Source organism: Verrucomicrobiota bacterium, assembly GCA_019247695.1.
Taxonomy (GTDB): domain Bacteria; phylum Verrucomicrobiota; class Verrucomicrobiia; order Chthoniobacterales; family JAFAMB01; genus JAFBAP01.
The window spans coordinates 1-54980 of sequence record JAFBAP010000156.1; the positions used below are offsets into that span (position 1 = coordinate 1).

The 54980-nt window shown below is 60.4% G+C and carries 64 protein-coding genes and 1 other RNA gene (1 of these 65 running past the window's edge); 50 read left to right on the forward strand and 15 right to left on the reverse strand.

What is annotated here, in order from left to right:
• Positions 1 to 300: 300 nt before the first annotated feature.
• The 4 genes from JO015_18015 to gyrB form a co-directional block, all read right to left on the reverse strand.
• The gene (locus JO015_18015; GenBank protein MBW0000993.1) at positions 301 to 627 is read right to left on the reverse strand and encodes a divalent-cation tolerance protein CutA; all 327 of its coding nucleotides are present in this window, start codon (positions 625 to 627) and stop codon (positions 301 to 303) included.
• Positions 628 to 649: 22 nt separating this feature from the next.
• Positions 650 to 1099 (reverse strand): hypothetical protein, encoded by a 450-nt coding sequence (locus JO015_18020; GenBank protein MBW0000994.1) that lies wholly within the window; start codon positions 1097 to 1099, stop codon positions 650 to 652.
• Between the two features lie 219 nt (positions 1100 to 1318).
• Positions 1319 to 3916 (reverse strand): DNA gyrase subunit A, encoded by a 2598-nt coding sequence (gene gyrA / locus JO015_18025; GenBank protein ID MBW0000995.1) that lies wholly within the window; start codon positions 3914 to 3916, stop codon positions 1319 to 1321.
• A 9-nt stretch (positions 3917 to 3925) separates the two neighbouring features.
• The gene (gene gyrB / locus JO015_18030; protein MBW0000996.1) at positions 3926 to 6538 is read right to left on the reverse strand and encodes a DNA topoisomerase (ATP-hydrolyzing) subunit B; all 2613 of its coding nucleotides are present in this window, start codon (positions 6536 to 6538) and stop codon (positions 3926 to 3928) included.
• Positions 6539 to 6757: 219 nt separating this feature from the next.
• Between gyrB and JO015_18035 the strand changes: the two genes are divergently transcribed.
• The 4 genes from JO015_18035 (at position 6758) to JO015_18050 (ending at position 10102) form a co-directional block, all read left to right on the forward strand.
• A complete protein-coding gene (locus JO015_18035) occupies positions 6758 to 8179 on the forward strand; it encodes an NAD(P)/FAD-dependent oxidoreductase (GenBank protein MBW0000997.1) in 1422 nt (473 codons plus the stop codon).
• A gap of 203 nt (positions 8180 to 8382) precedes the next feature.
• A complete protein-coding gene (locus JO015_18040) occupies positions 8383 to 8808 on the forward strand; it encodes a polymer-forming cytoskeletal protein (protein MBW0000998.1) in 426 nt (141 codons plus the stop codon).
• Positions 8809 to 8818: 10 nt separating this feature from the next.
• Positions 8819 to 9637 carry a polymer-forming cytoskeletal protein gene (locus tag JO015_18045; GenBank protein ID MBW0000999.1) on the forward strand — a complete coding sequence of 273 codons (819 nt, stop codon included), beginning with the start codon at positions 8819 to 8821 and terminating at the stop codon, positions 9635 to 9637.
• 6 nt (positions 9638 to 9643) lie between these two features.
• Entirely contained in the window at positions 9644 to 10102 is a 459-nt protein-coding gene (locus tag JO015_18050; protein MBW0001000.1) for a DUF5069 domain-containing protein, read from the forward strand.
• Between the two features lie 33 nt (positions 10103 to 10135).
• On the opposite strand, the gene JO015_18055 is transcribed toward JO015_18050, so the two are convergent.
• A complete protein-coding gene (locus tag JO015_18055; protein ID MBW0001001.1) occupies positions 10136 to 10888 on the reverse strand; it encodes a tetratricopeptide repeat protein in 753 nt (250 codons plus the stop codon).
• A 21-nt stretch (positions 10889 to 10909) separates the two neighbouring features.
• Positions 10910 to 11884, reverse strand: coding sequence for a cysteine synthase A (gene cysK, locus JO015_18060; GenBank protein MBW0001002.1), 975 nt, complete (start codon positions 11882 to 11884; stop codon positions 10910 to 10912).
• Positions 11885 to 12044: 160 nt separating this feature from the next.
• Between cysK and JO015_18065 the strand changes: the two genes are divergently transcribed.
• The 32 genes from JO015_18065 (at position 12045) to rpsD (ending at position 30496) form a co-directional block, all read left to right on the forward strand.
• Positions 12045 to 12350 (forward strand): 4a-hydroxytetrahydrobiopterin dehydratase, encoded by a 306-nt coding sequence (locus JO015_18065; protein MBW0001003.1) that lies wholly within the window; start codon positions 12045 to 12047, stop codon positions 12348 to 12350.
• 409 nt (positions 12351 to 12759) lie between these two features.
• Positions 12760 to 13197: RNase P RNA component class A (gene rnpB / locus JO015_18070), an RNA gene on the forward strand.
• A gap of 246 nt (positions 13198 to 13443) precedes the next feature.
• Complete coding sequence (locus tag JO015_18075) at positions 13444 to 13878, forward strand: 30S ribosomal protein S12 (protein ID MBW0001004.1); 435 nt, start codon at positions 13444 to 13446, stop codon at positions 13876 to 13878.
• 5 nt (positions 13879 to 13883) lie between these two features.
• Positions 13884 to 14354: a 30S ribosomal protein S7 gene (rpsG, locus tag JO015_18080; GenBank protein MBW0001005.1), complete on the forward strand. Its 471-nt coding sequence runs from the start codon at positions 13884 to 13886 to the stop codon at positions 14352 to 14354.
• A gap of 5 nt (positions 14355 to 14359) precedes the next feature.
• A complete protein-coding gene (gene fusA, locus JO015_18085) occupies positions 14360 to 16534 on the forward strand; it encodes an elongation factor G (GenBank protein MBW0001006.1) in 2175 nt (724 codons plus the stop codon).
• Between the two features lie 6 nt (positions 16535 to 16540).
• Positions 16541 to 16852 (forward strand): 30S ribosomal protein S10, encoded by a 312-nt coding sequence (gene rpsJ, locus JO015_18090; protein MBW0001007.1) that lies wholly within the window; start codon positions 16541 to 16543, stop codon positions 16850 to 16852.
• Positions 16853 to 16868: 16 nt separating this feature from the next.
• Positions 16869 to 17522, forward strand: a complete 654-nt coding sequence (gene rplC, locus JO015_18095) for a 50S ribosomal protein L3 (protein MBW0001008.1) — start codon at positions 16869 to 16871, stop codon at positions 17520 to 17522.
• A 27-nt stretch (positions 17523 to 17549) separates the two neighbouring features.
• Positions 17550 to 18161 (forward strand): 50S ribosomal protein L4, encoded by a 612-nt coding sequence (gene rplD / locus JO015_18100; protein ID MBW0001009.1) that lies wholly within the window; start codon positions 17550 to 17552, stop codon positions 18159 to 18161.
• Positions 18158 to 18442, forward strand: a complete 285-nt coding sequence (gene rplW / locus JO015_18105; protein MBW0001010.1) for a 50S ribosomal protein L23 — start codon at positions 18158 to 18160, stop codon at positions 18440 to 18442. The genes rplD and rplW overlap by 4 nt, the downstream gene beginning before the upstream one ends.
• Before the next feature lie 15 nt (positions 18443 to 18457).
• On the forward strand, positions 18458 to 19309 hold the full coding sequence (gene rplB / locus JO015_18110) for a 50S ribosomal protein L2 (GenBank protein MBW0001011.1): 852 nt from the start codon (positions 18458 to 18460) through the stop codon (positions 19307 to 19309).
• 3 nt (positions 19310 to 19312) lie between these two features.
• Entirely contained in the window at positions 19313 to 19591 is a 279-nt protein-coding gene (gene rpsS, locus JO015_18115) for a 30S ribosomal protein S19 (protein MBW0001012.1), read from the forward strand.
• A 9-nt stretch (positions 19592 to 19600) separates the two neighbouring features.
• Positions 19601 to 20236, forward strand: coding sequence for a 50S ribosomal protein L22 (gene rplV / locus JO015_18120; protein ID MBW0001013.1), 636 nt, complete (start codon positions 19601 to 19603; stop codon positions 20234 to 20236).
• A gap of 2 nt (positions 20237 to 20238) precedes the next feature.
• Complete coding sequence (gene rpsC, locus JO015_18125) at positions 20239 to 21018, forward strand: 30S ribosomal protein S3 (protein MBW0001014.1); 780 nt, start codon at positions 20239 to 20241, stop codon at positions 21016 to 21018.
• Positions 21019 to 21039: 21 nt separating this feature from the next.
• Positions 21040 to 21462, forward strand: coding sequence for a 50S ribosomal protein L16 (gene rplP / locus JO015_18130; GenBank protein ID MBW0001015.1), 423 nt, complete (start codon positions 21040 to 21042; stop codon positions 21460 to 21462).
• Between the two features lie 23 nt (positions 21463 to 21485).
• Entirely contained in the window at positions 21486 to 21686 is a 201-nt protein-coding gene (gene rpmC, locus JO015_18135) for a 50S ribosomal protein L29 (GenBank protein MBW0001016.1), read from the forward strand.
• Positions 21687 to 21741: 55 nt separating this feature from the next.
• On the forward strand, positions 21742 to 22089 hold the full coding sequence (gene rpsQ / locus JO015_18140; protein ID MBW0001017.1) for a 30S ribosomal protein S17: 348 nt from the start codon (positions 21742 to 21744) through the stop codon (positions 22087 to 22089).
• 17 nt (positions 22090 to 22106) lie between these two features.
• Positions 22107 to 22472, forward strand: coding sequence for a 50S ribosomal protein L14 (gene rplN / locus JO015_18145; protein MBW0001018.1), 366 nt, complete (start codon positions 22107 to 22109; stop codon positions 22470 to 22472).
• The gene (locus tag JO015_18150; protein ID MBW0001019.1) at positions 22469 to 22756 is read left to right on the forward strand and encodes a 50S ribosomal protein L24; all 288 of its coding nucleotides are present in this window, start codon (positions 22469 to 22471) and stop codon (positions 22754 to 22756) included. The genes rplN and JO015_18150 overlap by 4 nt, the downstream gene beginning before the upstream one ends.
• 5 nt (positions 22757 to 22761) lie before the next feature.
• Positions 22762 to 23328 (forward strand): 50S ribosomal protein L5, encoded by a 567-nt coding sequence (rplE, locus tag JO015_18155; protein ID MBW0001020.1) that lies wholly within the window; start codon positions 22762 to 22764, stop codon positions 23326 to 23328.
• A 6-nt stretch (positions 23329 to 23334) separates the two neighbouring features.
• Positions 23335 to 23730 (forward strand): 30S ribosomal protein S8, encoded by a 396-nt coding sequence (rpsH, locus tag JO015_18160; GenBank protein MBW0001021.1) that lies wholly within the window; start codon positions 23335 to 23337, stop codon positions 23728 to 23730.
• Positions 23731 to 23745: 15 nt separating this feature from the next.
• Positions 23746 to 24285 carry a 50S ribosomal protein L6 gene (gene rplF / locus JO015_18165; protein MBW0001022.1) on the forward strand — a complete coding sequence of 180 codons (540 nt, stop codon included), beginning with the start codon at positions 23746 to 23748 and terminating at the stop codon, positions 24283 to 24285.
• A 23-nt stretch (positions 24286 to 24308) separates the two neighbouring features.
• On the forward strand, positions 24309 to 24665 hold the full coding sequence (locus tag JO015_18170) for a 50S ribosomal protein L18 (protein ID MBW0001023.1): 357 nt from the start codon (positions 24309 to 24311) through the stop codon (positions 24663 to 24665).
• Positions 24666 to 24672: 7 nt separating this feature from the next.
• On the forward strand, positions 24673 to 25197 hold the full coding sequence (rpsE, locus tag JO015_18175) for a 30S ribosomal protein S5 (protein MBW0001024.1): 525 nt from the start codon (positions 24673 to 24675) through the stop codon (positions 25195 to 25197).
• 79 nt (positions 25198 to 25276) lie between these two features.
• Positions 25277 to 25723, forward strand: coding sequence for a 50S ribosomal protein L15 (rplO, locus tag JO015_18180; protein MBW0001025.1), 447 nt, complete (start codon positions 25277 to 25279; stop codon positions 25721 to 25723).
• Positions 25724 to 25736: 13 nt separating this feature from the next.
• A complete protein-coding gene (gene secY / locus JO015_18185; protein MBW0001026.1) occupies positions 25737 to 27242 on the forward strand; it encodes a preprotein translocase subunit SecY in 1506 nt (501 codons plus the stop codon).
• Positions 27243 to 27401: 159 nt separating this feature from the next.
• Positions 27402 to 27581: a hypothetical protein gene (locus tag JO015_18190; protein MBW0001027.1), complete on the forward strand. Its 180-nt coding sequence runs from the start codon at positions 27402 to 27404 to the stop codon at positions 27579 to 27581.
• Positions 27578 to 28354 (forward strand): type I methionyl aminopeptidase, encoded by a 777-nt coding sequence (gene map, locus JO015_18195; protein ID MBW0001028.1) that lies wholly within the window; start codon positions 27578 to 27580, stop codon positions 28352 to 28354. The genes JO015_18190 and map overlap by 4 nt, the downstream gene beginning before the upstream one ends.
• Positions 28315 to 28533 (forward strand): translation initiation factor IF-1, encoded by a 219-nt coding sequence (gene infA / locus JO015_18200; protein ID MBW0001029.1) that lies wholly within the window; start codon positions 28315 to 28317, stop codon positions 28531 to 28533. The genes map and infA overlap by 40 nt, the downstream gene beginning before the upstream one ends.
• An 82-nt stretch (positions 28534 to 28615) precedes the next feature.
• Positions 28616 to 28729 (forward strand): 50S ribosomal protein L36, encoded by a 114-nt coding sequence (rpmJ, locus tag JO015_18205; protein ID MBW0001030.1) that lies wholly within the window; start codon positions 28616 to 28618, stop codon positions 28727 to 28729.
• A 48-nt stretch (positions 28730 to 28777) separates the two neighbouring features.
• A complete protein-coding gene (rpsM, locus tag JO015_18210) occupies positions 28778 to 29173 on the forward strand; it encodes a 30S ribosomal protein S13 (GenBank protein MBW0001031.1) in 396 nt (131 codons plus the stop codon).
• Positions 29174 to 29498: 325 nt separating this feature from the next.
• Positions 29499 to 29870 carry a 30S ribosomal protein S11 gene (gene rpsK / locus JO015_18215; GenBank protein ID MBW0001032.1) on the forward strand — a complete coding sequence of 124 codons (372 nt, stop codon included), beginning with the start codon at positions 29499 to 29501 and terminating at the stop codon, positions 29868 to 29870.
• 14 nt (positions 29871 to 29884) lie between these two features.
• Positions 29885 to 30496, forward strand: a complete 612-nt coding sequence (gene rpsD, locus JO015_18220; protein MBW0001033.1) for a 30S ribosomal protein S4 — start codon at positions 29885 to 29887, stop codon at positions 30494 to 30496.
• A gap of 449 nt (positions 30497 to 30945) precedes the next feature.
• Here rpsD and JO015_18225 read toward each other — a convergent pair whose 3' ends face one another.
• The gene (locus JO015_18225) at positions 30946 to 32541 is read right to left on the reverse strand and encodes a citramalate synthase (GenBank protein ID MBW0001034.1); all 1596 of its coding nucleotides are present in this window, start codon (positions 32539 to 32541) and stop codon (positions 30946 to 30948) included.
• Positions 32542 to 32670: 129 nt separating this feature from the next.
• Here JO015_18225 and JO015_18230 point away from each other — a divergent pair, with 129 nt between their 5' ends.
• Entirely contained in the window at positions 32671 to 33204 is a 534-nt protein-coding gene (locus tag JO015_18230; GenBank protein MBW0001035.1) for a DUF3016 domain-containing protein, read from the forward strand.
• Here JO015_18230 and JO015_18235 read toward each other — a convergent pair.
• Positions 33188 to 33592: a L,D-transpeptidase family protein gene (locus tag JO015_18235; GenBank protein ID MBW0001036.1), complete on the reverse strand. Its 405-nt coding sequence runs from the start codon at positions 33590 to 33592 to the stop codon at positions 33188 to 33190. The genes JO015_18230 and JO015_18235 overlap by 17 nt on opposite strands.
• 291 nt (positions 33593 to 33883) lie before the next feature.
• On the opposite strand from JO015_18235, the gene JO015_18240 reads away from it, so the two are divergent.
• From JO015_18240 to JO015_18260, 5 genes are all read left to right on the forward strand, one after another.
• Positions 33884 to 34372, forward strand: coding sequence for a hypothetical protein (locus JO015_18240; GenBank protein ID MBW0001037.1), 489 nt, complete (start codon positions 33884 to 33886; stop codon positions 34370 to 34372).
• A complete protein-coding gene (locus JO015_18245) occupies positions 34369 to 35589 on the forward strand; it encodes a glycosyltransferase (protein MBW0001038.1) in 1221 nt (406 codons plus the stop codon). Before JO015_18240 ends, JO015_18245 begins: the two co-directional genes overlap by 4 nt.
• A 68-nt stretch (positions 35590 to 35657) precedes the next feature.
• Entirely contained in the window at positions 35658 to 36950 is a 1293-nt protein-coding gene (locus tag JO015_18250; protein MBW0001039.1) for a hypothetical protein, read from the forward strand.
• A gap of 244 nt (positions 36951 to 37194) precedes the next feature.
• On the forward strand, positions 37195 to 37665 hold the full coding sequence (locus tag JO015_18255) for a hypothetical protein (protein ID MBW0001040.1): 471 nt from the start codon (positions 37195 to 37197) through the stop codon (positions 37663 to 37665).
• A 1054-nt stretch (positions 37666 to 38719) separates the two neighbouring features.
• Complete coding sequence (locus JO015_18260; GenBank protein MBW0001041.1) at positions 38720 to 39259, forward strand: NYN domain-containing protein; 540 nt, start codon at positions 38720 to 38722, stop codon at positions 39257 to 39259.
• A 425-nt stretch (positions 39260 to 39684) separates the two neighbouring features.
• Here the strand turns inward: JO015_18260 and nifS are convergent, their stop codons facing one another.
• The 4 genes from nifS to mqnE form a co-directional block, all read right to left on the reverse strand.
• The gene (gene nifS / locus JO015_18265) at positions 39685 to 40839 is read right to left on the reverse strand and encodes a cysteine desulfurase NifS (protein ID MBW0001042.1); all 1155 of its coding nucleotides are present in this window, start codon (positions 40837 to 40839) and stop codon (positions 39685 to 39687) included.
• Between the two features lie 15 nt (positions 40840 to 40854).
• On the reverse strand, positions 40855 to 41205 hold the full coding sequence (locus tag JO015_18270; protein ID MBW0001043.1) for a lipid-A-disaccharide synthase N-terminal domain-containing protein: 351 nt from the start codon (positions 41203 to 41205) through the stop codon (positions 40855 to 40857).
• A gap of 74 nt (positions 41206 to 41279) precedes the next feature.
• Entirely contained in the window at positions 41280 to 41789 is a 510-nt protein-coding gene (locus JO015_18275; protein MBW0001044.1) for a DUF983 domain-containing protein, read from the reverse strand.
• Positions 41790 to 41834: 45 nt separating this feature from the next.
• Positions 41835 to 42941 carry an aminofutalosine synthase MqnE gene (mqnE, locus tag JO015_18280; GenBank protein MBW0001045.1) on the reverse strand — a complete coding sequence of 369 codons (1107 nt, stop codon included), beginning with the start codon at positions 42939 to 42941 and terminating at the stop codon, positions 41835 to 41837.
• Between the two features lie 36 nt (positions 42942 to 42977).
• Between mqnE and JO015_18285 the strand changes: the two genes are divergently transcribed.
• The 6 genes from JO015_18285 (at position 42978) to JO015_18310 (ending at position 50541) form a co-directional block, all read left to right on the forward strand.
• Complete coding sequence (locus JO015_18285; GenBank protein MBW0001046.1) at positions 42978 to 44183, forward strand: beta-ketoacyl-[acyl-carrier-protein] synthase family protein; 1206 nt, start codon at positions 42978 to 42980, stop codon at positions 44181 to 44183.
• A complete protein-coding gene (locus tag JO015_18290; protein ID MBW0001047.1) occupies positions 44180 to 45316 on the forward strand; it encodes a hypothetical protein in 1137 nt (378 codons plus the stop codon). Before JO015_18285 ends, JO015_18290 begins: the two co-directional genes overlap by 4 nt.
• 104 nt (positions 45317 to 45420) lie before the next feature.
• Positions 45421 to 45861 carry a transcriptional regulator MntR gene (gene mntR, locus JO015_18295; GenBank protein ID MBW0001048.1) on the forward strand — a complete coding sequence of 147 codons (441 nt, stop codon included), beginning with the start codon at positions 45421 to 45423 and terminating at the stop codon, positions 45859 to 45861.
• The gene (locus JO015_18300) at positions 45851 to 46777 is read left to right on the forward strand and encodes a hypothetical protein (protein ID MBW0001049.1); all 927 of its coding nucleotides are present in this window, start codon (positions 45851 to 45853) and stop codon (positions 46775 to 46777) included. The genes mntR and JO015_18300 overlap by 11 nt, the downstream gene beginning before the upstream one ends.
• Complete coding sequence (locus tag JO015_18305; protein ID MBW0001050.1) at positions 46774 to 47244, forward strand: hypothetical protein; 471 nt, start codon at positions 46774 to 46776, stop codon at positions 47242 to 47244. Before JO015_18300 ends, JO015_18305 begins: the two co-directional genes overlap by 4 nt.
• Before the next feature lie 27 nt (positions 47245 to 47271).
• Positions 47272 to 50541 carry a protein kinase gene (locus tag JO015_18310; protein MBW0001051.1) on the forward strand — a complete coding sequence of 1090 codons (3270 nt, stop codon included), beginning with the start codon at positions 47272 to 47274 and terminating at the stop codon, positions 50539 to 50541.
• A 497-nt stretch (positions 50542 to 51038) separates the two neighbouring features.
• On the opposite strand, the gene JO015_18315 is transcribed toward JO015_18310, so the two are convergent.
• Both JO015_18315 and JO015_18320 read right to left on the reverse strand, forming a co-directional pair.
• Positions 51039 to 52031: an SAM-dependent methyltransferase gene (locus JO015_18315; protein ID MBW0001052.1), complete on the reverse strand. Its 993-nt coding sequence runs from the start codon at positions 52029 to 52031 to the stop codon at positions 51039 to 51041.
• Positions 52032 to 52100: 69 nt separating this feature from the next.
• Positions 52101 to 53180: a M42 family metallopeptidase gene (locus JO015_18320; GenBank protein MBW0001053.1), complete on the reverse strand. Its 1080-nt coding sequence runs from the start codon at positions 53178 to 53180 to the stop codon at positions 52101 to 52103.
• Positions 53181 to 53278: 98 nt separating this feature from the next.
• Between JO015_18320 and JO015_18325 the strand changes: the two genes are divergently transcribed.
• On the forward strand, positions 53279 to 53500 hold the full coding sequence (locus tag JO015_18325) for a hypothetical protein (GenBank protein ID MBW0001054.1): 222 nt from the start codon (positions 53279 to 53281) through the stop codon (positions 53498 to 53500).
• An 84-nt stretch (positions 53501 to 53584) separates the two neighbouring features.
• Here the strand turns inward: JO015_18325 and rfaD are convergent, their stop codons facing one another.
• The gene (gene rfaD, locus JO015_18330; GenBank protein MBW0001055.1) at positions 53585 to 54631 is read right to left on the reverse strand and encodes an ADP-glyceromanno-heptose 6-epimerase; all 1047 of its coding nucleotides are present in this window, start codon (positions 54629 to 54631) and stop codon (positions 53585 to 53587) included.
• A gap of 80 nt (positions 54632 to 54711) precedes the next feature.
• Here rfaD and JO015_18335 point away from each other — a divergent pair, with 80 nt between their 5' ends.
• A protein-coding gene (locus JO015_18335) for a hypothetical protein (GenBank protein MBW0001056.1) crosses the window boundary here: on the forward strand, positions 54712 to 54980 show its 5' portion. The gene runs 136 nt beyond the window's last position; 269 of the gene's 405 nt are visible here — the first part of the coding sequence; it begins with the start codon at positions 54712 to 54714; its stop codon lies beyond the right edge, outside the window.

Below are 54980 nucleotides of genomic sequence, written 5' to 3' on the forward strand. Positions count from 1 at the left end.
CACGGCGACCACGGCGGGAAGACGGGAAAGAGTTCGGGACGGAAGAGAATGCCGCAAATGCTGCAAGCGGAAAAATGCCACAAATGGAAGCGGGGAGTGTCGGGTGCCGAGTTCGGAGTGGCATCGTGGGGGGTGGGTGCGAGTGTCAGCCTTAGAGTTGCCGCCAAGTCCTCTTAATCTGTGTAAATCTGTGTAATCTGTGGACCTCTTCTCTGTTCCGCCTTTATCTGCGTTTATCTGCGTGTTCTGCGGATGATCCTTTCGGTGTTCTCTGTGGATGCGCCGTGTTCGCCGTGTGAGCTACTCGGGGCGGCAGCTTTCCCGGACCCACTCCAGGTAAGCCGGGTTACCCTCCGCGATCGGCGTGGCCACGATCTCCGGAACTTCGTAGGGGTGAGCATCCAGAATGCACTGCCGGACGGCCGCAAGATTCTCCTCGGTCGTCTTGAAAAGCACGAGGACTTCGTCGGCGGTCTCGACCGCCCCTTTCCAGCGGTAGATCGACCGCACACCCGGCACAAGGTTACCGCACGCGGCCAGCCGCCGCTCTACGGCTGAGCGGACGCCGGCTTCCGCCGTCACTCGGTCGGGGAAGGTGACGTAAAGCAAAAAGACGCGCTCGCCCATCCGACGGCTTGGATCAATCTGATTACCGCAGAAAACGTTCGAGGTTTTCGTCCTCCCAGCGCCGGGCCCGGTGAAAACAATGGAACAACCGTTCCCGCCGGTAAAACTCCTCGGTGTGCACCTTGCGGCGGCCCATCTCGTCAATTTCCTCCGGCACGACCGCGTGCAGCATCTCGTGGTAAATCACGTATTCGAGAAACCAGGTCGGAACAAAAGGTGCATCCAAAAGGGGGTGGATCCGGATGATTTTATCCTCTTCCTGGATCGTTCCGAAGACGAAATATTCCTTGGGCGGCAACTTTCGACGACGGCCCCAGGTAATGTTGTACCCCTTCAACGCGTCATCAAAGTACTCAGAGTTTACCTTATCGAATAACGCTTTCAGGTCGAAATACTCGCCTTCATGGGAAAACTCGAGACAACGTTGAAGGGGAAATTTCTTGGCCGAAATTTTTCTCTTTCGCTTTCCCATAAGAGAAGTGGTCTAAGTCTAAGACGCAAACGCCCCACCGCAACCGTAAAACGGCGGGACAAAGGAAAAGAGTTGACGGCCGGAGTTGCGACATTATGGCGCAATCGCCCGCGGGTTGAACCTGGTTTAAGAAGCGTCATCCCGCCCCGGGCAGACAAGCGTGCCAGGACGGCGCTTTGGGCTGCCGGATCGATCGGGGCTGGAGACTGCCGCGACGCCTTATGCGCCCGCATCGGCCTCATCGGCCGCCGCAGCCGCCTCTTCATCCTTTTGGCTGACCACGGGCGCGATATCCTGAAGGCGTTCACCCTCGATCAGGTTGATCAGCTTGACCCCCATGGTGTTACGGCCGGCTTCACGGATTTCGCCGACGCCGATTCGGACCATCTGGCCACCGGTGGTGATCAGCATGATCTCGTCGTCATCATGCACTGTAAGGGCGCCGATAACATCCCCGGTCCGGTCGCCGGTTTTCATCGTGATGATGCCTTTGCCGCCCCGGCTCTGCCGGCGGTACTCATCGAAGCCGGTCCGTTTGCCGATTCCGTTGGCGCCCGCCACCAGCAGGGTTGCGTCCTGCACGGCTTTGGCGATACCGACCACCTCATCATCTTCGTCCGGCCGGATGCCCCAGACGCCGACGGCATTACGGCCCATATCGCGTGCGTCTTCCTCGTGGAACCGGATGCTCATGCCGTGTTTGGTGATCAGCACGACCTCGTTGGAACCGTCGGTCAGCAGCGCATCGATCAGTTCATCGCCTTCCTCGACCTGGATAGCGATGATGCCGCCTTTGCGCACGTTGGCAAAATCGGCCAGGTTCGTCTTTTTGACGATGCCCTTGCGCGTTGCGAACATGACGTGCAGCCCGGGATCCCAGGTCGCCCGTTCGGTGTCGCCGTTTTCACCTTTTGCCTCGATGCGCAGGGTCGCCGCGATCTTTTCGTCGGCACGCAACTCAAGCAGGTTGGCGATGGCCCGGCCTTTTGACCCTCGGGACCCTTCAGGGATCTCGTACACCTTTTCGACGTAACAACGGCCGCTCTGGGTGAAAAACATGAGCGAATCATGCGTGCTGGCTGAGAACAGGTGTTCAACGAAGTCACCTTGTTCCCCTTCCATCTGGGCATCCCGGGTACCCATGCCGATCACACCCCGGCCGCCGCGCCGCTGCGAACGGAACTCGCTGACGGCGGTGCGTTTGATATACCCGCCGTGGGTGATGGTGATGATACAGCCCTCGTTGACGATAAGGTCTTCGATCGCAATTTCGCCCTCGTCAGGGATGATCTGCGTCACGCGCTCGGACCCGTACTTCTGCTGGATCCTGCGTAATTCATCCTTGATGATCGCCATTACCCGGTCGGCGCGTTGCAGGATGTCGAGCAGGTCATCGATTTTGGCCAGGAGATCGCCGTACTCGCCGATGATCTTTTCGCGCTCGAGTCCCGTCAGTTGGTAAAGGCGCAATTCAAGGATCTGATCGGCTTGAAGCGGGCTGAAAAGGTAAAGGCCGTCGACCAGGCGGGCTTCACTCCGGATACGGATGCCGATTTGTTCGACTTGCGTCCGGCTGAATTCGTAGGCCAGCAACTTGACTTTGGCTTCCTCCCGGCTGGCCGAGCTCCGGATGATCTCAATGAAATCGTCGAGGTTGGCCAGCGCGATGAGGTACGCTTCAAGGGTTTCCGCGCGCTGTTCGGCATGCCTGAGCAGGTAACGGGTCCGCCGCAGAATCACGTCGCGCCGGTGCTCCACGTAGCACTGCAGCGCCTCCTTCAACGACAGCAGCTTCGGGCGCCCGTGATCGATCGCCAGCATGTTCACGGCGAAGGAACTCTCCATCGGCGTGTACTTGTACAGGTTGTTCAGGACAACCCGGGCGTTTGCGTCCCGTTTCAGTTCCAGTTCGATCCGGGTGTGCTCGTCCGAAAGGTCACGGACGTCACTGAGGTCGGTAATCACCTTCTCCTGGATCAGCGCTGCAATCCGTTTGATCAGTTCCGCCCGGTTGACGTTGAAGGGGATCTCGGTAATCAGGATCTGTTCGCGGCCGCTTGGGGTCTCTTCAATGACCGCTTTACCGCGCACTTTGAGGCTGCCGCGGCCCAGTTCGGCGTATTGCCGGATACCGGCGGTCCCATGAATGGTGCAACCCGTGGGAAAATCGGGGCCTTTGATGTGCTGCAGCAGTTCTGCAACCGTGATGTCCGGGTTGTCGATCAGCGCGCAGACGCCCTCAACCACCTCGCTCAGGTTATGCGGCGGGATGTTGGTCGCCATTCCCACCGCGATCCCGGTGCCGCCATTTACGAGCAGGTTCGGAAACGCGGCCGGAAATACCACCGGTTCCTGGCTGGTTTCGTCGTAATTGGGTACGAAATCGACGGTGTCCTTGTCCATGTCCTCCATGAGGACGGAGCCAAGGTGGGTCAAACGGGCTTCGGTGTACCGCATCGACGCCGGCGGGTCACCGTCCATGGAGCCGAAATTGCCCTGGCCTTCAATCAGGGTCTCGCGCATGGCCCAGGGTTGGGCCATGTGCACCAGGGTCGGGTAAATGGCCATGTCGCCGTGCGGATGGTAGTTACCCATCGTTTCGCCGACGATCTTGGCGCACTTGATGTGCTTTCGATTCGGGAGCACCCCGAGATCGTTCATGGCGTACAGGATGCGCCGCTGGGACGGTTTTAAGCCGTCGCGGACGTCAGGCAAGGCCCGCGAGATGATGACCGACATCGAGTAGTCGAGGAACGACTTCGACATCTCCTCGGCCACGTTTACCGGCTCGACCTTTTCGCTAGGGTGTAAAGGCATTGATTTTCGTCAAACATCGAGGTTGCGCACGTTCAGTGCGTTGTCCTCAATAAAGGCTCGTCGCGGCTCGACCACGTCACCCATGAGGATGGTGAACATCTTGTCGGCCTCGACCGCATTGTTCTCGTTGAGATCGACCCGCAGCAGCTTCCGGTGGGCAGGGTCCATGGTGGTCGCGAAAAGTTCTTTCGCGTTCATTTCGCCCAATCCCTTGAACCGCTTGATCTGTACCCCGCGGCGGCCGATCTCTTTCACGCTGTTCAGGATCTGCGGGATGGAAAATAACGAGGTCAGGGCAGCCCGGTCGTCCTCGCCTTCGATCAACTCGAAGATCGGCTGATCGCTGGCCGAGTAGTGCTCGACCCGCAAGCCGCGATGGTCCAGTTCATGGATGATCTTCAGAATCGCATTCGATTCATGGAGCTCCACCCGACGAGCGCGCCGGCGGAGGTGAGGGGAAAGCGATCCGTTGTCGCCGGCCTGCCCGTTACGAGCCGAAGGCTGCCCGTTGGTTTCACCCGCGTCGGTCGCAGCAGCGGCACCGGCACCGTCGCCGTCGGCCACAGTTGCTTCCTCGCCGTCCAGTTCCGGAGCGATTTCCGCTTCGTATAGATTAAGGTCGGGGTTCTGGTTCGAAAATTCCTTCAGGGCCGATTCGTCATGAAAGTAGCGGACGTACTCGGTGTTACCCTCGCGGACCTTGACCATGTAATGCGGCAAGTCGCCCGTCGCCGGGTCCCGGTGCCGCAGGTAATCCTCAAAATCGCCCCCGTGCTTCCGGACGGCCTCGCTTAACTTGGCCAGCTTTTCCAGCCGGTCGAGAATCTCGATCAGCTGTTCCCGCGAAAATTCCTTTCCGTCACTGAGATTCCGCAGGCGCACCTCCTCGGCCCCCAGGGAAATCAGGATCTTGTTCAGCTGGGAATCGTCGTCGACGTATTCCTCGCGCTTCTTCCGCTTGATCTGGTACAAAGGCGGCTGGGCAATATAAATATGGCCACGCCGGACCAGCTCAGGCATTTGCCGGTAGAAAAACGTCAGCAACAGCGTCCGGATGTGTGACCCGTCGACGTCCGCATCGGTCATGATGATGATGCGGCCGTAACGCAGCCTGGCCAGGTTGAAAGACCCTTCCGCGTCGCCGTCCCCGATGCCGGTACCGATCGCGGTGATCATCGTCTGGATTTCCTGGTTCTGCAGGACTTTATCCAGGCGCGCCTTCTCCACGTTGAGCAGCTTGCCCCGGATCGGCAGAATGGCTTGAAACCGGCGGTCGCGTCCTTGCTTGGCTGAACCGCCGGCGGAATCTCCTTCCACGATGTAAAGTTCCGTCCTGGTCGCGTCGCGCTCGGAACAGTCGGCCAGTTTGCCCGGCAGACCGCCCCCGGTCAGGGCCGTTTTGCGCACCGCTTCGCGCGCCTTCCGGGCCGCTTCACGCGCCCGGGCCGCCATCAGGCATTTCTCAATGATCTTTTTGGCGATGCCCGGGTTTTCTTCACAGAACCGGCTCAGCCCTTCGTAGGTCACCGATTGGACCGCCGGCTTTATTTCGTTGTTGACGAGCTTGCCTTTGGTCTGGGAGCTGAAACGCGGGTTGGTCAGCTTCACGCTCAGCACGCAAACCAGCCCTTCACGCAGATCGTCGCCCGTCAGGTCCGGATCTTTATCTTTCAGAAGGTTGTTGGCGCGCGCATAATTCTTGATCGCACTGGTCAACCCCGTTTTGAGCCCTTCCAGGTGCATGCCGCCGTCCGCATTCGGAATGGAGTTGGCGAAGCACTGGATTTGCTCGGAATAGGCGTCCGTGTACTGGAGCACCACGTCGACGTAGCTGAGTTCGACCTGATCATCCATCGGCAGTTCACGCATCCCGCTGATCACGATCGGGTCGGGGTGGATGAGTTGCTTGTTCTCACCGAGCGCCTTGACGTACTGCCGGATGCCGTCCTTGTAACAGAACGACTCTTTGCGGACCGGATCCGCCCGCTCATCCGTCAATACGATCTCCAGGCCGCGATTCAGGAAGGCAAGTTCCCGCATGCGGTTGGCCAGGATCTCAAACTTGAACTCGGTCGTGATCGTGAAAATCACCGGATCAGGCAGAAAGGTAATCAGCGTGCCGCTGATCCGCTTATTCTGCACCTCGCCGATGACCTCAAGTTTGCGGGTGGTTTTACCCTGGGAAAAAGCGATGTGATAAACTTTGCCGTCCCGCGTGACCTCAGCCTTGAACCACTCGGAGAGCGCGTTGACGCACTTGGCGCCGACGCCGTGTAAACCACCGGAGAATTTATAAGCGCCCTGGCCGAATTTACCCCCGGCGTGCAGGTTGGTCAGCACCAGTTCGATGGCCGGCATGTGGAATTTCGGATGCATTTCCACCGGGATGCCCCGGCCGTTATCCCGGATCGAAACGGAACCGTCGATATGGATCGTGACTTCAATGCGGCTGCAGAAACCGGCAAGGTGCTCGTCAATCGAGTTGTCCAGAACTTCGAAAACGCAGTGGTGCAACCCCCGTTCGTCCGGGTCGCCGATGTACATCCCTGGGCGTTTCCGGACCGCCTCTAACCCTTCAAGTTTATCAATTTGTGCTGCGCCGTAATTCGAAATATCAGACATATTCAAGACAGGGCCTGAGAAACAGGCCTGCATGCTACCGCGTTAAGGGAAGAAAAATATCCCGAAAAACCGTACTTTGCAAGTGCGGACCTGGGCAGCAGTTGAGGATGTTGATTAAGCGCACCCCAATATGTTGGGGTTCGAATCTTTTGCAAACCCTAAATACGCGCTCCAGCGTGACCCTGGCCAGGGCTCGCAATCCGCGCTAAGGTGGTGCCCATGAAAACCTATGACTTTGCCGTCATCGGTGGCGGGAGCGCCGGGTACGCCGCGGCCGCGATTGCCTGGCGACTCGGCCTGAAGACTTGCTGCATTGAGGGGGGTAAAGACGTGGGTGGCCTTTGCATCCTGCGCGGTTGCATGCCGAGCAAAACCTTCATCGAATCGGCCAACCGGTTTGTGACGTTGCGGCGCGCGCAGGATTACGGGCTACGCACCGGCAAGATCGGATTTGAGCCGGGCGAAATCCTGGCCCGTAAACGCCGGTTGGTCGGTGAGTTCGCGGGGTACCGCGCCCATCAGCTTCGCGCCGGCCGGTTCAAGCTCCTGCGCGGGCGGGCCCGTTTCCTGGATGCCAACCGCATCGAGGTCCAGCACCTTGACTCGGCGGGAGAACCGGTGCCGGAAACGAGCCAGGTTTTTGCGAAGACCATCCTGATTTCAACCGGATCGGTCATCGATGTGATTGATCTGCCGGGACTGGCCGAAGCCGGTTTTCTGACGAGCGATTCCGTTCTGGAGTCCGCGCGCATGCCTGCATCGGTGGTGGTGCTCGGCGGGGGCGCGATTGCGCTTGAATTGGCGCACTACTACGAAGCGTTTGGCAGCAAGGTCACCATCATTCAACGCAGCCCTCAAGTTCTGAAAGAGGCGGATGCTGATGTGGCCGCGGCGTTGGTCCACGCGTATCGCCAGCGCGGCATGGAAATCTTTTGCGGCACCCGGCTTCTGAAGGTTACGCCCGGTTCGCCGCGCCAGGTTCATTTCGAATACAAAGACCGGACGCACATCGCCGAAGGCGAAGAAATCCTTTACGCGCTCGGCCGTAACCCGGCTGTTGACGGCTTGGAACTCGAGCATGCACGCATTGAGCAGAGCCGCAACGGCGCCGTCCGGGTGACCTCGACGATGCAGACGTCGCAGCCGCACATCTTCGCAGCGGGAGATGTGACGGGTACGTTCGAGATCGTCCACGTTGCAATCGAACAGGGAGTGCTTGCCGCTCAGAACGCTGCACGGCTCCTCCGCAACGAGGCGTTGCATGCGATCGATTACCGGCTTCAGCTGTTCGTCATGTTCTCCGAACCGCAGGTGGCGTATGCCGGCCTGACCGAAAAGGCGGCTGCCGCTCAGGGCGTGCCTATCCGGACGGCCACCTACCCGTTCGCGGACCACGGCAAGGCGCTCATCCGCGGCGAGCCGGAAGGGTTCGTCAAACTCGTGTGCCATGGGGCGACCGGTGAAATCCTCGGAGGTGCCGTGGTCGGGCCCGAGGCGTCGGAGCTCATCCATGAGATCGTGGTAGCGATGTACTTCCGGGCCACCGTCATGCAGCTGGCCGTGATCCCGCACTACCACCCTACTTTAAGCGAGATCTGGACGTACCCGGCTGAGGAGTTGGCTGCCGTCGCCGGCCGGTAGCCTCTCCCGTTACGCAACTAAATGCGAACCGCGGGGAGATATCGTTGACTTGTCTATTTCACCCCGACATAGTTGCGCTCGTGCTCCGGAAGTTCATCCCCCAAAAGCCAGACCACCCAACCTCAGTTGAAGGCCCTGGACCCGGAGAACCTGTGCCTCCGGAGGCCGTGGAAGTCCCAACTGTAACTAAACAAGAATCCGTTATGGCAGATAATGCACACTCCAAGAATCACCTGGCAAACGATGTCGAGATCAAAGGGTCTATCAAGTTTGCGAACGAGTTTACGTTTGATGGCCGCATCGAAGGCGAGATCTCGTCCAGTGACGGGGTTCTTACAGTGGGCGAGCACGGTGATGTGAACGGCGAAGTGAAAGCAAAATCGGTGATCGTGATGGGCAAGGTGCATGGCAATATCACCGTTCAGGAGCGTTGCGAACTTCGTTCCCGATCCCAGTTGATCGGTGATCTGAAAGCCGCCCGCCTCATCATCGAAGAAGGGGCCACCTTCGTCGGCAAATCAGAAGTTACCCCGAACAAGAATGCGCTCAAGGACCTGGCAGCTCATGGAGCCATTCAGGCCAAGGAAGAGCCGCCGAAAGTCGGTGCTGGCGTTGGCGCTCCCCGCTAAGGAGTTCTGAGTGGCTGCCAAAGGACGGGTAGAAGTTCAATGTCCTCACTGCGGTAACATTCAGCTCGAGCCCAGTCTTGCCAAATCGACCTATTGTCGCAAGTGCACCGGATACATCCAGATTGGCAAAAGTCCGAGGACGGGAGCCCCGCAGGCGGAGGCGCCCAAGCCGGTTTCCATTTTTCAGAAACTGGAAGGTGTCCTCGGGGGCCAACGAACGGTTATCGCCCACTGTTTCGAGTGCACGGGAAAACGCGAAGTTCCAAAAGGCGCTACCTCGACCATCTGTCCCCAGTGTGGTGCCTACATCGATCTGCAGGATTATAAGATCGTCGGCAACTTCAGCCGGTCCATCCGTACTCGCGGCCGGGTGTTCATCACGCATAAAGGTGACCTGAATAGTAATCGGGTCATCTGTGATTCTGCCGAGATCCAGGGACTCATGCGCGGGAGCCTCATCTGCAGCGGCGAGGTTAGGATCAGGCTGAAAGGCAAGATCAGCGGCGCGATCGAAGCCAAACTGCTTCTCATCGACCGCAAATCGGAGGTCGAGTTTGTGCGTCCGATCCGCGCCGGCACGGTTGATGTCGAGGGGATCGTGTCGGCACGCATCATTTCCGAGGGTACCGTCATCGTGCGGAAAGACGGACGCCTCACGGGTACGGTTTTCGCCCGCGGATTCAACGTCGAAGGGGGCGAATTCTTCGGCGAATTATCCATCGGCAACGTCGAAGCCGCGCAGGCCGACCTGGCTGCGGCCGCCAAGCAACCCCGCCGCCAGGGCGAACGTACCGATCCCGGGACCGGTTTCTCCCTCGCACCCGCATAAGCACGCATGACTTCGAAGATTTATCCCCGCAGCCCTTACGCAACGCTCGGCGGTTACGTTCACCTGCCCCGGTTCATCGACAAAGCGCGCCTGCATCGGCAGGGGTTGCTGCTGGGATATAATTACAAGACGTCCGGGTTTGATCGTCATCTCCTCGCTTTCCTTGGCGTTGCCGGTGAAGAGTTCGAAGCTGCGGTCGATAACCTCGGCTCAGATGATCAGGTCCTGGCCTGGCTGCGCAAAAAGGGCGTAAATCATACCCCTTCTGAAATTGAAGCCTGGAATCAAGCCATGATCGCCAAAGCGCCGGACAGCCCGGACAAACGGGAGCGATTCAGCCAGTTGCTGCGGCACGTCGGCGGATCTGAAAATTCCGGGGTACGGACCTATTTTGATCTGATCGATTTCGAGGAGCGCAGGATGGAATTCGAGGCGCGCCGGGCACAAGAGCGAGGATCCTGCTGAGGCCCTGAGGCGCGCCGTTTCGGGCCAGGGCTACTACGGCGCCAGGCTCGCCGCGGGCGAAGCGTCCGGTGACGGTGCGGAGGCTGCCGGTGAGGCGCTCGCCGCGGGCGCCGGAGATGCCGATGCAGACGCGGCGGCTTGCGGCGCCGGGGCCGGCGGTTGCGGGTTCAACTTTTCGTTCAACTCGCTTGCCGCCTGGCTCGCAACGGGGGTGACAAAACTTCCGGGATAATTCTGAACCACCTTTTCAAAGAGTTCACGCGCTTCCTTTAACTGGCCTTTGCCCCGGGTCAGGCGGGCCTGATGGAACAGCGCCAGCGGCGCCAGGTAAGAGGTGCCGAACCGCGTGACCACCTGGCCATAAGCCTGGAGAGCCCGGTCCGCACTCTTTTGGTTTTCGGCATTTTGCGCCAGCCCCATGTAGCCGTTCACCAACAGGGGATGGTCGTGATTGTCACGCAAAAAGGATTGGTAAGCGCTGTCCGATTCGGCGTACTTGCCGTCAGCCGCCAATTTGGCGGCAAGCCGCAGGTATGCATTGCCCGCTGCCGTCGAACCGGGGTAATGGCTGATCACAGACTGCCAATCGCCGTCGGCCTCGGCCGCGGCGAAAGCCGCCTCGGCGTTCTTCGTCTGGATCGCCCGATAACCTGCCACGATCCCGACAATCACCAACAGCAATGCGGCTGCCACCGACCCATAAACGATCTTCGTCCGGTGCAACGACCAGAAAACGATCGGATCAAACGATGAGGGTGCAGGTTCAACAACAGGGCGAATGGCCATAAGACACAACTTACTTCCTGATTAACCGCCAACTTCCGCCCGCGCTTCATCAGCCAAGGCCGTGCTAAGATAGCGCTCCCCGGTCGAACACGCGACCGTTACGATGAGTTTACCGCGGTTTTCCGGCCGTTTCGCCACTTCGATGGCGGCGTGCACGTTGGCCCCGGAACTGATGCCGGCAAGAATGCCCTCCTCCTTGGCCAGGCGCCGGGCCATCACAAAAGCGCTTTCGTTGCTCACCGTGATAACCTCGTCCACCTCCTTGAGGTCCAGGTTTTCAGGGATAAAACCGGCACCGGTCCCCTGGATCTTGTGCGGACCCGGCTTCAGGGGTTCGTGATGCAGCGTTTGCCGGATTACCGCTGAATCCTTCGGTTCGACCGCAATCGCCTGGAAAGCCGGTTTCCGTGCTTTGATCACCCTGGCCACACCTGTGATGGTTCCGCCCGTGCCCACCGCGGACACGAGGATGTCGGCCGCACCGGCCGTGTCGGCCCAGATCTCTTCGGCCGTGGTTTGCGCGTGAATGGCCGGGTTGGCCGGATTCTCAAACTGCTGCGGCATCCACGAGTTCGGCGTGGACCGCAATATGTCCTCCGCCCGCGCAATCGCACCCTTCATGCCCTCGGCTCCCGGCGTCAGGATAAGCTTGGCGCCGAGCATGGCCAGAAGCGTTCGCCGCTCCAGGCTCATCGTTTCCGGCATAGTCAGCACCAGCTTGTACCCTTTGGCGGCACAGACAAAGGCAAGGGCAATGCCGGTGTTTCCGCTCGTGGGCTCTACAATCGTGGTGTCGGGGTTGATGATGCCATCCCGCTCGGCGGCATCGATCATCGCCATGCCGATCCGGTCCTTCACGCTTCCGAGCGGATTAAAAAACTCGCATTTTAACGCGATGATGGCCTCCAGGCCTTGCGTAATTCGATTCAACCTGACGAGCGGGGTGCGGCCCACTGTCTCAATGATGTTGTTGTAAAATCTTCCGGGAGTGGCCATGGCGGGTCGGTGTCGGTGTATTAGTATCGTAGGAAGCCGTTGAGCAACGCAAGGGAGGGGTTACATACACGATAAACGTGCTTCCATTCAAGTCACAACAGGCGCACGTACCGCCTTCAAAGGCTTGCAGCACCCCTTTACCGTGTCCAATTTACGCTTCATGGCAACCCTTCTGAATGCAGAAACCGTGGCCCGGTTATTGGACGAGGTTCCGAACTGGCGCCTGGCCGGCGATGCCGTTGAGCGAACGGTCAAGTGCAAGGATTTTATGGCCGCCATCAGTTTTATAAACCAGGTGGCGGCCGAAGCTGAAGCGCTGAATCACCACCCGGACATCGATATCCGTTGGAACCAGGTCCGCCTGGTGCTTACCACGCACTCGGCCCAGGGATTGACGGACCTGGACTTTACGCTCGCCCGTAAGCTCGATGCGGCCGCAGAGCCCTTCACCCAGACGCCCGGATAAATGCCAGGAGCGGAAAAATGCCGCAAATGAAGAAGTGGCGGGTAACGGGTAACGGGTGTCGGGTGCCGGGTGGAAGACCACAAGCCGAAGTTGTACCCGGTAGAGAGCGCCGCGCGTCAGCCCAGTAAGAAATGCCGGGAAGGATTGGAGGCCCCGACGCCGTCCGCCCGTCCTTCAGCGCCGGTTATGGAATCACCGCCATGCGCACGCGCCGTCGACGTCACCCCTCAGCAGCATTTACTCGACGCGACACCCGACACCCGGCACCCGTTACCCGTTACCCGTTACCCGTTACCCGTTACCCGTTACCCGTTACCCGTTACCCGTTACCCGTTACCCGCCACCCCCTCATTTGTGGCATTTGCTCCTGGCATTTGATTTGCGCTCCGCTCATTTGGAGCGATCATTCCGTGGCAGGCGGTCGCTGCGGGAGCGTACGCTTTCCTGCAGAGGAAAGTCCGAACACCATAAGGCGGCATGCCGCCCGAAAGGGCGGGCAATTTCCGGCATAAGCCGGGAGATGACGGATAGTGTCACAGAAAAGATACCGCCCGGTTTGCCCGAGAGGGTGACCGGGTAAGGGTGAAAAGGCGGGGTAAGAGCCCACCGGCCCATCCGTGAGGATGGGCGCTTGAAAAACCCCTGCGGTGCAAGACAAAACAGAGGGTTGGGTTGCCTGCCCGCTCGGCTTTGCTGAGAACCCTCGGGTAATAGTCGCATCGGCTGGTGGCCGGTTCACCCCCCACCGCCGGCGCGCCGGAACGGGAAGCGTCCGGCGCGAGATAAATGACCGCCCCGGCGCCGGCGAGAGCTGGTGCCGGACAGAATTCGGCTTATGCCACGAACAAAGCCGCCGGGTATCCCCCCGGCGGCTTTGGCCGGGCGGCGCGCCAACCCGTGCAACCGAAAAAATTTGTGCTATTTTAACGGTCCTTCCGGGCGGCATGGGAGGTGCAGGACGTGCCAAAAATCCCTTGCGTGCCCTAGGAAAACCTATATAGTCCACGCTCCCCCGCTTCTGGCGAGACAGAGGTTTTTTGCGCCAGGGGGGTTTTTTAATCCCTTTACCCTGGGAGTAACCGGATAGATCCCGATGCCAACGATCAACCAGCTTGTAAGAAAAGGACGCAGAAAGATGACGGTGAAGTCGAAATCACCGGCTCTTGCCGACTGCCCGCAGCGGCGCGGCGTTTGCGTGCAGGTCATGACGCGAACGCCCAAGAAACCAAATTCCGCCTTGCGGAAAGTCGCCAAGGTCCGGTTGACGAACGGGTACGAGGTGATCGCCTACATCCCGGGCGAAGGACATAACCTTCAGGAACACTCCATCGTGCTGGTTCGTGGGGGACGGGTGAAGGATTTGCCGGGTGTCCGTTACCACATCGTGCGGGGAACCCTGGATGCCTTGGGGGTGGACGGCCGCCACCGCAGCCGTTCGAAGTACGGTGCAAAACGTCCGAAGGGGGGTGCGGCTGCTGAAGCCGCCGGGAAGGGCGGCAAACCGGCCGCCAAGGGAGGCAAAAAGTAAATTGTATGTCACGTCGTCGCAGAGTCATTCATAAGGAAGAAAAACTGGACGCCCGCTACGGCAGTCCGGTGGTGGCTCGCCTGATCGATACGGTCATGCGTGCCGGGAAAAAGTCTCTGGCTGAGCGAATCGTCTATCAAGCCATTGAGAAAAGCCGTGAAGGTTCCGACGCGGTGGATCCGCTGGATACTCTGCATAAGGCGCTCGATAACGCCAAACCGCGGCTGGAGGTCAAGTCCCGGCGCGTCGGCGGCGCCACGTACCAGGTGCCGGTCGAGGTTTCCTCAGACCGCCAGGTCTCACTCGCGATGCGTTGGCTGGTGACTTTCGCCAAAAATCGTCGCGGGACCATGACCGATAATTTGGCCGCCGAGATCAAGGACGCGGCGACAGGACAAGGGTCCGCGATCAAAAAGCGCGATGACACCCATAAGATGGCCCAGGCTAACCGTGCTTTTGCACATTTCCGTTGGTAATTCTCATGCCCTCAACCGTTTTAGAAAAGGCTTCGGCCATGACGAACCCAAACTCTCCGAACCGCGCCTATCCTCTGGAGCGTACGCGCAATATCGGTATCAGCGCGCACATTGACGCGGGTAAGACCACCCTGACGGAGCGGATCCTCTTTTACACCGGCATGATCCATCGGATCGGCGAGGTGCACGAAGGGACCACCACCACCGACTGGATGGAGCAGGAGCGCGAGCGCGGCATCACCATCACTTCCGCCGCAACCACCTGTTTCTGGAATCAGCGCAAAGAGGAAGGCGTCTTCAAGCTGTTCGACAGCCAGAAGATGCGCGTCAACATCATCGATACTCCCGGCCACGTCGACTTTACGGCCGAAGTCGAACGTTCGCTGCGCGTTCTGGATGGCGCCATCCTCGTGTTTGACAGCGTCGCCGGTGTCCAGCCCCAGACGGAAACCGTCTGGCGGCAGGCCAATAAGTACCGGGTCCCGCGCATTTGTTTTGTGAACAAGATGGACCGGGTCGGGGCCAACTTCGACAACGTGGTCAAAGAGATCCGGGAAAAACTCGGCGCCAACGCCGCGCCGGTCCTTATTCCGCTCGGCAGCGAGGATCGCCTTCGCGGGCAGCTCGACGTCATCAACAAAAAGGCGATCATCTATTCCGATAACGATGTCCTGGGTTCCACCTATGAAGTGAAGGACGTGCCGGCCGAGTACAAGGCGATGATCGACGAGGCGTACGATGACCTGGTCGAACAGGTTGCGAACCTGGATGACGAAGTCGGTACCATGTTCCTGGAAGAAAGACCGATCACGCCCAAGGACCTCAAAGCCGGCATTCGCCGGTTGACGATCGCCAACCAGTTTGTCCCGGTCGCAGGCGGCTCCGCATTTAAGAACAAAGGCGTTCAATACCTCGTTGATGCCGTCATCGATTACCTGCCGGGTCCGCTGGACATTCCGCCGGCCGCAGGTATCGACCCCGACTCGGAGGTCCCGAAAGAAGCCGTTACGGATGACAACGGTAGATTCTGCTCTTTGGCTTTCAAACTCTGGAGCGACCCGTTCGTCGGTAAACTGGTCTTCTTCCGGGTGTACTCCGGGAAACTCTCCAAAGGCGACACGGTTTACAACCCGCGTACCGGCAAGCGGGAGCGCATCAGCCGCCTGATCCAGATCCAGGCCGACAAACGCGAAGACATCGAGACTTGTTACTCGGGCGACATCGCGGCCATCGTAGGCATCAAGAACATCACCACGGGTGACACCCTGTGCGATGAGGATTTCCCGATCCTGCTTGAGCCGCCTTCGTTCCCTGATCCGGTCATCTCCATGGCGATCGAGCCGAAAACGAAGCTCGACCAGGAAAAGATGTCCAACGCCCTCCAGCGCCTCGCTGAGGAGGATCCGACGTTCCGGGTCTATACCAACGAGGATACCGGTCAGACCATCATCGCCGGGATGGGAGAGCTGCATCTGGAAATCATTCGTGACCGCATGCTGCGGGAATTCAAGGTTGACGCCAATGCGGGCAAGCCGCAGATCGCGTACCGGGAAACGATCACCAGGAACGCGGTCGGCGAAGGCAAACTCATCAAGCAATCCGGCGGTCGCGGCCAGTATGGTCACGTGGTCGTAAACGTGGTGCCGCAGGAGCGCGGCAAGGGCGTGTCGATTGACAACAAGATCGTCGGCGGCGTGATCCCGCGTGAGTACATCCCCGCGGTACGCAAAGGTATTGAAGAAGCCGTGCTCAACGGCGTGCTCGGCGGCTACCCGGTCATCGACCTGCACGTTGACATCGTGGACGGCTCGTACCACGACGTCGATTCGAACGAATTGGCGTTCAAGCTGGCGGCGATCTTCGCCATGAAGGATGCCTTCAGGAAGGGCACCTCGATCCTGCTCGAACCGATCATGAAGGTCGAGTGCGTCACCCCGGATGAATACCAGGGCGACATTATGGGTGACCTTAACCGGCGGCGCGGCCGTATCCTCAACATGGAGAACAAAGGCCTTGCGACCGTCGTGCACGCCGAGGTGCCGCTGGCGGAAATGTTCGGTTACGCGACCGCTATCCGGTCGCTCTCCAAAGGACGCGCATCATACTCGATGGAACCGTCGCACTTTGAACCGGTCCCGGCCCAAATCGTTGCGGCCGTCCTGGACCAGAAAGGAGCTTAAGACAAAATGGCTAACGGCCAGCGAATTCGTATCCGGCTTAAAGGTTTCGACTACCGGATGCTAGATCAGTCAGCGGTCGAAATCGTGGAGACGGCAAAACGAACCGGCGCCAAAGTCGCCGGCCCGATTCCGCTTCCTACCAAGATTGAAAAGTGGACCGTCAACCGGTCGCCCCACGTGGACAAAAAGTCGATGGACCAGTTCGAGATGCGCACTCACAAGCGCCTGCTCGACATCATTGAACCTACGGCGAAGACCGTCGACGAACTGCGCAAGCTGAACTTGCCGGCGGGCGTAGATATCGCCATCAAAATCTAATCGGGTCAACGCGGATATGGCTATCGGATTGTTGGGAAAGAAAATCGGAATGACGCGCGTCTACGACGCCAACGGCAAAGCCACACCGGTGACGGTAATCGCGGCGGAGGCCAACGCGTTGATCCAGGTTAAAACCGAAGAAAAAAACGGCTATTCCGCCGTTCAGGTCGGTTACGACGCGCAGAAAGAGTCCCGCCTCACGAAGCCGGTGTTGGGACAATTTAAAAAGGCCGGGGTGGAACCCAAAAAGCTCATCCGTGAGTTGCGGTTGCCCGATGGCCAGGCGGTCCCTGCAGAGATCGATCTCTCCGTCAGCCAGTTTGAAGCCGGGCAGTTTGTCGATGTGATTGGCCGGTCGAAAGGAAAAGGCTTCCAGGGCGTCGTGAAGCGGCACCATTTCGCGGGCCAGCCGGCGGCGCACGGCTCAAAAATGCACCGCCGCAACGGTGCCATCGGCAACCGTTCGACTCCGGGCCGGGTCTGGAAAAACATGGGTATGCCCGGCCACATGGGCGACGAGCGCGTCACGGTCCAGAACCTCCGGATCGTCCAGGTCAGACCGGAAGATAACGTCATTCTCGTCTGCGGGGCCGTGCCGGGTGCAAACGGCAGCTACGTCGTGGTGCGGCCGGCCAAGAAGAAAACCGTCAACGGCCAGGCAGCCAAGTAACGACAATCACAAAGGAAGCAACGAGACATGAGCGCCACAGTGCTAACGGTTGAAGCGGCGAAACAGGCGAACATCGCGGTAATTGAGAATGCCAAGGGAACCCAGGCCGTTCACGACGTGGTGGTAGCCATGCAGGCAAACCGCCGCAGCGGTACCGCCAATACCAAAACCAAGGCCGAGGTTGCCTACTCAGGAAAGAAGCCCTGGCGTCAAAAGGGTACCGGGCGCGCCCGCGCCGGGTACACCTCCTCCCCGATCTGGACCGGCGGCGGCGTCGCGTTCGGCCCAAAACCGCGCGACTATTCCAAGAAGGTAACCAAAGGGGTGAAACGTCTGGCGTTTCGCAAGGCGCTCAGCGCCCGGATCGTGGCGGGCGATGTTCTCGTTACAGACGACTTTAAAGTCTCTGCGCCGAAGACGAAGGAGTTCCTGGCGTTGCTTCGCTCGCACACCGATGCACGCAAGGTGCTGCTGGTGCACACCCGTTTCGACCAAAACACCTTCCTGGCTGCCCGCAACGTCCAATTTATCCAACTCCAGAGTGCGGCTGACGTTAACACGGAGCAATTGCTCCGTTACCAAAAGATTATCGTTACCAACGAGGCCCTGGCCAAGTTGGCGGAAAGAGCGTCATCATGAACGAGCCGACCCAAATAATTCAAACGATCCGGCTGACTGAAAAGGCCACCCGCTTAGGCGAGAAGTACAACCAGTACGTCTTCCGCGTGGCGACGCGGGCAAACAAGTTCGAGATCAAAAACGCGATCGAGAAACTGTTTGGGAAAAAGGTTGTCCGGGTCAATACCGCCCAATACGCCGGCAAGAAAAAGCGCGACCGCCGGGCCGGGTTCGGCCGTCGTGCCCATTGGAAAAAGGCGATCGTCACGCTGGCGGAGGGTGAAAAGATCGACCTCGTTTAACGGAGATAACAGGTAATGGCACTCAAGACTTACAGGCCGCTCACGCCAGCGCAGCGTTTCAAGCAGACGCCCGATTTTTCGGAGATCACCAAGGATTATCCCGAAAAGTCGCTGGTGGAACCGCTGAAGCGAACCGGGGGCCGGAACAACCACGGCCGGGTGACTTCCCGCCACATCGGCGGCGGGCATAAACGCAAATACCGCATCATCGATTTCAAGCGCAAACTGCGGGGGGTGGAGGCCACCGTCGTGGCGATCGAATACGATCCGAACCGTTCGGCCCGCATTGCCTTGTTGAATTACGTGAGCGGCGAAAAGGCTTACATTCTTGCCCCCAACGGGCTGCAAGTCGGGGCCAAGGTCATCGCGGGCGACAACGTGGCGCCTGAGTTGGGCAACGCGCTTCCTCTGAAATCCATTCCCCTGGGATCCGTCATTCACAACATCGAGCTTACCCCGGGCCGCGGCGGCCAGATTGCCCGCAGCGCCGGACAGCAGGCGATCCTGAACAACCGCGAAGACGGGTACGCCCTCGTGCGCATGCCCTCCGGCGAGATTCGTCGCATTCACGAAAATTCCTATGCGACGATCGGCCAGGTCGGCAACACCGACCACATGAACGTGTCCAGCGGTAAAGCCGGCCGGACCCGGTGGCTGGGACGGCGCCCGCACGTACGCGGCATGGTCATGAACCCGGTCGACCACCCGATGGGCGGCGGACAGGGTAAAAGCAAGGGCGGCGGCGGTCGCCATCACCCGGTCAGCCCGTGGGGACAACTGGCCAAAGGCTTCAAAACCCGTCGTAAACACAAGCCGAGCGATGCGTTTATCGTCGAGCGGCGCAAGAGCAAGAGCAAAAGGAAATAAGCTATGGGTAGGTCATTGAAAAAAGGTCCTTTCGTCGAGCCCAAGCTCATTGAAAAGATCGAAAAGATAAACCAGGGCGGCCCGAAACGGCCCATCAAAACCTGGTCGCGGCGCTCGATGATTACGCCGGATTTTGTGGGCCATACCTTTCTGGTTCACAACGGCAAGATCTTCAATTCCGTTTTTGTCACCGAGAACATGGTGGGTCACAAGCTGGGTGAATTTTCGCTGACCCGTACGTTCAAGAAACACGGTGCCCATACGGCGAAGGTCACCAAGTAAGGAGCACGCATGCAGGTTACCTCCACTTACCGTTTCGCCCGGATCTCCGCGTTCAAAGCACGGGAGGTCACGCGTGAAATCCAGGGCCGCTCGGCGTCCGACGCGCTCGACGTGCTCGCTTTCAGCCCGAAAAAGGCCGCGCTCCTGGTCAGGAAAACGCTGAAGAGCGCGATCGCCAACGCGGAGAACAACGCTGATTTGCGGGTGGACAACCTGCTCGTCAAAGAGGCCGTCGTCGGCGAAGGGCCGACGTTCAAACGTTTTCGCCCGCGCGCCCGGGGCGGAGCCAGCCCGATCCGCAAGCGGACGAGTCATATCCGGATCGTGCTGACCGACGAACTCGCCGCCCAGGCGAGCGAACGAGCCGCCAAACGGGCCGCCCGCAGCGGTCACCGGGCCCGCCGCCCGGCGTCGGCCGCCGCTCGGCAGAACGGGCGGCCGGCCGCCACCGCCGCCGCGGTCCCGCAAAACGAGCAGCCCGCACCTCCCCCGGAGGAACCGGCTGAGCCCGCCTCGCCGGCGACGTCTCCCGAGGTGACTCCCGCCGCCGCCGAAGAGGCGTCACCTCCCGCCGCCGTCAGCGGAGGCCCGGCCGATTCCACCCCCACCCCCACCTCCAACCCCGGAGCCGAGGAGGCCAAGTAAATATGGGTCAAAAAGTTAACCCGATCGGGTTTCGTCTAGCAGTTAACCGAGACTGGCGTTCGCGCTGGTTTGCTTCCGCCAAGGAATTTCCCGAGTTCCTCCACACCGATCTTCGGATCCGCACCTTCGTGAAGCAGAAGTTGGCGCTCGCGGCGGTCTCGAAGGTCCTGATCGAGCGAGCCTGGAACAGTATCCGCGTCACGATCTTCACGGCCCGTCCCGGAATCGTGATCGGCCGGAAAGGCTCCGAGATCGAGAAAATGACTGAGGAGATCACCCGCATGTCGGGTGGTAAACAGGTCAAGATCGACATCCAGGAGATCAAAACGCCGGAGCTCGACGCCCAGTTGGTCGCCGAAAACGTCGCGCTGCAGATCGAGCGCCGGATTTCGTTCCGCCGCGCAATGAAGAAAGCGGTGCAGACCGCCCGCGACTTTGGAGCGCTCGGCATCCGCATCCGGTGTTCCGGGCGGTTGGGCGGCGCTGAGATTTCACGGGCCGAGTGGTACCGTGAAGGTAAAGTCCCGCTCCACACGCTTCGTACGCCGATCGATTACGGGTTTGCGGAAGCCAAGACCGTGTACGGCAAAATCGGGGTCAAATGCTGGATGTGCAAGCCGGCCGTCCAGCCGGAACGCGAGCCGCGCGAGGGCCGAGAGGGCCGCGACCGCCGTGATCGTGATCGGGACCGTGACCGGGATGGACGCGGCGAACGCCGCCAGGCACCGGGCCCCGGCCCGGGCGCAGCCCCGACCCCGGCCAATCCGGCCGCAGCCACCTGATGATTTAGGAGACTATTTGCCATGCCCCTGATGCCCAAAAGAGTGAAGTACCGCAAGACCCAGCGGGGCAGCCGCGCCGGTACCGCCACTCGCAACATTTCAATCGCCTTTGGCGAGTACGCCTTGCAGACCCTCGATCGCGCCTGGATCACGAACACGCAGATCGAGGCCGCCCGCGTGGCGCTTACCCGCAACATGAAGCGTAAAGGGAAGCTCTGGATCAAAATCTTCCCGGATAAGTCCGTCACCAAGCGCCCCCCTGAAACCCGGATGGGTAAGGGTAAAGGTAATCCGGAGTTCTGGGTGGCAACGGTCCGGCCCGGCAACATCCTTTTTGAACTCGACGGTGTGCCTGAATCGATCGCCCGCGAATCGCTCCGCCTGGCCGCCACTAAGCTGCCGGTGCGGACGCGCTTCCTGACCCGGCACCAGTCCGCCACCTGACAAGGTCAATCGAGGTCGCTTCCATGAAAATCAAAGAACTTCGCGAGCTGAGCAACGACGAGCTGATTGCCCGGCGTCAGGAATTGCGGCGCGAAACCTTCAACTTGCGTCTGCAACAGCAGACCGGGGCCCTGGAGAAACCAACCGTGCTCCGCGAAAACCGCCGCGAGGTTGCTCGCATCGAGACGATCCTGACCGAGCGAAAACGCCAAGCCCCCGCCTAAACTGAATTTTGACGCCGTTGTGAGCCGGCGTCTACCCGACTAATTCCTAAACTTAATGGCTGAAGAGACTGTCCATCCTGAAGGTACTGCCACGGCCACGCAACCGGCCGCCGCACCCGCGGCTGCCGCCGACGCGTCGCAGCAGTCTGAAGCTCCGAAGCGGCATCTTCGGAAGATTCGCGTCGGCGAGGTTGTGTCCAACAAAATGGACAAAACCATCGTCGTCGCCGTCGTCCGTCGAGTGCCGCACCCGAGATTCGGAAAAATTATCAAGCGAACCAAGAAATTCTACGCGCACGATGAGCAGAACCAGTGTGCAATCGGAGACTTGGTGCGCATCGAAGAGACTCGACCGCTCAGCCGGCTTAAACGCTGGCGGCTGATCGAGGTCCTCAAGCACTGAGGAGGGTTCGGCATACCATGATTCAAATTCGTTCCAGATTAGACGTCGCCGATAACACCGGCGCGCGGATGGCCACCATGATCGGTGTAATCGGCAAACCGACGCTCTACGCCTCGATCGGTGACGTCATCACTTGCAACGTCAAGGAAGCCGCGGCGAACGGCAGCGTGAAGAAGGGGGATGTCGTCCGCGCGGTGGTCGTACGGACCAAGCATCCCGTCCGGCGCGACGACGGTTCCTATTTGCGTTTCGACAACAACGCGATCGTCATCATCGACAAGGACCTGAATCCGAGGGGCACCCGTATCTTCGGGCCGGTCGCTCGTGAACTGCGCGAGAAGAACTTCATGAAGATCATCTCACTCGCCCCGGAGGTGCTATGAACCGCCAACGTTTCCACGTCAAAAAGGGCGACCAGGTCCAGGTGATCTCCGGCAACCACAAGGGTGCGACCGGCAAAATCCTGCAGGTCCTGACCAAAAAACAGCAGGTATTGGTCGAGGGGGTGCGCATGATCAAGAAAACTCAGCGCAAGTCTCAGGAATATCCTACCGGCGCAATCCTTACACGCGAGGGGCCGATTCACATTTCCAACGTCAAGCTGCTCCAACCGGCGGAAAAGCCTCCCAAGAAGAACCAGGACCGGCGCGAGGGCGGCGGAGAATAATAGCTATGCAGGCTGAACTTTACCGAGACTACAAGGAACGGGTCGTCCCGGCACTGCGCGAGAAGCTCGGGTATAAAAACCTGTTGCAGGTTCCACGGGTCCAGAAAGTGGTCGTGAACACGTGCATGGGTACCCACGCGGCCGACGCCAAACAGGCGCTTGATGACGCCAAGGCCGACCTCGCCCTCATCACCGGCCAGCGCCCGGCGGAGACCACGGCCAAAAAAAGCATCTCCAATTTCAAATTGCGGAAGGGCCAGGCCATCGGGGCCAAGGTGACCCTGCGCGGCGACCGTATGTATGAATTCCTCGAGCGCCTCATAAAGATGGCGCTCCCGCGCATCCGTGATTTCCGGGGCATCTCACCGAAGGCCTTTGACGGCAAAGGTAATTACACGCTGGGTGTCCACGATCAGTCGATCTTCCCGGAAGTTGAACTCGACAGGATCAAACGCCCGGTGGGTTTTGACATCACGATCGTGACCACCGCGCGCACCAACGACGAGGCCAAAGCGTTGCTGATCGAACTGGGCGTCCCGTTCAGCGATCGCAAACTGCCGGGGCGAGCATAAAGAATCATGAGTACACTTTCAGATCCGATTGCGGATTATTTAACCCGCCTGCGCAACGCCGCGCGTGCTAACCGGCACGACGTGACGGTCCCGTATTCCCGGATAAAGGAGGACATCAGCCGCATCCTGAAGCAGGAAGGGTTTATTGTCGGCTATGAAGTCGAACGGACCGGCCGGCCGCAGATCAAGGTGACGTTGAAGTTCATCAATCGTACACCGGCGTTGACCGGCCTCAAGCGGGTCAGCCGTCCCGGGCTGAGGAAATACGTCGGCTCAGAGGATGTCCCGCGGGTGCTGGGCGGGATGGGCATCTCGATCTTGTCCACCTCCCGCGGCGTCATGACCGGTCGCGAGGCAAAAAGAGAACACGTCGGCGGGGAGTTGCTGGCCGTCGTCTGGTAGGAGAAAGAATCAAAAATGTCTCGGATTGGTAGAAAGAGCATTCAAATCCCGGATAAAGTAAAGCTGGCCGTTTCCGAGGCCGGGGACGTGACGGTGGAAGGGCCGAAAGGCCGCCTCCAGTGGAGCTTGCCGCAGCAAATCTCACTGAAGGTCGACGGTAAAGAGGCGTCTCTGAGCCGCTCGGCCGAGACCCGCAGCGTCAAAGCCCTGCATGGGCTTTCCCGCAGCTTGATCAATAACATGGTCGCCGGGGTGAGCCAGGGTTTTCAGAAGAGCCTGGAAATTCACGGCGTCGGTTTCCGTGCCCAGGTTCAGGGCGCCAACCTGACGATGAGCCTCGGCTTTTCGCACCCGATTCTGTTCCCGATTCCTGAGGGGATCAAGATCACCGTACAGGAAAATACCAAGTTGTTGATCGAGGGAATCGACAAACAAATGGTGGGCCAGGTCGCGGCCGATATACGGGCGTTCTATCCGCCTGAACCTTACAAGGGTAAAGGTATTCGCTATGCGGGCGAACAGATCCTGCGTAAAGAAGGTAAAACTGTACAATAACGAAGGCGGGGGTACACGAGAGCATGGCTGTAATTGATCGAATCAGACTTCGTCACCGCCGGATCCGAAAAAAGGTAAGCGGTTCCCTGGCGCGTCCGCGTTTATGCGTGCACTTCTCCGGCCGGCACATCTACGCGCAGGTGATCGATGACGTGGCCGGCAGGACGCTGGCCGCGGCGGCAACGACGGAAGCGGGTGTCCGCGGTGATCGCCGGGCCAACGCCAACGTTGAGATGGCGCAAAAAATAGGTACGCTCGTCGCTGAGCGGAGCCTGGTGAAAAACGTCAAGGCGGTGGTCTTCGACCGTGGCGGGTTTACCTACCACGGTAAGGTCAAGGCCCTGGCGGACGCCGCGCGGGCGGCAGGTTTGGATTTTTAAAAATAATATGGCAACTGACGTTAGAAACCGCCGAAGCGACACTTCGGACCGTGGCGGCCAGAAAGGCGACACGACGGAAAAGGTGGTTTTCATTAATCGGTGCGCGAAAGTGGTGAAGGGCGGCCGCCGTTTCAGCTTCAGCGCACTCATCGTCGCCGGCGACCACAAAGGCCGCGTTGGATTTGGGTTCGGCAAAGCTAACGAGGTTGCCGAGGCCATTCGCAAGGCGTCGGAATCGGCTCGTAAATCGATGATCACGGTGGCCGTGCAGGAGAACACCATCCCGCACGAAGTCATCGGCGAATTCGGCGGTGGACGCGTCCTGCTCCGGCCGGCATCACCCGGTACCGGCGTGATCGCCGGAGGCGGCGTGCGTGCGGTGGTGGAAGCTGCCGGGATTAAGGATGTGCTCGCCAAGTCTCTCGGGTCCAACAACCACGCCAACGTGGTCAAGGCAACGATCGAGGCGCTGCGTTCCCTGCGTCACCGGGATGAAGTTTTCAAGTTGAGAGGTAAAGCCGGGACGGTCTGACCGGCGATAAGCACGGCGCTCAGGGACCTGCCGCGAACGGCAGCCGGCCCGTGCTTGAAAGGACCACGTTCTTTTCGTTATGCGGCTACATAATCTAAAACCACGACCCGGCGCCAAGCATCGCAGAAAACGCGTTGGCTGCGGCGAAAGCTCCGGACACGGCAAAACCAGCGGACGGGGTCACAAAGGCCAGAAGGCCCGTTCCGGCGGCAGCATCCGCCTCGGTTTTGAAGGCGGTCAGATGCCCCTGATCCGCCGTCTCCCGAAGCGTGGCTTCAACCGTGACGCCTTCAAAACCGTTTACGCGATCGTCAACGTCGATGACCTGGAGCAGTTCGACTCGGGGGTCCGCGTCAATCGCGAGTTGTTAAAAGAACGGGGCCTGATCAACGGCCGGTTCGACGGGATCAAAATCCTCGGCCGAGGCAAACTCACCAAAAGCTTAACCGTCGAGGCGCATAAGTTCAGCGCCACAGCCCGCCAGCAAATCGAAGCGGCGGGGGGCTCGGTCGTGTCCCTGCCTTGAGCGATCCAGCCTCATGATCTCGGCTTTCACCAACATCTTCAAAATCCCGGAACTGCGGCAGCGGATCCTGTTCACGATCGGTCTGCTGGTGATCGTCCGGGCCGGCGCCGCCATCACCATCCCGGGGGTCAACGCGCACGTCCTCAACGAGTGGTTCCAGTCAGAAATGTCGAAGGCCAGCTCGGGAGGTGTTGCCGCGCTGTTCAACATCTTTGCCGGCGGCGCCCTGGAGCACTGCGCGATCTTTTCGCTCGGCATCATGCCGTACATCAGTGCCTCGATCATGATGCAGCTGCTGACGGCCGTCATTCCGCGCCTCAACAAAATGGCGCGCGAAGAGGCCGGCGGACGGCAGAAGATCATGCAGTACACGCGGTACCTGACGCTCGGACTTTGCATCTTTCAGGGTTACCTGCTGGCCGTCTCAATGGAGAATCCGGGTTCCAATCCCTTCCTGCAAGGCATCGGGTCCGTAACCGCTCGCCTCGGACCGCTGGTGACCAGCCCGGGCTGGGGTTTCCGGCTCGTCGCGGTGATCACCCTGAGCGCCGGGACGATGTTCCTGATGTGGCTGGGTGACCAGATCACCGACCGCGGCATCGGCAACGGTACCTCGATGATCATCACCGTCGGCATCGTCGCGTCCCTGCCGGGGGCGCTCGTGCAAGTCTGGAATACGTTCGTTCCCGCCGGCGGTTCGCCCAGCCGGGTGAGCCCGATCGTGCTTGTGTTGATGCTGTTGTTCCTGGTGCTCGTTATCGCCGGGGTCATCGCTCTCACCCAGGGCCAGCGCAGGATCAGCATTCAGTACGCAAAACGCGTCGTCGGCCGCAAGGTCTATGGAGGCCAGACTCAATACCTCCCCCTTAAGGTCAATGCGGTCGGGGTTATGCCGATCATCTTCGCCCAGGCCATCCTGCTCTTTCCGTCCACGGTCCTGAGCATGATGTTCCGGAACCAGGAATGGGCCGTGACACTGTCCAATGCCCTCGCCGTCGGCTGGATGCATTACCTGATCACGGCCGTCCTGATCTTCTTTTTCAGCTATTTCTGGGTCGCGATCCAGTTCCAGCCGACCCAGATCGCGGATGACCTGAAAAAGTACAACGGTTACATCCCCGGATGTCGCCCGGGCAAACCGACCGCCGATTTTCTCGAGTACACGCTTACGCGGTTGACCTTTGCCGGCGCCCTTTTTCTGACCGTCATCGCCGTGATCCCGGAGACGTTGATTACCTGGTGCGGTGTACCCAGGATGACGGCACGGTTCTTCGGCGGCACCAGCCTCCTCATCATCGTCGGCGTCCTGCTTGACACGATGCGCCAGGTGGAAACGCACCTGATCCAACGCCATTACGACGGCTTTCTGCGCAAGGGACGGCTCCGCGGCCGCTTTGAGCGCGCCGTCGGCGGCGCCGGCGCCGTAGTCAAGGAACGGGCGCTCCTCTGGATGTGGGTCGCGTTTGCGGTGCTTGCGGTTGCCGGGGTGGCGATCTCGATCTTCGTCAACCAGCGTTAGCCTTAGTCAAGCAAAAGCGCAGGGTGAAAAGGAGAGTCGTGCTGTGAGGTCCGCCCGCTTCCGGGAAAGCGACCCTGGCCGAGTTGATCCGGCAGAAGCTCGGTCTCCCGGCAGCCTCGTGCGTGTTCCAAATCCGACCCCTGCCCGAACTGCGGCGGCGTGCTGGAACTTCGGGAAAATGACCGTGCGGATGTTCTGCGGAAGCGGCTCGTGGAATATCAGGAAAAAACCTCGCATGCGGCCAGGTACTACGATAACCGCTCTTTACTGCACCGCATGAACGGCGATCGTAGCGTCGACGCCGTATTTAAAGAAATCGGCGAAGCAATGGCGACATGATCCCGATCAAGACAGCGCTCGAAATCGAAAAGATGCGGGCTTCATGCCGCATCGCGAGTCAAATCCTCGAAGAAGTATCCAAAGTGTTGGCGCCCGGCATTACCACCCGGGAAGTCGACCAGCTGGCGGCACGTCTGATGAGCGACGCCGGTTGTCGAAGCGCGTTCTTAGGTTACAAACGGTTCCCAGGCAACATCTGCATCTCGATCAATGATGAGGTGGTGCACGGAATCGGAGGCAGCCGTAAAATCCAGTACGGCGACATCGTTAAGCTGGATATCGGCGTTATCCTCGACGGTTTTGTCGGGGATACGGCCGCCACCATCCCGATCGGCATGATCGCAGAGGACGTGCAGCGGCTGCTCGAGGTGACCGAAAGTGCCTTGTATAAAGGCATCGAGAAGGCCCGCGAGGGCCGTCGCCTGAGTGAACTCTGCGGCGCCATCCAGCGGGAAGTGGAGACGAACGGCTTCAGTGTGGTCCGAGAATTTGTCGGGCACGGCGTCGGGCGCAAGCTGCACGAGGAACCCCAAATCCCAAATTACCGCGCGCCGGGCACAACTGCGAAGCTGAAAGCCGGCATGACGTTGGCCATTGAACCCATGGTCAATCTCGGAAAACCCGATGTCCGCGTGCTCTCGGACGAGTGGACGGTGGTCACAGCAGATCGTTTGCCCTCTGCGCACTTTGAACATACTGTCCTGGTCACGAGAGGTGAACCCGAGATCCTGACATGGCGCGAAAAGACGTCATCGAAGTTGAAGGCAGGGTAATCGAATTGTTGCCGAACACGATGTTCCGGGTCGAGTTGCCGAACGGGCATCGGATCCTGGCGCATATTTCCGGAAAAATGCGCCTGCACTTCATTCGGATCTTGCCTGGCGACAAAGTTATGGTACAGATGTCGCCTTACGACTTGACGAAAGGCCGAATAACCTTCCGGCAAAAGTAAGGCGAAAGATGGTTTAAGCGCTCCTCGGAGGAAAACCCTCTGCAGGCTGCGTTTTTTTGTCCCCCGATCGGGACGATTACCCATGAAAGTACGACCCTCAGTGAAGCGGCTGTGTGAGAGCTGCAGGATCATCAAACGGAAAAACGTCGTGCGCGTGGTTTGCAAAAACCCACGGCACAAACAACGACAAGGCTAAAAGGCCAGGGTCGCCTGACCTTGCCGCCGCTGGCCGGAGCCACAGAATATGCCTCGATTATTAGGTGTTGAGATACCCGGAGATAAACGGATCGAAGCGTCGTTGCCGTACGTTTACGGCATCGGCCCGAAAACGGCGAAGAAGATCCTCGAACAAGCGAATATCGATCCCAACATCCGCGCTAAGAATTTAACCCCCGAACAGTTGAGCGACATCGTCCACGCGATCAACGCAAGCGGCCTTATGATCGAGGGTGATCTGCGGCGCGAGATTCAGAGTAACCTCAAGCGCCTCCAGGGTATCCGCTGCTATCGCGGAATACGCCACATGCGCGGGTTGCCCGTGCGCGGCCAGCGCACCTCGACCAATGCGCGTACCCGGAAAGGCCCGCGTAAGACCGTGGGCGTACAGCGAAACAAGGACGCAAAAGCTGGAAAAGTTTAAGTACTGACATTGTATGGCAGATCAGACGCCAAATCCCGCGCCGGAAGACCGGAAGCCCAACAACCCGGGCGCTGCCCCCGCCGCTCCCGCCGCAACGGGCACCAATAACCCGAACCCGGCACCCACCGCCCCGACGGCAGCACCGGCAGCTACGGCAGCACCGGCAGCTCCGGCCGCCCCTGCGGCGTCTGCGGCCCCGGCCGCACCCGCTGATCCGGCAAGGCCGGCTGCGCGAGCACCTAAAGGGAAAGCCAGGAAGGAAACCGCCGGTGACGGCGGCAAGCCCGGCCTCACGCTTGAGGGAACCGAAGCCGAGCGGCCGAAAATCATCAAGGCCAAAGGCAGCAAGAATGTCGGTACCGGCATCGCTCACGTCCTGGCAACCTTCAACAACACCATCGTTTCGATTACGGACCTTAAGGGTAACGTGATCGGCTGGTCGAGCGCCGGAAAAGTGGGATTTAAAGGATCCCGCAAAAGCACCGCCTACGCCGCCCAGTTGGTCGCGCAGGATGCATGCCGGCAGGCCATGGGGCACGGTTTGAAGGAAGTTGAGGTGCTGGTCAAAGGGCCCGGCGCCGGCCGCGAGTCTGCTGTCCGGGCAATCCAGGCCATCGGTCTGGATATCTCGGTGATCCGCGACGTCACCCCGGTTCCGCACAACGGTTGCCGTCCGCCTAAACAGCGCCGCGTCTGAGCAGGAGATTTTAAATGGCTCGTTACACAGGTCCTAAATCGAAGATCAGCCGCCGTTACGGCGTCCCGCTGTTCGGCCCCAGCAAGGCGCTCGAGCGCAAGAATTATCCTCCGGGCATGCACGGCCCCAAGGGCGCCCGCCGGAAATTGTCCGACTACGCCACGGCGCTGGGCGAAAAGCAAAAGCTTCGCTTCCAGTATGGGCTCATGGAGCGGCAGTTTCGCCGCTATTTCGAGACCGCGCTGCGTAAACGCGGCATCACGGGCGAGACGTTACTCCAGATGCTCGAGACCCGTCTCGACAATGTGGTGTTCCGCCTCGGCTTCGCCAATTCACGCAGCGCCGCCCGCCAGTTAGTGTCCCATGGGCACGTGCTGGTCAATAATCGGAAGGTTAACGTCTCCTCCTATAATCTGCGGGCCGGGGACTTGATTACCGTAAAGGATCGCCCATCATCCCGGCGCTTGGCCACACGCAACCTGGAGTTGACCCAGATCCATATGGTTCCGGATTGGCTCGTGCTCGACAAGGATCAGTTCCAGGGCAAGGTCGTCCGGATTCCCAGCCGCGATGAGATCGCACCGATCGTGAACGAGCAACTCGTGGTCGAGCTGTACTCGCGTTAAGAAACGCCACGAGTGCCACAATCGGAATAATGCCACAAATAGGAAGCCCCTATCTGCGGCATTAGGCAGGTTAATACCATTCAGACGGTTATCTCTGTAGAATGCCGGCTCAGGCGATGCCGGCGCCGGATGATGCTCCGTACCTTGTTGAACGGGTCTTACACCAATTTCGATAGTTAACTTGGTGGAATTTCGACCGGGTTTCAGCCCCAAAGGGGCGGAGGATCTTAGCCCAGGGTTTACCCTGGGAAACCGTCAAATCCCGATCGAGCCCTGAAGGGGCGGCAGAGTGCGTTGCTCACGGTTTCTGCCGTCCCTTCAGGGCTCGATCGGGGAAGGGGCCCGTTGGGCCTGGACCGTTTTACCCCCACGGCCATCATTGAGAATACGCGGCGGAAGTTTGTCTCTGCTTCCGCCGCGGCGGTGCCGTGTGACCGGACCGGAATCCTTTAATCTGTGTTAATCTTTGGATCGTCTGCTCCGTCTTCTTTCCTCAGCCGGTACTCGTAGCTGTCGCACAGTGCCAGCCAGCTGGCCTCAATGATGTTATCCGAAACGCCGACCGTGCACCAGGTATCGTGGCGATCGGTCGAATCGATCAAAACCCGCGTTCTCGAACTGGTCCCTTGATGGGTACCGATGATCCGGACTTTGTAGTCATCAAGCGTAACCTGCTCGATCGTCGGGTAGACCGGGATCAGGGCTTTGCGCAGCGCGGCATCCAGGGCATTCACCGGCCCGTCGCCTTCGGCGACCGTGTAGATGTCCTCCCGATTCGCACGAAGTTTCACGGTGGCCTCGCACGTTTCGTAACGGTTCCGGACCGACCGGATGTACGTGCAGTGATATTCAAGCAATTCCCAAAGAGGCGCAGGCGACTCGAGCACCCGCCGGATCAGCAACTCAAAAGACGCCTCCGCTGCCTCAAACTCGTACCCAAGGTGCTCCAGGCGTTTCACCTCCCGGAGAATGGCGCCGACTTGCGGCGAACCCTTCTCAAAGGAGAATCCCATTTCGCGTGCTTTGGCGATGACGTTGCTCTGGCCGGACAACTCGGAAACCACGATGTGCTGATGATTACCCACCAAAGCCGGCTCGATGTGCTCGTAGCTCCGGGCCATCTTCTGGACCGCATGCACGTGCAGGCCGCCTTTGTGGGTGAACGCCGTTTGACCGACGAACGGCGCACGGATGTTGTGCGGGCAATTGGCCAGTTCATCCACGAACATCGAAAGATCGCGTAAACGGGTCAGGTCCGGAACGACCTCAAGACCAAGTTTCAGCTGCAGATTCGGAATCAGGCTCGTCAGGTTGCAATTTCCGGTACGCTCACCGTAGCCATTCACCGTCCCCTGGACTTGCACCGCTCCGGCCCGGATCGCCGCCAGCGCGTTGGCTACGGCCAATTCGCAGTCGTTATGGGTGTGGATCCCGACCGGCACGCTCAGTTCCTGGCAGACGCGTCCCGTGATTTCGCCAACTTCTTGCGGCAGAGAACCTCCATTGGTGTCGCAAAGCACCAGGACGTCCGCACCGCCTTCCGCGGCCGCCCGGAGCGACCCCAGAGCGTCTTCCGGATTGTCTTTGTAGCCGTCAAAAAAATGTTCCGCGTCGAAAATGACCTCCCGGCCCTGCGCCTTAAGGTAGCAGACTGAATCGCGAATCATGCGTTCATTTTCCTGCGCGTCGACCCCGATGATCTGTTCGACGTGCAGCCGCCAGCTCTTGCCGACGATCGTCACCACCGGCGTTTGCGCGTCCAGCAGCATCCGGATCTGTGCGTCGGCTGCAGGATCGATGTTCGCGCGGCAGGTGCTGCCAAAAGCGCAGATCTTGGCGTGATGCCACCGATGCCGGACGGCTTCCCTGAAAAATTCGATATCCTTGGGGTTAGAGCCGGGCCAGCCGCCTTCAATGTATTCAATACCGAAGGCATCAAGCTTTTGTGCAATCCGAATCTTGTCATGAACACTGAAGGAAATACCTTCACCCTGCGTGCCATCGCGCAAAGTGGTGTCATACAAGAAGACCGTCGTCGGATTCATAAGGACTGTTCCGCTAACTCACATACGGCAAGAATGCAAGGGGCAAGCCGCAGCCGAGTGCGCCCGTGTACCTGACCGGGCGCTGTGCTGCGTACGCCGGAAAGGCCACGGCATGGCCCGGGTAACCAGATGAAAAAGCTCGCGTTTCTCCTCACAACAATCTTCGGTCTGGCCTGCAACGCCCCGGCCGCGCTGCCTGCTCCGCCCAACCTCAAGCTCAATTATATCCGCCCGGAGCGTTTCACGGATTTCCGCATGCAGGGACGCCCGGAGTCCGAGAGCGTGCGGATCTTTTCTTATTATGTCTCGCCTCCGCTTTCCCGTGAACTGGAACGTCGCCTGCCGGGGGCACGCCTCACCCTCACGTTCACCGACATAGATCTCGCTGGAAGGTACGAGCCATGGCGCGGGCCACACTTTTTATACATTCGATTCTACCGCGATTCCACGCCGCTTCGCCTCGACTTCCAATATACCTTGACCAGCCTGCGTGGAGCGGTTCTGGCGAGTGGTGCCGCCCGCGTGTACGAGGCCTACTACCAGTACTTTGACATGGGTACCCGTACGGAGTTAAATACCAATCCGGCTTATTACGAAACCAACGCCCTGCAGCGTTGGCTCGGCCGGTTGATCCGAGGCGTGGCGGTCAACGGCGCACGGTAACGGGGGTCCCGACCCGCGCAGCGTCATAGAAACGGCGCGCTGCACCTGCCGGCATGCGGATACAACCATGGGACGCCGGGTAACCCGGAAGGTAGCCGGCGTGCATGCCAACGCCCCCGTAAATACGCAGGAAGTACGGCATGGGCGCGCCCACGAATTGAGCGCCAGGCGGGCGCGGATCTTTGCGGACATCGACGTCGGGCCGTACTACGTAGCCATTGGCCACGTAAGCGCCATAGACGCTCGACCGGTGATCGGCATCCTTCTCTATCACCCTGTACTTGCCCGGAACCGTGTCGTGACCTTCCCGGCCGGTCGAAACCGGCGCAGTCAGCATCAGCTCCCGCCCGGAGTACAAATCGGCACGTTGCTCGTTTAAATCGATCACGATCGCGACTTTCCCACGTGGTAACCCGTGGAAGTCGTACATTACCTCCTGAAAGGAAGTACAGCCTGCTAACAAAGCCACTAAGAGGAGTAGACCACCTCGAACCAAGTTATTCATTGCGCCTGACGTTCGCCGAAAATGCGTTCGGGAATAAAGGATGTCTCTCGTCCGGGACAAGCCCGTCCTTCTCCAAACGCGTCGTCAGCAAACGGTGTGACCTATTCGCTGAACGCAGCTGCGTCTGTCAAGGCTGCAATGGAGCCCCTTCAATCACCAGTACGTATCACGACTATGACCATCACCATCATTAGCGGCGGTCAGACCGGGGTCGACCAGGGCGCCCTCGAGGCGGCGCTGCTCCAGGGCATCCACGCCGGCGGATTCTGTCCTGAAAGCCGCTGTGACGAACATGGCCCCATCCCGGAGCGGTACGCCGCCCATCTACGTCCCGTTGAACGCGGCGGCAACCTGGCCCGCACCATCCTGAACGTCGCGCAGGCAGACGGCACCATCCTCCTTTATTGGCAGGACATCCAGGGAGGAACCGCCGACACCCTTCGCGCCTGCCTCGATTACCGGAAACCGTTTCTGCCCATCGACGCCAGCGTTACCAGCCATTCTGCCGCCGTGACCGCCGCCCTGGCCTTTATCCTTCGTCACTCGATCGTTATCCTGAACGTGGCCGGCCCGCGTATTAGCGACTGGGCCGATGGATTCGGCTTTACGCGTGACGTCATGATTCAAGTGCTTCAAACCTTTGGAACGCCTTCCCGGCCGTGAGTTGGTTGCTGAATGCCATTTGCCTCTGCTCGGATGCGGTTTTGCTGGGCCTGCTTGCGAATTTCACCGCTAATTTGCGGTTTGTGTGCCGGCTCAAGCCGCGTGCTCGTCTTGCTAATCCGGCCGGGTGCCCGCTCGTTTCCGTCCTCGTCCCTGCGCGCAATGAGGAACACCGGATCGAGCCCTGCCTCCGGTCCTTGACCGGCCAGGATTATCCAAATCTGGAAATCATCGTCCTTGATGATCAATCTGACGACGCCACGGCCAGGATCGCTCAATCCCTGGGGTTTTCGGCTGAAGCCGGCGCCCGCAAACGCCTCCGGACCGGCCTGCCGCTTCCGCCGGGATGGACCGGCAAAGCGTGGGCATGCCAGCAACTTGCGGAAGTCGCGCGGGGTGAATTCCTGCTCTTCACCGACGCGGACACGATTCATGGCCGGTCCTGCGTCTCAACGGCCGTCGCCCACGCGGAGGATACCCGCGCCGACCTGCTGAGTTTGTGGCCTTTTCAGATCACCCGCACCTGGTCGGAGATTCTGGTAATTCCTTTGCAATTCATCGCTGCTGCGGCCGTCTTGCCGCATTGGCTGCTCGCGTTTGCCCAACGGTACCCTGCCGTTGCCCGCCTCCTCGGGCCGGCGCAGTTGCGCAGCCTCGGGGCCGCCAGCGGCCAGTTTCTCCTCTTCCGGCGCGAAGGTTATTTCGCTTTTGGCGGTCACCGGGCGGTCGCCGGCCACCTGGTTGAGGATGTCGCCCTGGCGCGCGAGATCACCACGAGAACAGAAAACGGTTTTAGACTGGTAAGCGCCAACGGCACCCACCTGGTGCGGTGTCGCATGTATAACTCGTTCCCGGAGATGTGGGAGGGATTTACCAAGAATCTGCACCCGCTATTTGAAGGTGACGAATTGCTTTTCCTGATCGCGATTGCGAGTCAGGCGCTGCTCTTCGTCTGGCCGTTTGTCGTCGTCTGCTGGTGGCGCAGCCCGGCGCTGTTCGTTCAATGGGCCTTGATTTACGGCCTGCGGACGGCCGCAGCCCGGCTGTACCGGAGTTCGCTCTGGAGCGTCCTGTGGCACCCGATCGGGTACGCCCTGGGGCTGCTGATCGCGGTTAACAGTTACCGTTGCACCTCAGGCAGGGGAGTCACCTGGAAAGGGCGGCGTTACCGGACCGGTGCCGGAATGACCGCAAGCCACGTCGACACAAATTCATAACATGGATTTGCCTTGTTTCTTTTACGCCTAAGCCGGTACACTGCGCCTCACCAAGGATCCAGAACGTTATGCCGCCCAAGTTTGGCAATTATCTCTTCCGAAATCTCAAAAGAGAGGACTCCGGTGAACCAGGCGCGACTCCATCGCCGGCGGTGACTCCGCCTGGCTCGCTTAACCTGGACGAGCGATTGATCGCTCTTACCGAGGCGGATTTCGTTTCCGACGAAGCGTTGGTACCCGCGCTGGCCTGGGACCAATGCCCAGGCCGCAAAGTTGAGGTGAAGCTGGGCGATACGGAAGGCCTGATGAGCGGAAGGGTGACCATCCAGGCGGGCGTCCTCCGGCGGGTTGCCGGGCCGTTGGTGCCTCCGGGCGTCCCGGACGATCTGCAGCTGCCGATCTCGCTCAAAACGGTGGTGCTGCAGATTCATCCTTACCTGCAGCAATCCAATGAGGGAACCCTGCGTCCTGTGGGACCGGACTTCGACACCCCGATCGCCCAGGTCGCTCGCGAGGATGAAGGCTTCTTCAAGTTAGAGACCACGGCCGCGGCGGAAAAGGCCGGCTTGGACGAAAGACCTCCCGGTACCGGTGCTTCTTCACTTGCGCCACCTGGTTTTCCATTGATCCGTGAAAAACCTGTTCCACCCCCGGCCGGCGCCGCACCGGAATCGCAGGCTCCTTCCATCCCGGTTACCGTAGCAAGGCCGCAAGCCCGGACGCCGCGACCGGCGCAAACGGGCGAGGAACGGTCTGACCCGTTTGCGATCCTGCCTTCCGTTGGTCCCCGGCCGTCGTCCGGGCAACCTTCTCCGCCGGATTTGCCCCCTGCGCCTCCAAAGGAGATTTCAGTCGGGCCTGCGCCGCCCGGGGTGATTATTCAGCCCGTGGCGTCCGCGCCGTCGTCGCCACCCTCCCCAGGGCTGTCCGGCAAGCCCGGGCGGCGAATCGCCCTCGAGCGTTTGCAGGAGATCTTTATGACCGACGACCTGCTGGACATCCCGCAGGTCCTGCGTTTGGTCAGCCGGTTTCCACGCGTAACCCTTGCATTTGCCGTGACGCGGGATGGGACCGTCTATGGCGAGGCTCCCGCCCTGGGCGGGTATGCCGGGCTGGCCGGGGGATTGGTGGACGCCGCCCGGCGCTTCGGACGCCTGGCAACCGGGACTGAATGCCAGGGAATCACGATCTTGAGCGAAAGACCGGTTAGCATCATCGGAACCGAGAACCTGAGCCTTGTTCTCCTGCACGAAGGCCGCGCCCTGCCTCCCGGTATGAAGGAGCGAGTCGGTGCGATTGTGCAGGCGCTCTCTGAATTGCTGCCACCGGATTCAACGGAAGGAGGAGCGCCTGCCTCCTGATCGGCAGTTGTCGCTTTATTCGCGCCGCCGGCGTGGATCGGTGTCCGGTTTTCTTTTCCCTTTTCTCTTCTGCTGCTTCGCCTTGATGCCTTGGCCGATTTGCTTGTTCTTCCTCGTGCTTGTCAAAAGCATCTCGACAGCGCCGCTGGTCCCTGTGCCGCCCGCGCCCGCGTCTGCTTCTCCCCCGGCCGTGGTCCATACCGCCTCCCCAACGCCAGGACCGGTAGGGGCGGCACCCGGACAAATGACCTTGTTCTCGGTTTACGCAGGCACAAACCAGGAAGATCAACAACGCGCGCTGACGTTACGTTGCCGGTTGGACCACGCCGTGAGCAATCTGGAACCGGGCGTACTGGTGACGGGAACCGTTGCAGAAGATGTCCTTGGCGATAACGGCAGTATCCTCATTCCCGCCGGGTCAAAGGTCGTGGGTCATGGGTTTTGCGATGCCGAACGTGCCCGATTTTTAGGGCGGGGACGCTGGACCTGTTTCGTTGGTGATCACCAGATCAGCGCACTCGGCGTCCTTATGGACGCAGGGCAGAAAGAAGGGCTGACCGGCACGGAACAGGTTGACGGAGTTGATCCTCTTCAAGTTAAACAAGCCATTTATCGCGACGGAATCTTCCTTTGCGTGCCGGCCGGAACCGAATTCCTGATCAGGCTGCAGGGTAAGGTTTCCATCCAGGAACTTGGCTCAGCTTACAATCGCTAACCGCCACTGACTGATCGATCCGCGGCGGTGGCGAGTTGACTCGGCCAAGGCAGGTGCAGACCGCTCGCGTCCGACCGCGGGTTTCAAGCAGCGGGTCCGCTTGCCGGCCGTTTGCCCGCCGGTGTATTTAGTTAAGGGCCGGTGGATGGGGGGCGCTCTCGTCCCGGAGGGGCGGCTGAGCTTAGGCAGGTCCTTTAGTGCCTGTCAGGGGCATTTAAGAAGGATCACGTCCCGTCGGGACGCCTGAAACGGTGCCCCGCAGGGTGCCGGCTCCCAAGGAGCCTGCCAAACACGGCGCGACGATCGACGCCAAAACCCGAACGTCCCCCCAACCGTTGACACCCGTTTGGCTTGGCGCGCCCCTTCCGGCGTCCCGACGGGACGCAATCTCTGGGGAACACCCGCCCAGCACAGGCACCAAAGTACCTGCCTAACATCAGCCGTCCCTCCGGGACGAAGGCCACGCCCGGCCTGCCGCCCCCCTGAGTGCTCGTCGAAAGGGGGACAGGTCCGTTTCCGGGGACAAGACAAAGGTGCATTTTTTCAATCAAAAGCCATGAGGGACAGGTCCCAATGGCCGGCAAGAGCGCAGACGAGAGCCATCAGGGACAGGCCCCAACCCATGACGGGGAAGAGGGACAGACCCCAAGGCATAAGGGACAGGTCCTGATGATCGGGAACAGGGACAGGTCCCAATAGCACCGGGCTAACAAGGCATTAGGGACAGGTCCGCCCTTGAGAGGACGAGAGCCATCAGGGACAGACCCCCAGGCATGAGGGACAGACCCCAATGGCACAGGGAAGGGGGACAGGTCCACCCTTGAGCGGGGGCGGGGAGACGGCGCGCGGGCGGCGCACTGACGCCCAACCGGCGCGGCATGGGGCGAAACAGGCTCTGGGCCATCAAGCGCCGCGGCCGGGTGGTGCCTGCGGGAGGCAGCGGTTGAACGCCGCGGCGTGCGTGTGGCGCGTCTCGTACTTGGCTGCCAGGCCGGCGTTTCCGTTTTTGCGTTTCCGATTGCGCCTTCAAAAGCGCAACAGGCATGCTACGCCCATGCGAATCCTGAGAGTGCTGATCTTCGTGGATGAAGCCAACGTGGTCAGCTCCGTGCGAGCACTCGGTCGAAAACTGGACTGGCTAAAACTCCGTGATCACCTGGTGAAGGCTGATCGCGGACGCGAATTAATCGAAATGGTGATCTATGCCGGTTTGCCGCCCCTGATGCCGGAATGGCAAGTCGAACGAGAGAAAAAGAACAAGTTCCTGCATTGGCTGCGCTCGAACGGATTCCTCGTCTTGGTAAAAGAGGGCTCTCCAGGGGACGGCAGGCATTACAAAGCAAATGTGGATGTGTTGATGGCGATCGATGCAGCCGAACTCGCCGTCGAGGTGCGGCCCGAAGTCGTCGTGCTGGTAACGGGAGATGCGGATTTCGCCCATCTGGCGTTGCGACTGCGGCGACGCGGCATTCGGGTAGAAGTGGCCGCGGCCGCTCAGACGCTAGGGACGGGGCTGAAAGACGCGGCAAATGAAGTGATTAACCTGGTGCCTTTGTTTGAAACGTTTGAGCCGATGACGACGGGCGAACCATGATCGGGCTGTCCTCGCCGCATGTAATACCATTTCGACGGCGATGGAGGTAAAACTTGTCTTCCCTCCCGGGTGCCCCACTGGCGTTAAACCTATCAAACCGTATAAACATTTTAGGCCCAACGGGCCGGTAGAACATAGCCCCGGGTTTACCCTGGGAAGGCATTTCCCTCCAACCCAGCCCTGAAAGGGCGGCAGAAAGCGTTGCTTGCGGGTTCTGCCAACCCTTCAGGGCTCGATCGTAATTTGACGGTTACCCAGGTTAAACCCTGGACTAAGTTCGTTTGGCCCTTCAGGCCGTAAGACGGTCTCCCGGCCCGTTGGGCCTAAGGCCGATTCAACCAGCTACGGAGCATCCTCCGGTGCCGGCGCCCCCCCTGGGCCGGCATTCTACCGAGATAATTGTCTGAATGGTATACGCCCGCTGCTCAGACCGCCAAAACGCCGTTGCTGAGTTCGCGCACCTTGGCAACCTCACGGGGGATGATCTGCAACGCCTGAGTCACCTCGTCAGGTGTGTTGAATCGTCCGAGCGAAAATCGCAAACTGCCCCGGGCCCGGTCGGTACTGAAACCCATTGCCTTCAGCACGTGCGACGGTTCAAGGGAACCGGAGGTGCACGCCGAACCGGCCGAGCAACAGATGCCACGCTGGTCCAACACCAGCAGCATGGTCTCAGAGTCGATGCCCGAAATGGCTAAACTCGTCGTGTTGGGGAGCCGGTGGCGAGGATGCCCGTTGATCGCAATCCCCGGAACGGTTTCCAGCAGCCCCATTTCCAGACGGTCACGCAGACGGCGAACCGTCGTGTTTTCGTCACCGAGATGCTCGGCCGCGAGCTCGGCCGCCGCTCCCAAAGCCACAATCGACGCAGTGTTCTCCGTTCCGCCCCGGCGTTTCCCTTCCTGACCGCCGCCGAGAAGAAAGGGGAAAAATTTCGCACGGCGGTTCACGTAAAGCGCCGCCACACCCTTCGGGGCGTGCAATTTATGGCCGGATAGGGACAGGAAATGAATCGGCAGCCGCGAAAGGTCGATCGGAACTTTACCGACAGCTTGCACGGCATCCGTATGGAGCGGCGTCTGCCTTTCCCGGCAAATGTCGGCAATCTCCGCAATCGGGAAAAGGACGCCCGTTTCATTATTGGCCCACATCAATGAAACGAGGGCCGTGTCGGGCCGGATGGCGCGCTCCAGTTCCTGCAGGTCGATCAGGCCGTTCTGATCCACGCCAAGCCAAGTGATTTCATAGCCTCGTCGCGCCAGCGCCTCAGCGTGCTTGATGATGGCGCTATGCTCGACTTTGCTCGTGATCAGGTGCTTGCGGTCAGGATCGGCCAGGAGCGCCGCAGAAATTGCGGCGTTGTCACTTTCGGTCCCGCAACTTGTAAATAGAATTTCGGAAGGTTCGCACCCAAGCAGCCCGGCCACTTGGGCCCGGGCACGAGCGACCGCCTGACCTGCCGCCTTGCCCAGACGGTAAACGCTCGACGGGTTACCGTATTGCTCCTGGAGAAAGGGCAACATGGCCTCCAGCACCTTGGGATCAACCTTCGTAGTCGCGTTATTGTCGAAGTAAATCATGCGCTCCGTCCCGTTTTAGCGTTCCACCATGGTTTCGACCGATTCCACCGGGGTAGTCCGCTCATTCCGGTGGTGAGCCAGTTCCCGGTATTTGAAATACAAGTTGCGCGCGTAGAGCGGCATCGGCAGCACGGTAATTAAAACACCCACCGAGTCATGCCGGTAAAAGGCAAAGTAGCTGAAGGTCAAAACGCTGCCGAGCAGGCTGCATTCCCAGAATCCGACCGGGATGATGCTCTTGCGCGCCCGTTCCGACGCGATCCACTGCAGAAAGAATCGTAAGCCGAAGATAATGCTTCCGCTCAGGCCGACGATTTTCCATGGATGCAGCTGTATAAAGGCGAGGAAGCTCGCGCACCAATTCATCAGCAGCCTATCGCACCGATGGCGGGACGCTGCAAGGCGCCGCGCATTGCGGCATCAACCGCCGCAGCCGGTCATCAACGGTTGACCGGCTCAAACACCGGCGGATTCGGCGGCTTGCGGGTCGGGTCGGCGCGCTGGTCGCCATCGTCGTCGTCGCGCTGATGGGGGTCAAAAAAGAGGTCGAAAGCGATAAACAGCGCCTTTGAATGCCGGGAAAACCAGAAATTGAAAAGGGGCATGGGCACCACGATGAGCAGGAGCGTCCACTCGATGGGCAGCTTCACCCAGAAATCCAGGATCAGGTAAATGCTCAGCCCAACCAGCGAGCCCACCCCGTAATTGATGGCAAAAATCGAGAGGAGAAAATAACCGGGCTCGCGGTCGAAGGGGTAACCGCAATGGGGACAACCGTCGAGCGGCATAAACCAATCCTGCAGGCTGCGGACGCGGTACCACGGCACGAATAGAGGCCGTTGGCCGCAGGTCGGACATTTCCAACGCAGCGCATTGCCCATCATCCAGACAAAACGGCTCCAGGAATACTCGGGCGGAGGCGGAGGGAAACCGTGAGCGCGCGAGCTCATCGGATAGGCTACGCCCGAGCCACCGAGTTGCAAGCTGAACGCGGCTCAGGCCACCAGCTCAAGTTCGTCGTAGAAGGCATTGCGCAGGACCGGGCGATACCCTGCATTCAGGATGGCCTGGCGAAGCGCGGGGGCGCTCTGCTGCACGGGCGAGTCGACGCCTGCCATGTGATAAATCCTCTCTTCCTCAATCGTGCCGTCGAGGTCGTCAGCGCCGAAGCGGAGGGCCTTTTGCGCGAGTTCCAGGCCGAAACTGATCCAATAGGCCTTAATATGCGGGAAGTTATCCAGGAACGCGCGGGCGACGGCGATGGTTTTCAGCGTTTCGGACTCGGTCGGCCCAGGCAGGTGCCGTAAGCGGTGCGCGGGCTTGAAAGGCAGCGGCAGGAATGCCAGAAAGCCGCCGGTTTCATCCTGCAGATCGCGCAAACGCCGGAGGTGATCGACCCGGTCGGCATACGATTCCACGTGCCCGAACAGCATCGTGGCGGTGGAACGTATACCGTGCCGGTGGGCGGTGCGGTGGACGTGGAGCCATTCGTCGGCCGATTCCTTACCCCGGCAGATCTGGTTACGGACAGCCGGGGCAAAAATCTCGGCGCCTCCTCCGGTCAGGCAGCCGAGCCCGGCACTCTGGAGTTCGCTGAGGGTGGCTTCGAGTGACCTTTTACCAATCCAGCCCAGGTGGAGAATCTCTATCGCGGTAAACGCCTTAATGGCGGCCCGGGGCGCCGCCGCGCGGATTGCGCGGAGAATTTCCAGATAAAAATCGAATTTCCACGTAGGATGGAGGCCGCCGACCATGTGAATTTCCGAGGCGCCGTGTTCATGCGCCGCCGCCGCCCGCTCCGCAATTTCATCGACGGTGAGTTCGTAGGCGCCAGGGTCCCGCCGCCGTTTACCGAACGCGCAGAAGGCGCATTCCAAGATACAAATATTGGAATAATTGATGTGCCTGTTAACGACGTAATACGCGCGGTCACCCTGCCGCCGGTCCCGTTCCCGGGTTGCTACCGCCGAAAGGGCGCCCAGATCGTCCGATTCAAAAAGGAGCAAGGCTTCGCGTTCCGTCAGGCGGGTTGGAGGGGCAGCTACGCCCCGGAGAGGATCTTGCGGAACCAAAATGGAATTCGCGACTTCTGATTCGATCATGTAAAACCAGGAAAAGGCGTGAGAGTATCCGAATGTATGGTTGCCGTAAAGCGTAAGCGCAGGGTGTTCGTAACCGGCATGGGTGTGGTTAGCCCGCTTGGTCCGAATGTTCCTGAGACCGAGCGAGCGCTCCTGGCCGGCAAGGATGCCGTGTCCGAGGTGACGCTCTTCGACGTTTCAAGGACGCGCTGCAAGACTGCCGGTCAGGTCGAGGGTGCTTGGTTGTCGGAGGCTGTGCCGCGTTCGCGTAAGGCAAACCGTCTGCACCGGAGCGCGCGCATGGTCACGCTGGCCTTGCGCGAGGCGCTCAACGGGGCGGGCGCCGCTGTGCGGCCTGAACGGCTGGTGATCGCCACCTCCAGCGGCGGTATGTCGAACGGCGAAACCTACTATCGCGAGACGCTCCGGTCAGGTTCCCGGCGGCGCTTTGCCGAGTACGTGGCAAATTACACGCCGCAAAAGCCGGTCCTGGACGCTCTGGAGGCCGTCGGATTGCGCCTGCCCGTCCAGATCCTGACCAACGCCTGCTCTTCAGGTGCAAATGCCGTCGGCCACGCCTTCGAACTGGTCCGCAGCGGCCTGTGCGGTTGTGTGCTTTGCGGCGGCTATGACCCTTTGGCTGAACTCGTCTTTGTCGGTTTTGATTCCTTACAGGCGTCCACGCCGGAAATGATCCGGCCGTTTGACCGTGGCCGGACCGGGCTTGTGCTGGGTGAAGGCGCCGCCGTGCTCGTCCTGGAAGATGAAACGAGCGCCCTCGCACGCGGGGCTGAGCCATTGGCGGAGCTGGTCGGGTACGGCGCGGCCACCGACACTTTTCACCTTACCCAGCCGGACCCTTCCGGTATCGGCATAAAACTTGCCATGGAACGGGCACTGGACACGGCCGGGGTTGATCCTGGCGAGATTGGCTACATCAACTGCCACGGTACGGCGACGGCCTTGAATGACGCTACGGAAGGTGCCGCGATCTCGGCCCTGTTTCCGCATCGGGTAGCGGCAAGCTCGACCAAGTCCATGATGGGCCACGCCCTTGGCGGGGCCGGCGCCATTGAAGCCGCCGTCTGCGTACTGGCTTTGCGCGGGCAATTCCTGCCGCCGAACCTCCACTTCCGGGAGCCGGACCCGGGCTGGACCTTTGAGGTGGTTGCAAACGAGGCGCGTCCTGCCGCGGTGGAGTATGCCCTTTCCAACTCGATCGGGTTTGGCGGGGTTAACGCCTCTCTGCTTTTTCGTCGATGAACAGCGTCATTCTCGGGGTCGGGGCGATGACGCCGGCCGGGGCGACGGCGGTCGAAACCTGGCGGCTGTTAACCGAGGGATACAGCGCCCCGCGCGTGCCGGTGCCGCAACCGCTCGCGGAAAGGAATTATCTTTACTGCGCGGTACCGGAGAAATTTGTCCGAACCGTTGGGCGCCAGGCGCGCCTGCGTCGTTCCGGTGTGCTCTCGCTCTTCGGCGCATCGGCCGCATTTGACGCCCTCAAGGATGCCCGGGTGGAGATGACGCCGGCATTCAGCGCTAGCTGCGCCCTCGTCTATGGGGTTTCGTCGGGTGGCGTGCAGTACACGCGGAGGTTTTACCACGAAATCGTGACCCAGGGTGCCTCTTCGGCCAGCCCTTTACTTTTTCCCGAAACGGTTTTCAATGCCCCGGCCAGCCATCTGGCCGCGTTGCTCGGGTTGAACGGCAAGACGTACACCGTCGTCGGCGACTCGGCGGTCGGGTTGTCGGCAGTCCAGCTCGGGGACGAACTCCTGGCGCTCGATCCGGAGGTGGAACACGTGCTGGTGGTTGGAACCGAGGAGGTTGACTGGCTGTTGCCGGATGCATTTGCGGCCTGGCGCCTCACGAGCAAAGACGGGCGTTGTGAAGTGTACGGCGCCCGCACCGGTCTGGTTTTCGGTGAGGGCGCCGGGGCGGTATTGCTGGGGCGGCAGGGTGACGGACCGGTGATTGTCCGGGCGCACCCCGGGCAGACCTTCTTTTCGCGTCAGGACAGCCGGCGGGTTGCGCCCGAAGTTTTCCAGGGCGTCGTGGGTGCAGACCGGCCGGATGCGATCGTTACCAGCGCCAACGGCACCGTCGCGGACACAGTCGAGCAGGAAGCGTTCGCCCGGCTGAACCTGGCGGCGCCGGTGTACAGTTACAAGCCGGCTCTGGGCGACGCCCTGGGCGCGGGAGCGATCCTGCAGACTGTGTTTGGGGCGCTGGCATTGCGGCACCAGTACCTGCCCGGCACCGTGTGCGCGGGCGACAAGTACCCCCTGGTGAACCGGCAAAGCCGGTCCTTGCCCATCGAGCGGGTGCTCGTGACGGCAATCGGCTTCAATCAGCAGGTGGGAGCATTGCTGCTCGGGCGCACGGGGCTTTGAACGATCGGCGGGCGCCGAGGAATTCGAAGAATTATAAATATAGGCTGCGATTCGCGCTCCTGAAAGATTGATCGTCCCCGTCAACTCCGCCATAATCATCGATCATGCCTAGCAAGCCGGCTGCCGACGCCGTCCGCTCGTCCGCCGTTGAGGATTATTTGGAGCGGATTCTGGATCTGATAAATACCAAGGGGTATGCGCGAGTGGCGGACATCGCCCAGGGATTAAAGATCTCGCAAGCCAGCGTTACGAACATGGTTCAGCGGCTCGATGCCGAGGGCTTGCTTAAATATGAAAAGTACCGCGGCCTGGTGCTGACCACCGCCGGCGAGACGCTCGCCCGAAACATCATGCGCCGGCATCACTTGCTGACTGATTTTCTGCGGATGCTTGGCGTTGACGAGCCGGTTATTTATCGTGATGTCGAAGGAATGGAACACCACATCAGCCCCCAGACGTTACATGCCATCGAGGCGTTAGTTGAAGAGCTAAAATCGCAACCCAAACTCCTCAGCCGTATCCGCCCTCACGCTCATGGCAATTGAACCGTGCGCATTCGAGGGTTGGACGCGCAATTTGCGGTTATCCAACGATTCCGTTGAGCTGATCATCACCCTTGAGATCGGGCCGCGGATCATGTCGTACCGGCCCTTGGCGGGGCGGAATATTTTCAAAGTCCTCGTCGACCAGGCTGGCGGGAAACAGGAAGCCGATTGGAAGCTGCGAGGCGGCCATCGGCTCTGGCTGGCCCCGGAAGACTACGGGCGCGAGAACAGCCTCACCTACATCATCGACAACGACGAGGTCGAACACGAGATCCTGGGGGACCACAGCCTCAGGGTGGCGCACACTGCTAAGGCGCCGCACCGGCTCCGGCGGGAAATGCGGATCCACCTCGCCGCGACCGGCCCGAAAGTAACGGTCGAACACACGCTCTACAACGCCGGACCCGAGCCGATCCTGGGAGCCCCCTGGGCGTTATCGGTGATGGCCGCGGGAGGGTTCGCCATCGTTTCTCAACCCGGCCTGGGAACCCACCCGCAGGATTACGTGCCGAATCGCCGGCTGGTGCTTTGGCCCTTTACCGATTTGTCCGACGAGCGGTTTCGCCTTGGGGCGCGGCTCCTGCGGTTGTACCAGACCAATCACAAGCCGATCAAATTCGGGCTGCAACACCGGGACGGGTGGGCCGGCTACGTGCTCGGCGATCACCTGTTTTTGAAGACGATCCCCTTCCTGGAAGGACGGGAATACCCGGATTTCGGGTCCAATTTTGAGGCCTTTACCAATTGGGATTTCCTGGAGGTGGAAAGCCTCGGCCCGCTGCAGCCGCTTGAGCCGGGCGCTTCGGCCCAGCACGCGGAGCAGTGGGTGGTCTTCGCGGGGGTAAACCTGCCGGATCCGCAGGAGGAAGAAGCATTCCTGGCGGCGCTGGAACCGTACACGCGGCAATTGTCATGATGTCGAGAGCACTGGCGGCCATCTGTCTCGCAACGGTTTTGCTCGCCGGCGGGTGCGCCACGACCAGCGACTTTGAGGCACGGACAGCGGCCCTGAATCAAACGATCGCCCAAGAGCCGCCCGGGAACTACTTCATCGGGCGGCGCATGTACCGGCGCGCATACTTTTTCTGGGGTTACGTCCGCAGGCCTCGTGAGCCGTGGAGTAAAGCGCAACTGGTGATGTTCAACGAACAAAGGCTTCACGCACCGGACCGGGAAGCCACCGCCATCGGGTACGACAACAATTACGAGTACCGGTTGGAAGGGTATTTCTCCGGTGAGCAGGTGTATGAACCCGCCTCGAATCGATTTTATCCTGAATTTGTCCTGACAAACTATAAACTGTTGTCGACCGCGCCGCCCCAGATTTTTCGGGATGCAAAGGCGACCGATCCGAATCGCATCTTCATCGATAACCCCGACTGATGCGGCTTTATCCTGTTCTCTGAGTTCATGGCCGAGATTGACCGTTTCCAACACTATCAGGTTCTCAAGCATCCGGATGGCAGCCTCTGGGAGCTTGGCCGCGGGGCCATGGGCGTCACGTATAAGGCATTCGATACCAGCCTGCGCAGTGAGGTAGCCCTTAAAGTTATCAGCGCGCCGTACCTCAACAGTGAAATGGCCCGGCAGCGTTTCCTGCGAGAGGCGCGGGCTGCCGCCCAGCTCCGGCATCCGAACGTCGCGACGGTGTTTCACCTGGGGGAGACCGACGGCACGTTTTTCTATGCCATGGAGTTCGTGGACGGCGAAACGGTGGAGCGCCGGGTCCAGCGGGACGGGCCGTTGCGGGTCGACATGGCGCTGAGGATTGCCCGGCAGGTGGCGCGCGCCCTGATCGCCGCCGACCGCCAGCACCTGGTCCACCGTGACATCAAACCGGCTAACCTCATGGTCGTCCGGGATGATGACGACGATCACCTTCTGGTCAAAGTGATCGATTTCGGTCTGGCCAAATCGATGGTCCCGACCACCGACCAGTCCATGACGGTCACGCTGGGAGGCTTCGTCGGCACGCCCCACTTTGCCAGTCCGGAACAGCTCCAGGAACGGCCGATCGACATTCGTTCGGATCTCTATTCACTGGGCGCCTCGCTCTGGTACATGCTCAGCGGGCGCCCGCCGTTCCAGGGCTCGCTGGCCAGCGTCATCCACCAGCACCTTGGCCAGCCGCTGCCGCTGGAGGTGCTGGCCAAACTGCCGCCGCGAGTGGCGGAGCTGCTGAAGGTCATGCTGGCGAAACGGCCGGAGGAACGGATCCAGACCCCGGCCGATGTTAAGCAGCGCCTGGACGACCTGATTTCCGAACTGCGCGGGTTGAGCCCGACCCTCGTAATCGCACCTCACCCGGGAGCGGGTGCGGGGACCGGCAGTTCGTCGGCATTTGCGACCGGCCAGGTCATCCGGGGCCGGTACCAGTTGCTTGGTCACGCCCCCAACGATCGCACCCTGTTCAAGGCCAAAGACTTACACGCGAACCGGATCGTAGGGCTCCGGCCGTTGTCGCCCGGCATTCACCATGATCCGGCGCGCCTGGAAGCGGTTCAGCAGGAAGTGCAGCGTGTAAGGGCGGTCTATCATCCAAACGTGCTGCCGGTCTACGGCCTCGAGACCCACGAGGGCGGCGTAATGCTCGTGAGCCAGTGGGTGGCCGGTTTTTCTTTGCAGGAACTACTCCGGGTCCGGCGCGAACTTTCGTGGGAGGAAAGCGAGCGGCTGCTGCGCCCGGTTTCCACCCTCCTGGATTTCCTGGCCGACCGCCAGCTCTCGTTTCACGCGTTGCAACTGCGCGGCATCCTGGTTGAAGCGGCCGAGGCGGAGGAATCCCAAACGACGCTTCTCCGGACCAGCGTTGCCGAATGGCCTGCGTTCACGATCAAGGTTGACCCGCTCAGCGTCGCGACCCTGGACGAGGTCCGCATGGTTGAGCCGACCCAGACGTTGGTTGAGCTTCCCACCGGCGAGATCGCGCCCCGCCCGGTGCATCAATTGGCCCGGCTGGGCTATGAACTGCTCGGGGGCGTGCGCGTACCGTCGAGCCCGGGTGCCGGCCTGCCGCGGTTTACTCCCTTGGCTAACCTGACCGAACTGGGTAACAGCGTGCTGCGCCAGGGCCTGAACGAACCGGAAAAATTTCCCTCGGCGCTCGATTTCCTTTCCGAACTTGCCGGAGCGCAATCCCGGATGCCGCCGAGCGTCCGCCCTGCCTCGACCGCCGTGGGAACCGCCGCGGCGGCCGGTAAAGAGGGGCCGCATCCCGAGAAGGAACCGGCGTCACCGGCGCCGGCGAATGAAGAAGCCGCCTTGGACCTGCGATCGACGGCTACCGGACGGTTGCTCCAGCTTGTGACCGCTCTGATCACCCTGCTGCTGATCGGGGCATTGGCTACGCTCGTGTTGACCAATTGGAGGGAGCGCAAACCCGCCGTCGTCGGCAGCGAACCGGTGGCGCGCCAAGGGGCGGTCTCGGTAAATACGAAACCGGAAGGCGCCACGGTGAAGGTCGATGGCCAAACGCTCGGCAAAACGCCATTGATCGCCGCACCGCTGCCAAGCGGCCAGCAAGTCCTGGTGCTCGAGTTGCCGGGCTATCATTCCCGGCCGGTACAGGCCCTGATCAAGGAGGGCGCCGTCAATAACCTCGGTATACTTCCCCTGGTGTATGAAGCCGGACAAATAACCGTGAAAACAGATCCGCCAGGGGTCGGTTTTGAGCTTGTCGGGCCCGACGGAAAGGTCACGGTTGGAAATGCGCCGGCCACGATCGACAACCTGCCGGTAGGCCATTACGTCGTCCACTTGCACCGGCCCGGCTTCGGCGGGACCGTCGATCAGGAAGTCAATGTGAGCGCCGGCGCCCCGGCAATCGTGGGGCGCGCGTTTTATGGCGCGAACGTCACGCTTAAAAGTGATCCGGAAGGAGCCACGATTTACCTGGGTGATCGTGAGTTGGGCAAGACGCCGGCCACGGTCATCCTGCCCGGGGACAGCGTGGAATTGGTATCCAGGTTAGGAGCGCTCACCCCGGTCAGCCAGATCGTGAAACCGGATCCGAACGGTTCGACGGTGGTCGAATTCAAACACCCGTACGGGATTGTGCTTGTAACCAGCGACCGTCCGGACGCCGAGGTAAATATCGACGGGGCGAAGCTGGGCAAGCCGCCCCTGCAGGGAATTTTGCCTCCCGGACGCCATACGGTCACGGTCCGTGCCGAAGGCGCTCCGGAACAGACGCGGGTGACCGATGTCGAAGACGCCATCAAGGTGCCCCTGGCATTTACTTTCAAGCCGGTGGCCGAGACCGCAGAGGTGCAACCGGATGCGCGCCCGCCTCGTCCGGTAAAGGCCGGCGTCGCCGAACCAGCCCCAGCCCTTCCAGCAGCCCCGGCCGCGACACCGCCGGTATCGAAGACGCGGGCGGAGGCCGGAATGGAAGAAGAACGCCGGCCCGTGCGCCGGGCGGCCCCGGTGTACCACAATGAAGAAGACTTCAACCGGGCCCGGGATCGGGCCTACGACCATTTCGATGCTGAGTGGGAGGCCCGCAAAAAGTCGCTCGAACGGGAGAAAGACTATTACGATTGGCAAATCGATCATTCGTCGGGCAGCGCCCAGGAGCATTGGAAGGCCAGGAAGGACGACGCGGAGCGGCGGCGCGACCACCTCGATGATGAGAAGGATGCCGCCAAACGTGACCTGAAGCGCCGCTGGAACGATGATTAATTCGATTTAGACGGTTATATGGGTAACATTTCGACCGGGTTTCAGTCCCGGCGGGGTGATGGAACTTAGGCCAGGGTTTAGCCCACTGCCATTTAGTTAAGGGCCGGCGGAGGGCGGCGCTTTCGTCCCGCAGGGATGGCTGATCTTAGCCAGGGACTTCAGTCCCTGGAAAGGGCATTCAAGAGGGATCGCGTCCCGTCGGGACGCCTGAAGGCGTGCGCCAAACCAAGCAGACGTCAAAGGTTGGGGGACGTTCGGGGTTTTGGCGTTGAGGGTTGCGCCGGAGATGCTGCGCACCTCGTTGAACGGGTCTTGCACAAATTTATATAGTTACCTCGGTGGAATTTCGACCGGGTTCCAGCCCTGAAGGGGCGGCAGAACCTAGCCCAGGGTTTACCCTGGGTAGCCGTCAAATCACGATAAGCCCCGGAGGGGCGGCAGAAGGCGTCATAGAGAAGATTATGGATCAAACGGGTAGCCTACGCCGCATCGGAAGGCTATCCCTTCGATCCGCAATCTTTCCTCTGGTGCAGCACCTTGAAGGCGGAACCGGCCCCTTCCGGATCAGCCAGGAAATCCCGTATTTTATCCTTACCGCGCTGAGGTGCCCAGGTGAGGAGAAACTGTTGCTGGGTTACGCACGCGACCGGGACCAGACCCGCGGCTGCGCCCCAGCGTTTCAGGTCGTCAAAGTTCACGTCGGCCGTGAGGTCCTGATGACCCGGACGACGGTAAACATCCAGCCCGGTCAGGCGTTGGTGATGGACGTAGGCGCGAAGGGTGCCGTCGGGGCGCCGGCGATACACCTCGCGCGCCGAACCGCCATAGTCGACGGTCAGGAGCGATCCACGCCCCAGCGATTGCCCAAGGCCCCTCAGCCAGCGTCCATAACTTTCATGCACTTCGACCCTTTGCCCCTTAGTCGGGGGAGTCGTCCACCCATTCAGGGCGGAGCTATCGGGCAGATCGGCCGCCTCAAACGACCGTTCATCCCACATCCCGTTTTCGTGGCAGAAAAAAAGTTCTCGCCAGCCATCGTCCCCACGGACAAACCGCCGGCACGGGAAGGCATCCACAAATTCGTTTGAGAAAAGCAAAGCCTCGCCGTCCGCAGCCTCGACGGCGGTTTTCACGTCAGGATGCCAGGACACGCCGTGCCCTCGGAGGCGTTCGCGCTGAACTTCCCGCAACTTCGTTGAGATTTCGACGATGTGATAACTGAAACCGAGTCGAGCCCGCCAGCCCAACCGGCGCAGGACGGCTCGGGCCAGGGAGCCGTCGCCCGCGCCTGATTCGATGAGTTGAGGGCGGCGGAAACGTAAACCGGCAGCTTCCGCCTTGGCCCAGGCGGCGATGGCATACCCGAGCGCGTCGCTCAAGGTCGCCGATGTGCTGAAGTCTCCTTCGCGCCCTACCCTGGCCACGTGCGCGGTGTAGTAACCCGCTTCCGGATCGTACAGCGCAAGCTGCATGAAGCGGTCGAATCTCAAACAACCGCCTTCGATTTCCGCTTGTCTGGCCAGCCAGTTCGACACGCCGGTGCCAATCCGTTCAGCCGCTCAGGCGAGCAGGTCGTGTTTGAAGACGGCCGCCCCTTCAACACTTTCAACAAAGTTAGTCAGCAGCAGAATGCAGCGTTCCACGTCGGCAAGGTCCACCATTTCCACCGTGGAATGCATGTAGCGTAACGGGATCGACACCAGCGCGCTCGGGATGCCGCCGCGCGTCAGGTAGAGTTGGTCGGTGTCGGTGCCGGTGCTGCGCGAGGAAGCCTCATGCTGGAGCGGGATAGACGCCTTCTGCGCGGTCTGGATAAGGCGCTGGACAACTTGGGGATGGTTGGCCGTGCCGTGAGTGATCGATGGGCCGCCGCCCAATTTGGTGCCGCCGTGTTTGTTCCGGTCAATGCCCGGTGAATCCGTCGCGTGGGTCACATCGAGCACGATCGCCACGTCCGGCCGGAGCCGGTATGCCGCCATTTTGATGCCGTGGCTGCCGATTTCTTCCTGTACCGCGTTGAGCGCCTGGACGGTCGCCACCGGACGGTGGTCCCTGGCCGCGAGATTCGCCAGGACCTGGGCCAGAATGAAACTTCCGATCCGGTTGTCAATCGCACGCCCGACCATTCGGCCCGGCGTGAGTTCTTCGGCCGTGTCGACGTATACCACCGGGTGTCCGACCCGGATGCCGCGGCTGTCAACCTCGCCGCGGTTTCGCGCCCCGATGTCGATGAACAATTCGTGCAGTTGCGGCACCTTTTCGTTTTCACTGTCGCGGAGATGCACGGCGGTATTGCCGATTACTCCCCGCACCGGACCTTGGTCCCCGAGGATCTGAACCCGCTTGCCGCGCGCGATCGCCCGGTCGCTGCCGCCCGTGCGCGTTACGTAAAGGAAACCTTCCTCAGAAATGTTCTGGATCATGAATCCGATCTCGTCCGCGTGCGCCTCCAGCATGATTTTAAAGGATGGGTTCGTGCCGTTTCGCACGGCCCAGGCGTTCCCGTACGCGTCGTTTTCCACCGCGTCGGCAAACCGGCTTACGAATCTGAGCCACACCTTTTGGCCCTCCACTTCGAACCCGGACGGGCTGGGGGTGTTCAGCAGCTGAAAAAGGAAATGTTTAGCGTCGCTGTTCATGCTTCAAACGACAGCTAACGTGAGAACACCTGCGATTGCAAAAAGTAGCGGGCGTCCGCGGCTTGCAAAGCGGCTCGGAAATAGGCACAGTATACCTTATGTCCCTTTCTGAGCGCGCCGCCAAAGCCGCAAAGATCGCTGAGGAACCTCAGCTATACAAAGTTTGTGAAGGTTGTGATTCGATTGTAACCAAGCGCGTCACGACTTGCCCCAGCTGCCACGGTTACCGGTTCAACGAGGATCCGCAGGCGGTTGTCCAGCAGGCCAAGATTCTTGGCACCCGCGAGAAGACCAGCGTTCTGACCGAAGACCTACAGTAGAATCGTTGGCCTTGGGGCCCGTTGCGGGCGGGATCAGCCGGTCCGGTGCTCTCCGGCGGCCATGCCGGTTTTCCGTTTCAGCGGTTATACCGGTTCATTTTCCGAACCGAGGGCCTTTTGCGGAGCCAGATAGCCCTTCACATAATCCTCCACGGCCGTTTCCAGCGTGAAACGGGGGCCCGTGTAGCCCGTCTTGCGAAGCCTCCGGATGTTCGCCTCCGTAAAATACTGGTATTTTCCCTTGAGCGTGTCCGGCATCTCCACGAACTCGATCTGGACCGGGCGATCCATGGCCTGAAATAAGGCATCGGCAAGGTCGATCCAGGTCCGTGCTCGCCCGGATCCTAAGTTGAAGATGCCGTTGGCTGAGGGGGTTTCGGCGAGGTGAATCGTCATCTCGACCGCATCCTTCACGTAGAGAAAGTCACGTTTCTGCTCGCCATCGCGAAATTCGGGGCGGTAACTGCGAAACAGTTGGATCACACCCGTCCGTCGTACCTGTTCAAACGCTTTCTGGACGAGGCTGCGCATCTCGCCTTTGTGACCCTCGTTCGGGCCGAACACGTTGAAGTACTTAAGCCCGACGATTTGAGAGAGGTAATCGTTCCGCTTTGCGTGCAGATCGAACAAATGTTTGGAGTACCCGTACGCGTTCAGGGGACGCAGCCGTTCCAGGCCGCCTTCGTCGTCCTCCATCCCTCGGGTGCCGTCTCCGTAGGTGGCGGCGGAAGATGCGTACACGAAACGCATGTCATGCCGTAAGGCCCATCGGCAGAGCTGCTTTGTGTACTCGAAGTTGTTTCGCATCAGGTAACCGGCGTCGCGTTCCGTGGTAGCTGAACAAGCGCCCAGATGGAAAACGGTGCGGACTTCGCCAAGCGCCGGATCATTTGCAAGCACCCGTTCCAGGAGGCTGTCGGCTCCCACGTAATCATCGAACTGCAGGTTAACGAGGTTACGCCACTTCTCGTCGGTGCCGAGGCGGTCGCTTACCAGGATGCGGTAAAGGCCACGCCGGTTTAATGCCCAGACCAGGGCACTGCCGATGAAACCGGCACCCCCGGTCACCAGAATTTTGCCGCCATTCAAGGTGCTCACGCGCGTTGCAATCACGAGCCCATCGGCGTTCATTGTGCAACTCTAAAAGCGACGTTTGGATGCCTAGGTTTATCGTTCCACTCGGTGGGGTCCTCTTTTTTGTTCTTGCCGCAATGTTGTGGGTCTTGACCCGGAATCCGTCACCACCCATCCGTGCGGAGCAGCCCGACGAGTTTTCGGCCTTGCGGGGCTTGGCTGAACGCACTGCCCGGCAGGTGCTGCCGGAGGCCGGTGTCACCCGGCAGAAGGTGGAGCTTACGGTACCCAAGGCGAGAATTGAGGATGAAACCAGCCGGGTAAAGACGCTGGCCGCCGGCTTTGGCGGCAGCGCCATCGCTTCCCCGCTTGGGGATGGCGGAGCTGACCTTTTGGTGCAGTTACC

Bases quoted from the DNA above. Each gene is read 5' to 3' on its own strand.
- JO015_18015 (MBW0000993.1), bottom strand. From the start codon at position 627: ATGGGCGAGCGCGTCTTTTTGCTTTACGTCACCTTCCCCGACCGAGTG.
- JO015_18020 (MBW0000994.1), bottom strand. From the start codon at position 1,099: ATGGGAAAGCGAAAGAGAAAAATTTCGGCCAAGAAATTTCCCCTTCAA.
- gyrA (MBW0000995.1), bottom strand. From the start codon at position 3,916: ATGCCTTTACACCCTAGCGAAAAGGTCGAGCCGGTAAACGTGGCCGAG.
- gyrB (MBW0000996.1), bottom strand. From the start codon at position 6,538: ATGTCTGATATTTCGAATTACGGCGCAGCACAAATTGATAAACTTGAA.
- JO015_18035 (MBW0000997.1), top strand. From the start codon at position 6,758: ATGAAAACCTATGACTTTGCCGTCATCGGTGGCGGGAGCGCCGGGTAC.
- JO015_18040 (MBW0000998.1), top strand. From the start codon at position 8,383: ATGGCAGATAATGCACACTCCAAGAATCACCTGGCAAACGATGTCGAG.
- JO015_18050 (MBW0001000.1), top strand. From the start codon at position 9,644: ATGACTTCGAAGATTTATCCCCGCAGCCCTTACGCAACGCTCGGCGGT.
- JO015_18055 (MBW0001001.1), bottom strand. From the start codon at position 10,888: ATGGCCATTCGCCCTGTTGTTGAACCTGCACCCTCATCGTTTGATCCG.
- cysK (MBW0001002.1), bottom strand. From the start codon at position 11,884: ATGGCCACTCCCGGAAGATTTTACAACAACATCATTGAGACAGTGGGC.
- JO015_18065 (MBW0001003.1), top strand. From the start codon at position 12,045: ATGGCAACCCTTCTGAATGCAGAAACCGTGGCCCGGTTATTGGACGAG.
- JO015_18075 (MBW0001004.1), top strand. From the start codon at position 13,444: ATGCCAACGATCAACCAGCTTGTAAGAAAAGGACGCAGAAAGATGACG.
- rpsG (MBW0001005.1), top strand. From the start codon at position 13,884: ATGTCACGTCGTCGCAGAGTCATTCATAAGGAAGAAAAACTGGACGCC.
- fusA (MBW0001006.1), top strand. From the start codon at position 14,360: ATGCCCTCAACCGTTTTAGAAAAGGCTTCGGCCATGACGAACCCAAAC.
- rpsJ (MBW0001007.1), top strand. From the start codon at position 16,541: ATGGCTAACGGCCAGCGAATTCGTATCCGGCTTAAAGGTTTCGACTAC.
- rplC (MBW0001008.1), top strand. From the start codon at position 16,869: ATGGCTATCGGATTGTTGGGAAAGAAAATCGGAATGACGCGCGTCTAC.
- rplD (MBW0001009.1), top strand. From the start codon at position 17,550: ATGAGCGCCACAGTGCTAACGGTTGAAGCGGCGAAACAGGCGAACATC.
- rplW (MBW0001010.1), top strand. From the start codon at position 18,158: ATGAACGAGCCGACCCAAATAATTCAAACGATCCGGCTGACTGAAAAG.
- rplB (MBW0001011.1), top strand. From the start codon at position 18,458: ATGGCACTCAAGACTTACAGGCCGCTCACGCCAGCGCAGCGTTTCAAG.
- rpsS (MBW0001012.1), top strand. From the start codon at position 19,313: ATGGGTAGGTCATTGAAAAAAGGTCCTTTCGTCGAGCCCAAGCTCATT.
- rplV (MBW0001013.1), top strand. From the start codon at position 19,601: ATGCAGGTTACCTCCACTTACCGTTTCGCCCGGATCTCCGCGTTCAAA.
- rpsC (MBW0001014.1), top strand. From the start codon at position 20,239: ATGGGTCAAAAAGTTAACCCGATCGGGTTTCGTCTAGCAGTTAACCGA.
- rplP (MBW0001015.1), top strand. From the start codon at position 21,040: ATGCCCCTGATGCCCAAAAGAGTGAAGTACCGCAAGACCCAGCGGGGC.
- rpmC (MBW0001016.1), top strand. From the start codon at position 21,486: ATGAAAATCAAAGAACTTCGCGAGCTGAGCAACGACGAGCTGATTGCC.
- rpsQ (MBW0001017.1), top strand. From the start codon at position 21,742: ATGGCTGAAGAGACTGTCCATCCTGAAGGTACTGCCACGGCCACGCAA.
- rplN (MBW0001018.1), top strand. From the start codon at position 22,107: ATGATTCAAATTCGTTCCAGATTAGACGTCGCCGATAACACCGGCGCG.
- JO015_18150 (MBW0001019.1), top strand. From the start codon at position 22,469: ATGAACCGCCAACGTTTCCACGTCAAAAAGGGCGACCAGGTCCAGGTG.
- rplE (MBW0001020.1), top strand. From the start codon at position 22,762: ATGCAGGCTGAACTTTACCGAGACTACAAGGAACGGGTCGTCCCGGCA.
- rpsH (MBW0001021.1), top strand. From the start codon at position 23,335: ATGAGTACACTTTCAGATCCGATTGCGGATTATTTAACCCGCCTGCGC.
- rplF (MBW0001022.1), top strand. From the start codon at position 23,746: ATGTCTCGGATTGGTAGAAAGAGCATTCAAATCCCGGATAAAGTAAAG.
- JO015_18170 (MBW0001023.1), top strand. From the start codon at position 24,309: ATGGCTGTAATTGATCGAATCAGACTTCGTCACCGCCGGATCCGAAAA.
- rpsE (MBW0001024.1), top strand. From the start codon at position 24,673: ATGGCAACTGACGTTAGAAACCGCCGAAGCGACACTTCGGACCGTGGC.
- rplO (MBW0001025.1), top strand. From the start codon at position 25,277: ATGCGGCTACATAATCTAAAACCACGACCCGGCGCCAAGCATCGCAGA.
- secY (MBW0001026.1), top strand. From the start codon at position 25,737: ATGATCTCGGCTTTCACCAACATCTTCAAAATCCCGGAACTGCGGCAG.
- map (MBW0001028.1), top strand. From the start codon at position 27,578: ATGATCCCGATCAAGACAGCGCTCGAAATCGAAAAGATGCGGGCTTCA.
- infA (MBW0001029.1), top strand. From the start codon at position 28,315: ATGGCGCGAAAAGACGTCATCGAAGTTGAAGGCAGGGTAATCGAATTG.
- rpmJ (MBW0001030.1), top strand. From the start codon at position 28,616: ATGAAAGTACGACCCTCAGTGAAGCGGCTGTGTGAGAGCTGCAGGATC.
- rpsM (MBW0001031.1), top strand. From the start codon at position 28,778: ATGCCTCGATTATTAGGTGTTGAGATACCCGGAGATAAACGGATCGAA.
- rpsD (MBW0001033.1), top strand. From the start codon at position 29,885: ATGGCTCGTTACACAGGTCCTAAATCGAAGATCAGCCGCCGTTACGGC.
- JO015_18225 (MBW0001034.1), bottom strand. From the start codon at position 32,541: ATGAATCCGACGACGGTCTTCTTGTATGACACCACTTTGCGCGATGGC.
- JO015_18230 (MBW0001035.1), top strand. From the start codon at position 32,671: ATGAAAAAGCTCGCGTTTCTCCTCACAACAATCTTCGGTCTGGCCTGC.
- JO015_18240 (MBW0001037.1), top strand. From the start codon at position 33,884: ATGACCATCACCATCATTAGCGGCGGTCAGACCGGGGTCGACCAGGGC.
- JO015_18250 (MBW0001039.1), top strand. From the start codon at position 35,658: ATGCCGCCCAAGTTTGGCAATTATCTCTTCCGAAATCTCAAAAGAGAG.
- JO015_18255 (MBW0001040.1), top strand. From the start codon at position 37,195: ATGACCTTGTTCTCGGTTTACGCAGGCACAAACCAGGAAGATCAACAA.
- JO015_18260 (MBW0001041.1), top strand. From the start codon at position 38,720: ATGCGAATCCTGAGAGTGCTGATCTTCGTGGATGAAGCCAACGTGGTC.
- nifS (MBW0001042.1), bottom strand. From the start codon at position 40,839: ATGATTTACTTCGACAATAACGCGACTACGAAGGTTGATCCCAAGGTG.
- JO015_18270 (MBW0001043.1), bottom strand. From the start codon at position 41,205: ATGAATTGGTGCGCGAGCTTCCTCGCCTTTATACAGCTGCATCCATGG.
- JO015_18275 (MBW0001044.1), bottom strand. From the start codon at position 41,789: ATGAGCTCGCGCGCTCACGGTTTCCCTCCGCCTCCGCCCGAGTATTCC.
- mqnE (MBW0001045.1), bottom strand. From the start codon at position 42,941: ATGATCGAATCAGAAGTCGCGAATTCCATTTTGGTTCCGCAAGATCCT.
- JO015_18285 (MBW0001046.1), top strand. From the start codon at position 42,978: ATGGTTGCCGTAAAGCGTAAGCGCAGGGTGTTCGTAACCGGCATGGGT.
- JO015_18290 (MBW0001047.1), top strand. From the start codon at position 44,180: ATGAACAGCGTCATTCTCGGGGTCGGGGCGATGACGCCGGCCGGGGCG.
- mntR (MBW0001048.1), top strand. From the start codon at position 45,421: ATGCCTAGCAAGCCGGCTGCCGACGCCGTCCGCTCGTCCGCCGTTGAG.
- JO015_18300 (MBW0001049.1), top strand. From the start codon at position 45,851: ATGGCAATTGAACCGTGCGCATTCGAGGGTTGGACGCGCAATTTGCGG.
- JO015_18305 (MBW0001050.1), top strand. From the start codon at position 46,774: ATGATGTCGAGAGCACTGGCGGCCATCTGTCTCGCAACGGTTTTGCTC.
- JO015_18310 (MBW0001051.1), top strand. From the start codon at position 47,272: ATGGCCGAGATTGACCGTTTCCAACACTATCAGGTTCTCAAGCATCCG.
- JO015_18320 (MBW0001053.1), bottom strand. From the start codon at position 53,180: ATGAACAGCGACGCTAAACATTTCCTTTTTCAGCTGCTGAACACCCCC.
- JO015_18325 (MBW0001054.1), top strand. From the start codon at position 53,279: ATGTCCCTTTCTGAGCGCGCCGCCAAAGCCGCAAAGATCGCTGAGGAA.
- rfaD (MBW0001055.1), bottom strand. From the start codon at position 54,631: ATGAACGCCGATGGGCTCGTGATTGCAACGCGCGTGAGCACCTTGAAT.